Below are 42126 nucleotides of genomic sequence, written 5' to 3'. Positions count from 1 at the left end.
CCATCTGTCTGAGCCAGGTACGCATCAGCGTACATGGCGAGTTATGGGGCGCCCTGCACGGCAGAAGACTCAGGCGCTTAGTACATCGTTTCGTAAATAACAATACCAATCGCGTAGGATGTGGATTCGAGTGTGCAGGTATAAAAACGCAGGCGTAGCGGGCTACGCCGAGGCTTTTAGACCTGTGCAATCGGATTCACAGACAAGTGAGTGGTATTGTTATTTCGAAAACGATGTACTAGTATGACCCGGCGAAACGACCGCACCAGGCACGACCATGCAGCCGCCCCTCCGGCAGTCCGTCCGTCCCGTCCCTCCCCACCCATAAAAAAAAGAGCCCCAAAAAGGCCCAAAAACGAGGAGTGCCCCGGTAGTGGCTTACCGGGGCGATTATTATGAAAAAAATTGTATGTGTAATGATACAGATACACACCATTACAGCGTCTTTCGTAACGTTCTTTCGAACTATCCCTATACTACCAGACAAATATGAACAAACAATGAACATCCCGTAAACAATTAGCGCATTTGCACAATTTTTTCCAAAACAACCTCCAACATTTTATAAAAACACCACATTCACAAACAAAACCAAAGTCCTAAATATTGTACATATTGTACATCTCACACAAACAAACCAACAACAACCCCAACAAAAGAGCCACAACCCTCACCCTCTAACTCAAACTCCATCTAAAACATCATCAAAAACACCATCCAAGGAACCAGCCATCACCGCCCATCACCGCCGTGAAAGCATTCCCTTAATAAACTCAATCGCCTTCTCAAAAATATTCTTCACATCAGACTTCGTAACACCCATATCCTTCAAAGTACTATAAGCATCACTCACATACCCCTTGATCTGATCATCACTCATCTCGATTCCACGGAACTTACTGATAATATTGACCAGAGAACTCTTATCATCCTCATTAAGACTCACCCCAAAATGATCCGCAGCCTCATCGATCCCCTGAGAAATCTCATCATCCGTGATCTGGTTAGAATCAAAAAGTCCCTTCACATAAACAATGATATCCCCAACCTTATCCGGGTCAGAAGCAAGAGACCCAACCTCATTATCCTTCAGGATCTCCTCCGCCTGACTCATAACAGAACCGGAATCAGACGCCATAACCATCATCGGAGATGTACATGAAATAACACCCGCAACAATCAAAGCTGTAAACTTGTTCAATCTTCTCATAATATTCAACCTCCATACGGGCACCAGCCCTTATCAAAAAATTTCCATCAGCCTCATCGACTTCACATTGCCATTTACGGCCCTTTATTACCTTTTACTATCTTTTACTTTTTATTACCTCTTTAACGCCCCTCAGTATACCACACACCCCCACCCCTCTGTAAACCGTAATTTTCCCCAATCCCATCCATACCATTCAGACTATATACATATCGTCAAAAATATATTCACAATATTTTCATATTTTAAACAAACTTTCCTAACATCTCGTCAGTAAAATAGAAAATGTAAATTTTTCATTACTTACTTATGTCTGACACCTCAGACATAACCTCCTTTCTATGACGATATATAGATCCGGACAGGAAACCTCTCCAACATTCCCGTCCGGAAACGCAAAAAGAACCCGGAACAGCTGCCCGGGCTCTTTTTGCGTTTATCATATATTAATTTTTCTCATCATAAATACAGTTGGCAAGCATCGCAAACTGCTCCAGTGTCAGCGCCTCACCCCTGATATTCAGCGGAAGGTTACACCTGTTGAACACATCCTCGATCTCCTCCTTACTCAGGGAAAAATCTCCGGAATTTCTGATACCGTTCACAAGCGTCTTTCTCCTCTGGTTAAAAGATGCACGGATCAGACGGAACATAAGCCCCTCATCCTTCACATCCACCGGCGGCTTCTCATAACGCGTCAGCTTGATCACCGCACTTCCGACCTTCGGCCGCGGCATAAAACAGTTCGGCGGTACATTCGCAACGATCTCCGGCTTCGCATAATACTGCACAGCCAGGGAAAGCGCACCGTAATCCTTGGTACCGGGACCAACCTGCATACGGTCTGCAACCTCCTTCTGCACCATGACAGTGATCGAATCCACAGGAACATTCTTCTCAAAAAGCCCCATGATGATCGGAGTCGTAATGTAATACGGCAGATTCGCAACCACCTTCACAGGCTTACCGCCGTTTTTCTCATCTGCGATCTTTTTGATATCCGTTTTCAGGATATCGTTATTGATCACGGAAACATTATCCCAGTCCTTCAACGTATCCTTAAGGATCGGGATCAGCGAACTGTCAATCTCCACAGCAGCCACCTCTCTGGCAGCCTCCGCAAGATACTGGGTCATAGTTCCGATACCCGGACCGATCTCCAGTATAAAATCATCCTTCGTGATACCCGAAGACTCAATGATCTTTTCCAGAACATGCTCATCGATCAGAAAATTCTGACCAAACCTTTTCTGGAAAACAAAATGATACTTTTGAAGGACTTCAATGGTATATTTCGGGTTACCAAGATAAGGTCTGGCCATATTTTTTACCTCTGCTTTTTCTTATTTTCAGCTGAAATCCTTTTCAAAAAGTACCGTGTAGCCATCACGGTCCACACGCTTCTTGGAACGCTTGAACAATCCGCTCTGAGCTCTCTCCATAGCCTTATCCAGCATGGTCTTCACAGTACCGATGCACATCGGCTGATCCTCCTTCTGGTTGATCCCGATCAGATTATACAGAGCAAGCATGCCCATCTGGTCGATACGGAATCCATTCTCCATGGTATAGACCTTGGCGAAATTAACAAGTTCATCGTTTGTAAATACAGGAATGTTGATCATGGATGTAAACTTCTTCGCAAGCTTCGGATATCTTGCGATCAGCTTACGCATACCAATCTTTTCATCCTCCAGGATCACGATCATTCCCTTTGTGTTTCCGGTCATAGCTTCCTCAAGCTCATCTGCTGTTTCCTGGGAAAGCTGGTTTGCATCCTCGATAACAAGGAAACCGCCGGCAAGCTTGGATACGATCTCCGGAATATCCTTTCCGTTGAGATCATCCGCAAATATATAGGCAACCTTGGAAGCCTCGATATTCAGCTCTTTACAGATTGCCGGGATCAGACTTGAGATCAGTCTCGTCTTACCTGTTTCTCTGCCGCCCATAACGATCACATTTCCGGTCTGGGAGGTCTTGTCTGCTGCGCCCATCTGCACATCGCAGAGTACATCAAGCAGCTGTTCCTTCATTCCGGGAACTGTAACAAAATAGGTGAAAAGCTTCTTCTCTTCCTCTGTGAGCTCTTTCTTTCTGGAAACGATCTTTGTAGGATCCTTCTCCGGATGGATCGTAGCGATAAATTTCTCAAGCTGCTCTTCCTCGCTGAGCTCATCTTCCTCATCGTCCTCTTCCATGGCTTCATCAGAATCATCACCGATGGGACTGCTGATAAAGTCATCCTCGTCATCCTCATCCTGGAAGTTAAAGGCGTCATCACTGTATTCTTCTTCCTCATCAAGAAGATTTTCCTCTTCCGCTGCAGCCACCGGTTCCTCATGATGAAGCTTCGCAGAAGGCTCTGCTGCCGACTTCTGCACCTGCGCCTCAGATTCCAGTGAAGGAATCTCCGGAAGCACATCATCTTCTTCCACCGGCTTCTGTACTCCTGACGGACCATTCAGGAACTCTGCTTCTGCAGCCTGAAGATCCTCCTCAGTAACCGGCTCCTCATCTTCATCAAATACGATATCCGGAATTCTGGTATCGGAAGTCTCCGTTACCTCTTCCTCCTGCTGAGCGGAGATCTGCGCCATGATATCCTCGATATCTGCCGCATCCGGCTCCTCCGGAACAAATTCATCAGCCGCAATATCCAGATCCTCAATACCATCCGGCTCTTCCGTTACGTCGGACTGCTGGACATCCGGAGATTTCTCTTCCTCCGGGATATCGATTCCCTGCTGTGTAGCTGCTGCCAGAATGGTATCCTCCAGGTTAAAGTCTTTATCCTTATCCTTCTCGGACCTGTCACCTACAGATGCCGCAATATCCTCGATACTTCCGAAAATTCCGGACGCATCCGGCATCTCCGCGGAACTGCTTGCATTCTCCGGGTCCACATTGATCATGGACTTCGGGATCTTCAGCTCCGGCATACGGATCGTTGCGGAAAAATCAGGCTTGCCTTCCTCATTGAGCGGAACCCCTGCAGGCTTCTCCTCACTTTCCTCATTTCCGGCAGCCTTCTCCTTCATGATCTCTGCAACACTCTGGGACAAAGACATCTCTGTAGCTTTCTCAGCCTCAGCTTCTTCCGCTTCCTGATAAGCCTCTTCTTCCTCTTTATCCTGCTGTTCCTGAGCCTGCAGCTTCATACTTCCGGATGACAGGTTCTCAACACCTGATGCCAGGGGAATCTCATCCACTTCCTGTCCGGAAAACTCTTCCTGCTCTTCCGAAGGCTCATCACTTCCTTCTGCTGCTTCGATCTCCTCAGAATCTGTAAACTCCTCTGACGGTTCTGCTGCCGCAGCAGTCTCAGCCTCCGGCACTTCAGCCTGTTCCGTCACATCCTCAGAGCCTGTGGAAACCTCTTCCTGCTCTTCATCCTGCGCAGCTTCTTTTTCCTCCATATCCTCTTCCGCGGATTTCTTATGTCCGCCAAAGATATCACGGAATCCCTTGGAAAGCTTCTCCTGGAATGTCTCCGCACTGTTCAGATCCCGCTCATCATCTACCTGGATGGTATCTGTGACCGGTTTTGCCTCCTCATACTCGCCGGATGCTTCCTTGCTCTCCCTGATCTCCTGCGCCTTTTCCGGCGGGATCAGCTTCGGGATAAAACGCTGCTCGTATTTCTCTTTCTCTTCGCCAGTGAGAACACCCATCCGCTGTTTCAGGTCAAGGGCCTTTATCACATAAGTTCCGTCATTGAACCAAAGGATCATCTCATTGCAGAGATCCAGGCACTTCTGCTTGTCTCCTGCCTTGTAATAGAGCTTGGCCAGCTCATAGGACCAGCGCTCCGTAAATTCCTTCTCCTTATATTCCTCAAGAATACGGATCTGCTCATTCAGAGATGCATTCTTCGCTCTGGCGATCTTATATTTCAGTATATACTGGCTGTTATCATTACCTGCCACTTCTCTGTATTCATCAAAGAATTCTGTGGCTTCACTGATCTGTCCCATTTTCAGGGAAACCTCAATCAGACGGTAAAGTATGTTCTTGCCGATCGGCGCTCTGTGGTAGGCAAGAAGAAAAATTTCCTTGCTCTCTTCATAACGCTTGTTGGCCGCGTAGATCTCGCCCACTACACAAAGGGTACGGACGTTTTTCACACGACGCCAGTCAATACTGTCAACAATCTGCATGGCGCCTTTGTAATCCTGGGTCTCGACCAGCTTATTGATCTGTCCCAGCTTAACGCGAAACTCCTCTTTATCCAAAATATTCACCAACTTTCCATAATCAGAATCAGTTTACCATATGCATACGGGCTTGTCAAAACCCTTTAGGCATATAAACATGCCCCTTTACCACCTGAAAAACCCTGTTGATCTTGAACTGATGGCTGACAAAATCATCCAGTCCTGTACAGGTGATCAGAGTCTGTATATCGTGGATGCTTTCCAGCAGATATGTCTGCCTGCTGCTATCCAGCTCTGAAAGAACATCATCCAGCAGAAGCACCGGTGTATCCCGGATCTTTTTCTTCACCAGATAGATCTCCGAAAGCTTCAGAGAAAGAGCTGCAGTCCTCTGCTGCCCCTGGGAACCATACCTCCGGATGTCGATCCCGTTGACTTTTACGCAGAAATCATCTCTGTGCGGTCCCACAGAGGTCAGCTTCATCCGAAGATCCCGCTCCCGGTTCCTGGAAAGCTTATCCTCAAACTCCGCCGCCGTAACACTTGGCTCGTACAGGATCTCCAGCTCCTCGATCCCGCCGGTAAGGCCTTTATGGAGCCCCCTTGCGATCTCGTTAAGCTCCTCCACAAAGGCTTCCCGCTTCCCGATGATCTTCTTTCCGTAATCGACCATCTGCATATCCCAGACATCCAGGGTACTTTTCAGCCCGGGGTTCATATAACAGTCTTTGAGAAGACGGTTTCTCTGGTTCACGATATGGTTGTAGCCGGCCAGCTCCGTGATATAAACACCATCCAGCTGACAAAGCTCCGAATCCAGAAAACGTCTTCTCTCTCCCGGTCCATCCTTGATAATATTAAGATCCTCCGGAGAAAAAAACACCAGATTCACCACCCCCAGCAGCTCCCTTGCCTTGCGGATCGGCAGCCCGTTGATGGCAACTCCCTTTGCTTTGTTTTTCCGGAGGTGCATGTCTATTTTGTATGAAAGCTCGCCCTTCTTCACCATCATTCGGATATGGGATTCCTCATTCTTAAAGCGGATCATCTCCCGGTCCTTGCTTCCCTTGTGGGATTTGCTGGTACCTGCCAGATAAACCGCCTCCAGGATATTGGTCTTTCCCTGGGCATTGTCGCCGTAGAGAATATTGGTGCCCTGATCAAAATTCATCTCCAGCGACTCATAATTCCTGAAATTATTCAGTCTGATGGATTCAATGTACATTCCTTCACCCAATCACATAAATATCTTTTCCATCGTAGGAAATGGTATCTCCAGGATGGATCTTGCGGCCACGGCGGTTCTCCACCTCACCGTTCACCAGTACCAGACCATCATTGATGGCATATTTCGCCTCAACGCCGTCCTCCACAACACCGGCCAGCTTCAGCGCCTGGCCAAGCTTGATAAATTCGTCTTTAATTCTGATCTCCAATTTTTTCTCCTCTTATCTCCGGGGATATTTTCTCCGTCAGATCAATCTTTTCTGATCTCCTGGCGGTATTTAACCGCATCAGGTAAGTCCTCTGCTTCAATCGTGGATATCCGTTTGAAAATCCCCCAATACAAATTTCACCGGAAGGTGGTAATTTAAATACCCCCTTCCAGTAGTTTACACACGAAACACTTCTCAGAACACGATCGCATTCCCATATAAAATCGGTCAAAAACGGTCACTCATTTTAGGTGTACCTGTTTCTGTCAATCCTGATACCAGCCGTCAGGCTGTACGCACCATACGGACACTTACATATCCTGGCTATCGATATCAATTCTGTTCACAGCTTCAAGTATGTGCGTCTCACACGTACACCCGCACTCCCGAAGCTGCCGCGCCACCTCTTGTCCCTTATTTCTTATATACCCAGGTTTTATCTGGCCTGATTCTGGTTGATATTTACAGGAAGGATCAGGTAAGTATAGTTCTCCTCATCGTCACGGATAAAGCACGGGGCCTTCGGATTTACAAGATAGATCGTCACGGTTTCATCATCAATAACACGAAGAGCATCGATCAGGAATTTCGGGTTGAAGCCGATCATGATATCCTTACCCTCTTTTTCAATATCGATCTCCTCATTCATGGAACCCATTGCAGAATCAATGCGCAGCTCCATATCATCATCTGTGATGTTGATGATGATCGGTTTTTTGTCAACCTCACGTACCAGAAGTGTGGCACGATCGATACAATCCAGGAACTCTTTTTTGTTGATCTTCAGTTTTGTCTCATAATCACTGGAAAGCATCTGGTCAATTCTGAAATATTCTCCTTCGATCAGTCTGGAAACTACCATAGTCTGATCAAATTCAAATAAAATATGGTTTTTTGTGAAGTAAATGCTGACCTGATCATTCACCTCTCCGGAAAGGATCTTGCTGACCTCGCTTAAAGTTTTGCCCGGAACTACCACCTTACGGTCAGAATAATCTTTCTTAAGGGGCATTTTTCGGATAGCGATACGGTGTCCATCCAGAGAAACTACCTTCAGACAGTTATTTTTGATCTCAAAAAGTTCACCGGTCATAAGCTTATTGTTCTCATTTACAGCAATAGAAAAAATAGTCTGGCGGATCATTTCTTTCAGTGTGTACTGAGAGATCGTCAGTGGTTCATCCTTTTCGATCATCGGTAAATAAGCAAAATCTTCTCCTGATTTTCCGGGGATATTGAATTTTGCTTTTTCACAGGTGATGGTTGCTGCATATTTATCATCAGTTTTAATGGTAATATCATTATCCGGAAGTCGTCTGATGATTTCATAGAAGATTTTTGCATCAAGAGCAACTTTACCTTTTTCTTCAATAGTACCCTCAACGATAGTTTCAATTCCCAGCTCCATATCGTTGGTGGTAAATTTGATCTGGTTTGTGGTTGCATCCATAAGAATACATTCCAGGATCGGCATTGTGGTTTTTGATGGAACTGCTTTGAGTGCGATACTTACACTTTTTAACAGACTTGATTTGGAGCAGATGATTTTCATAGTGTGTATAACTCCCTTTCTGAACAAATTGTGGTTTTTATAAATATATTTATAGAAAAAATCCGCCGTAACAGCCGTAGGGGGCCAGATTTTGTGAAAAACTCCCGCAGGCCTGATGTTTTCAGGGGTTTTCCGTTGGGATAACTTTGTGTAAAAGTGGTAGTTTCGTATGTGAATAAACCGGGGATAAAATTACCGCCGCGTTTTGGCAAAAAAGTTGTACACATCTCTCCACATACAATCAACACGTTATACACCAGTAATGTGGAAAACTTCCCTAACCTTGTGGATTAATCTTCTTTTTCAATATATCAATGGTATTTTTTAAGTTATCGTCGTTCTGCAATTCGTTTTCGATCTTTTCAATACCGTGCATAACGGTAGTATGGTCACGGTTTCCGAGAGCTTTTCCGATATTTTTCAAAGGTGTGGATATGATCTCACGGCAGAGATACATGGAAACCTGGCGGGGCATGACGATCTTGGAGTTTCGTTTGTTTCCGCTTAAGTCCGCAGGTGTGACTCCGTAATGCTCTGCAACAACGGAGATGATGTATTCCGGTGTGATCACTTTTTTCTCATCCGGAGAAATAATATCCTTCAGTGCCTGCTCTGCCAGCTCCAGAGTTACTTCCTTTTTTTCAAGCTTGGCTCCGGCCATGACCTTGTTGAAGGCACCTTCCAGCTCACGGATATTGGATTTGATATTGGTAGCGATATATTTGATAACATCTTCACTGATGCTGTAGCCGTTCATTTCTTCATTCTTATGAAGGATCGCCATTCGGGTTTCGTAGTCAGGCAGCGTGATATCTGCGATCAGGCCCCACTCGAACCGGGAACGGAAGCGCTCTTCCAGGATTTCCATATCCTTTGGTGGTTTATCAGAGGATATGATGATCTGCTTTTTGGCACTGTGAAGACTGTTAAATGTATGGAAAAATTCCTCCTGTGTGGATTCTTTTCCTATAATAAATTGAATATCATCGACGAGAAGAACGTCGATATTTCTGTATTTTTCACGGAATTTACTCATTGCCGTGTTATTTCCGTTTCGGATGGTTTCGATCAGCTCGTTGGTAAATTCCTCACTGGTTACATACAAAACACGGCTGTTTTCGTCGTGTTCCAGAATGAAATGAGCGATGGAATGCATAAGATGCGTCTTACCAAGACCGGCTCCGCCATAGATAAACAGTGGATTGTAGGTATCTCCCGGTGATTCGGCAACTGCAAGAGCTGCGGCCTGGGCGAATTTGTTATTACTTCCTACAACGAAGGTGTCGAAGGTGTATTTTGGATTTAAATGCGCTTCTTCGTAACGTGTATCCTGAACCTGTTTATCATAAGAAGTGTTTTTTTCTGTTTTTTTGGGGAGATCTTTTTCCAGAACGAAGCGAACCTCGCATTCTTCCATGCCTGTCAGTACACAGATAGTAACCTGGAGAGGTATTTTGTAGCGTTTACTGATGTAATTGACTCCGATCGCTGCCTGCTCAGAGGGAACAACCACTGTTATCAGCTTTCCGTCAACCTCATAAACTTTCAGCGGCTTGAGCCAGGTATTAAAAGGGACATCAGTCACCTCATATTCAGATTTGACAGTTTGCAGGATCTCCTCCCATTTTTCAATAACAGTGTCCATTTTTTCCTCCCATGAGTATTATAATAACCCCAGTCTGCGACTGGAGATAGATATCCTTTTATATATTACAATGAAAATGGGGTTTTCGCAATGGAAAATCCTTGAGATTTTGGGGAAAAGAATGTGGATAATGTGGGGAAATTACTGTGGATTAGGGTGGATTATTGTGGATAAGAGTCCTGTAGGTTTCCATAAGTCGAGAATTGGTGGAAAATGTGGAAGAATTATGTGTATAAAAAAATCCACCTTATAAATACCGCAAATAAAGGTTTTTTTTGAAAACGATGTGAACAAACCCTCCGAAAAAGTGGATAGATTTCCGGTCAATCCACAAGTTATCCACAAGTTATCCACAAAATGTGGATAATGTTACGTAAACCATAAGCGCTTTCCACATAAGAGAAAAAAATAAATACCGTAAGGTGGGGGTATTTTACAGAACCCTTGATTTTATCGGGTTTTTTGCAATTTTTACTTGACGAAAAGGAGGTTTATTTATATAATTGAAACGATGTTCTGAATGATAAGTTATTTCATAACAATTAAAAATAGATAAAGGAGGTGCTTTACCTATGAAGATGACATTTCAGCCAAAAAAGAGATCCAGAGCTAAGGTTCACGGCTTCAGAGCTCGCATGAGCACAAAGGGCGGACGTAAAGTATTAGCTGCAAGAAGATTAAAAGGAAGAAAACAGTTATCAGCATAAGCTGCAAGACCGCATTTATGTGGTCTTTTCTTCTATCCGGAGAAATATCCGCGCAGGCGGAATCTAATTAAGGAGGATTCGTTTGATCAGATCAGAGTCCTTAAAGAAAAATCAAGATTTTAAAGTTGTATATCAGAACGGAACATCGTACGCAAATCGGCTTCTGGTGATGTACGTGCTGAAGAATCAGCACATGAAGAATCGTCTGGGAATATCAGTAAGCAAAAAAGTAGGGAACAGTGTGGTTCGCCACAGACTCACCAGATTGATCAGAGAAAGCTATCGTCTCAACGAAACAGATTTTGACAGTAACCTTGATATTGTAGTGGTAGTGAGAGCCGCAGCCAAGGGCAAGAGCTTTCACGAGATCGAGAGTGCTTTTCTGCATCTTGCAAGAAAGCATCATATAACAGGGAACGAACATGATAAAGAAATTTCTGATTAAGATGATAAGGCTCTATCAAAAATATATATCGCCGATGAAGAGAACGAAATGTCCTTATATTCCCACATGTTCTCAATATGGTTTGGAAGCAATCGAAAAATATGGCGCGTTTAAGGGCAGTCTTCTTGCGGCATGGAGGATTCTGCGATGCAATCCTTTTTCCCACGGAGGCTATGACCCTGTGCCATGAATTATTTTGTGACTGTTCAGCCTTTTCCCGGGCAGAGCAGTTACCGGACTTTTACAATTGAATAAGAAGTCTAGGAGGAAATGAATTTGGAACTGTTTTTAGCAACAAAAACCGGAACTCCTATTATCGGACAGATCGCGTCTGTGATGGGATGGATCATGGATGGCATATATAAGATGCTTGACGGCCTGTTCGGAATCCAGAACATTGGTCTTTGTATCATTATCTTCAGTATTCTTATCTTTGCCTTTATGACACCGCTGCAGATCAAGCAGCAGAAATTCTCCAAGTTAAGTGCGATCATGCAGCCCGAGATCCAGAAGATCCAGAAGAAATATCAGGGTAAAAAGGATCAGGACTCCATGATGAAAATGAACGAAGAAACCCAGGCTGTTTATCAGAAATATGGTGTTTCTCCAACCGGTAGCTGTGTACAGTTAGCCATTCAGATGCCTATTCTGTTTGCTCTGTATCAGGTTATCTATCGGATTCCTGCTTACGTTGGAAGTGTAAAGAACATTTTTACTGGTGTAGTTGACAACCTGGTAGCTGTAAACGGATACACAGATATCCTGCAGCAGTTTATCACAGACCATTCCATGACACGAGTACGTCTCGTTATGGACAGTGCCGGAAATGCTACAAGTAACTCTATTGTTGATTTTCTGTATGCACTTTCTCCTTCCCAGTGGAAAGAGCTGGCACAGATGGATCAGTTTTCAGGATTTTCTGATGCGATCGCAAAAGCATCCGGCAATATTTCCAAGATGCAGGGCTTCTGTGGCCTGAATATCGCAGACCAGCCGCTGTATTATATCATGGAATTCTTCAAAAATCATGGTTCTCTGTTACTTGCGATCGTAGCACTTCTGATCCCGGTTCTTGCATGGGCAACTCAGATGCTGAACCTGAAGCTTATGCCACAGGCTGCAACACAGCAGGCAGACGGAAATGATCAGGCCAGCGCAATGGCAAACTCCATGAAAACCATGAACATGGTTATGCCTCTGATGTCTGCATTCTTCTGTTTCACATTCCCGGTTGGTCTTGGTATCTACTGGATCGCCAGTGCTGTCGTTCGAAGTGCCCAGCAGTTTGCGATCAATCGTCATCTTGATAAGATGAACATTGATGATCTGGTTAATGAGAATATGAAGAAGATCGAAGCGAAGCGTGCGAAGGAAGGACTTCCGCCGCAGAAGATCACCAATCAGGCTCATCAGTCCGCCAAGAATATCAATAAACCTGTGATCAATAAGGGTAACAGCGGAAACAACGGTGCTTCAGACAGAGCACAGAAGGTTGATACTGCTTATGAGAAGGCAAGAAGTGCAAAACCGGGCAGCATCACAGCCAAAGCAAATCTCGTAAGAGACTTTGATGAGAGAAATAAGAAGAAATAATCAGGAACGGAGGGGTTCGTAATGGAGGATTACATTCAGTTTTCAGCAAAAACAAAGAATGAAGCTATCACAAAAGCGTGTCTTGAGCTTGGAACTTCCAGTGACCAGCTTGATATTCAGGTTATCAGTGAAGGCAGCTCCGGATTCTTCGGAATCGGCAGCAAACCTGCCGTGATCAAAGTTCGCAGAATCGAGCCAGTTTCTGATATGCAGGAGATCGATGAACTGGTAGAGTCCGTGAAACTGGACGCTATCAAAGAAGAGAAGAAATTAGAAAAGCCTTTTACTCCGGATGTAAAGAAAGAATCTGCACCGAAAGCAGCTCCTGCAGAGGAGAAGAAGCCGGTGAAGAAAGAAGCTATACAGGTGGAGAAGGCATCCGAAGAAGCACCTGCAAAGGCAGCAGCACCAAAGGAAAGACCTGCAAGGGATTTCCAGGGCAAAGCAAAGCCTGCACGTGAGAAACAGCCAAGAGCTCCAAAGGAGCGTCAGCCGAAGGAAACACGTGAGAGAGCACCGAAGCAGGGCAGACCGGTAGAGATCCTCAGCGATCCGGAGAAGATCAGAGAGGTTGAGGAGAGAGCAGTCGTATTTCTTCGTGACGTATTCGGCTCCATGGATCTTGGAGAAGTGGAGATCACATCGAAATACAACACTGCAGACGGTTCTCTGGATGTGGATTTTGAAGGTGAGGATATGGGTATCCTCATCGGAAAAAGAGGCCAGACACTGGATTCTCTTCAGTATCTGACAAGCCTTGTGGTAAACAAAGGCGAGTCTACCTACATTCGTGTAAAACTCGATACCGAGGACTACAGACGCCGTCGTAAGGAAACTCTGGAGAACCTTGCAAGAGGAATCGCTTTCAAGGTAAAGAAAACCAGAAAACCGGTAGTTCTGGAACCGATGAATCCATACGAAAGAAGGATCATCCATGCATCTCTGCAGGGCAACCGCTATGTAGAGACAGTCAGTGAGGGAGAAGAACCTTACAGACATGTAGTAGTAAAACTGAAACGCAATAATTGATGATCCACCGGTAAAGCTGTAAGCCGTATCCCGGAGCGTAAGCTCTGTGGGTACGGCTTTTTTTGAGCAGATATGCTCAGATGTGCAATTCATCTCACCACCTGAAGAGGTGGGAGAATTCTTGCTACATTTGTTAAAAATTATCATTGCAATCTCCGCAACAATTCTTTATAATCATTGAAGAGCAAATAATAAAAGATATTTCTGCAGCGGAAATCCGGAACGCAGAGATTAGAGCGTGTTTGAAAAAGCATTCCCGCAATCTGCACGCCCCACTTTGCGGTATATTTTGCCCGAATTCAGTTGCCGTAGCCCGCTACGGCGCCTTCATCCGGACAAAATCTCCCACAAATTGTGACGCACATCTTGCAGAAAGTCTTTTTCAAACACGCTCTAGCATTATAAATATGGAAACTGACAGAAGATGTTATTCTAGGTGAAAGCGTGAATAACACGTGTTTTTTGCGTGTAAAAAGCTTTTCCGGAGTAACATTTTTGCGTTTAAGCGTTTAACCGGATGCTTTTATCTGCTGGACCAGGATAAACGGTATGGCAGCTATCAGCTGCAGTGTTATATAGCGGATGCTTTTATCCGTTTGATAAAGGAGAATGAAAAATGGAAGAGACAACGATTGCTGCGATTTCCACAGCCATGAGCGCATCGGGAATCGGGATCGTCAGGATCAGTGGCCCGGAGGCTTTTGAGATCGCATCCGGAGTATACCGTTCCAAGGGTGGAAAAAAATCTCTGAAAAACGTCCCAAGCCACACCATTCATTATGGATATATTTATGATAACGAAGAAATGGTAGACGAAGTGCTGGTCATGGCCATGCGCGGACCACGGACATACACAGGAGAAGATACCATAGAAATCGACTGCCACGGCGGCGTTTTAGCCATGAAAAAGGTACTTGAAACTGTGCTGAAAAACGGAGCCATTATTGCCGAGCCAGGAGAATTTACCAAGCGTGCATTTCTCAATGGAAGGATCGATCTTTCCCAGGCGGAGGCCGTTATGGATGTGATACAGTCCAAAAACGAGTACTCATTAAAGAATTCTGTAGGACAATTAAAAGGTTCAGTCCGAAAAACAGTACAGAATATCAGGGAAAAACTACTGTACCATATAGCGTACATCGAATCGGCATTAGACGATCCGGAGCACTATGATCTGACAGGATATTCGGAAGAATTAGAACAGATCGTGGCAGAAGAAAAAGAAAAAATACAGAACCTGTTAAAAACAGCCGGAGACGGAAAGATCATACAGGAAGGTATCCGGACCGTGATCCTGGGCAAGCCGAACGCAGGGAAATCTTCTCTGCTGAATCTGCTTCTGGGAGAAGACAGAGCCATCGTGACCGATATCGCAGGAACCACCAGAGACGTACTGGAAGAGTATATCAACCTGCATGGGATCACATTAAAGATCGCTGACACAGCCGGAATCCGCCAGACAGAAGACATCGTAGAGAAAATCGGCGTATCCAAAGCCAAAGAAATGGCAGCAGACGCAGACCTGATCCTTTATGTCGTAGATTCCTCTGTACCGTTAGATGAAAACGACGAAGAAATCATAAAAATTTTGCAAGAGAAAAAGACAATTGTCCTCTATAGTAAGACAGACCTTGAATCTGCTATAGATATAGAGGATTTAAAGAGCAGAATAAACCAGCCGGTGATCCCAATCTCCGCGAAAGAAGAAACCGGGATCACAGACCTGGAAGAAAAAATCCGGGAAATGTTCTTCAGTGGGGAGATTGACTTCAATGATGAAGTCTACATCACCAATGAACGCCACAGACAGGAGCTTTTAAAAGCACAGGAAAGTCTTTCTCTGGTAGAAAATAGCATAGAAAGCGGAATGCCGGAGGATTTTTATTCCATAGACCTGACAGATGCATACGAAAGTCTGGGACGGATTCTGGGAGAATCACTTGGGGAAGACCTTGTTAATGAGATATTTTCTAAATTTTGTATGGGGAAATAATAAGCGCATAGGCTGCGGAGGCCCCGGCCATATATGCCGCATGGATTGCGAAAGCTCGGCCGTATGTGCCACATGGAATGCGGAACCCCGCAGAGGGTAGGATCACATTGGAATGTGAGAAAACCGCAGAGGGGCGCAAGGCCGCGCCCCTCTGCACACCCCTGGGCCTTTTTTATATAGTGCGGCGGTTGTGGAATGCTGAAAGATACTAACTTATGCCTGTATGCTTCTGTATTGGTAATTCAACACTGAGCCGAAATATATCAAACGGAACTTTGTATATTTCCGCAGGATATATTGTTGCATAATATAGACTGCGGAGATCTGGCCGTATATATCACATGGATTGCGGAATTCTGGTCGTATATGCCGCATGGATTGCGAAAGCTCGGCTGTGTATGCCACATGGACTGCGGAACCCCGCAGAGGGTAGGATTACATTGGAATGTGAGAAAACCGCAAGGGGGCGCAAGGCCGCGCCCCTCTGCACACCCCTGGGCCTTTTTTTATATAGTGCGGCGGTTGAGGAATGCTGAAAGATACTAACTTATGTCTGTATGCTTCTGTATCGACAATTCAACACTGAGCCGAAATATATCAAACGGAAGCAGGAATAACCCCGCAGATGTGCATCGCACATCGAGAACCTCGTTACAGTTCCATTACAACAATCGGCACAACGTTCCACATCCAACACCGAAGCATACAGACAAAGTCAACACCGCACCCCACACCACAACCCAAGAACTCAAAACTCCCTCGGCACAACGTTCCACATCCAACACCGAAGCATACAGACAAAGTCAACACCGCACCCCACACCACAACCCAAGAACTCAAAACTCCCTCGGCACAACGTTCCGCATCCAACACCGAAGCATACAGACAAAAGTCAACACCGCACCCCACACCACAACCCAAGAACTCAAAACTCCCTCGGCACAACGTTCCACATCCAATACCGAAGCATACAGACAAAAGTCAACACCGTATCACACACCACAACCCAAGAACTCTTAAAAAAAAGCCCGAGGGGTGTGCAGAGGGGCCGTGGCTTTACGGCCCCTTTGCGGTTTTTCCACAGCTTCCCAAAGCAAAAAAACCAGGCCCTCTGCCAAGAAAGCAAAAACAAAACCAAAACCCAATCACACAATAAACAAAGAAAAAAAATAAGAAAAAAATAAAGGAGAAAAAGCATGAAAAATCTGGAACAGTTTTTCGACATCATAGTAGTAGGCGCCGGCCACGCAGGCTGCGAAGCATCACTGGCATGCGCCCGCTTAGGACTCAACACAGTCATGTTCACAGTCAGCGTAGACAGCATCGCCCTTATGCCCTGCAACCCCAACGTAGGCGGCAGCTCCAAAGGGCATCTCGTCCGCGAGCTGGATGCTCTCGGTGGAGAAATGGGTAAAAATATAGACAAAACCTTCATCCAGTCCAAAATGCTCAACCAGTCCAAAGGCCCTGCAGTCCATTCCCTTCGTGCACAGGCCGATAAACAGGCCTACAGCACACAAATGAGAAAGACACTGGAAAATACAGAGAACTTAACCATCCGCCAGGGCGAAGTGACCGAACTGCTGGTAGAAGACGGGCACATCACCGGTGTAAAAACCTTCTCAGGAGCCACCTACCACGCAAAAGCTGTAGTCCTCTGTACAGGAACCTACCTCAAGGCCCGCTGCATTTACGGTGACGTCAGCAACTATACGGGACCGAACGGCCTTCAGGCAGCCAATTACCTTACGGATTCCCTGAAAAAGCTGGGGATCGAAATGTTCCGTTTCAAAACAGGAACTCCGGCCAGAATCGCCGGAAACACCATTGATTATTCTAAGATGGAAGAGCAGTTCGGAGATGAAAGAGTCGTACCGTTTTCTTTTTCCACAGACCCGGAATCCGTACAGATCGAGCAGAAATCCTGCTGGCTGACCTATACAAATGAAAAAACACACGAGATCATCCGTGCAAATCTGGACAGATCCCCCCTTTATTCCGGAATGATCGAAGGAACCGGACCACGTTACTGTCCGTCTATCGAAGATAAAGTAGTCCGTTTTGCAGATAAAAAACGTCATCAGGTATTTATCGAACCGGAAGGTCTTTACACAAATGAAATGTACATCGGCGGAATGTCCAGCTCCCTGCCGGAGGATGTTCAGTACGAGATGTACCATTCTGTACCAGGTCTGGAGAACGCCAAGATTGTAAAAAATGCCTACGCTATTGAGTATGACTGCATCAATCCGCGCCAGCTCTATCCCACACTGGAATTCAAAAAGATCAAGGGCCTTTTCAGCGGCGGACAGTTTAACGGAAGCTCCGGATATGAGGAAGCAGCCGCTCAGGGCCTCATAGCGGGAATTAATGCGGCTATGGAGGTAAAAGGCCGGGAACAGCTGATTTTGGACCGCTCAGAGGCATATATCGGCGTTCTCATCGATGATCTGGTAACAAAGGAGAACCATGAGCCATACCGAATGATGACAAGCCGTGCTGAGTACCGTCTGCTCCTCCGACAGGACAACGCAGATCTCCGCCTTCGCAAAAAAGGCTGGGAGGTCGGCCTGATCGATGATGAGACATACCATAAATTACAGGAAAAAGAGCGCCGGATCCAGGAAGAGATCGAGAGAGTGGAACATGCAACCGTAGGTGGTTCTGCAGAGGTACAGAGCCTTCTGGAATCTCTGAACAGTACCCTTCTGAAATCCGGAACCACCATTGCAGAGCTGATCCGTCGGCCGGAGCTTAACTATAAGGTGCTTGCACCCATTGATAAAGAAAGACCGGAGCTTCCGGAAGATGTATGTGAGCAGGTAGAGATCAACATCAAATATGATGGCTATATCCGCCGCCAGATGAAGCAGGTAGAGCAGTTTAAGAAACTGGAGCAGAAAAAGCTTCCGGAAGACATTGATTACGAAGATGTAGGAAGCCTCCGCATTGAGGCACGCCAGAAGCTGGAAGCCTACAGACCGGTGTCCATCGGCCAGGCGTCCCGTATCTCCGGTGTATCCCCGGCTGACATTTCCGTGCTTCTTGTATATCTGGAAAGCAGATCCGGACACAAACACTGATAATACAAAGAATAACAGCAACTATTCAGAAGGCAGGCATTTTGGCACGTTTTTTTGCCAAAATCCCGAGACATATAAGGCAAAATGATATCACCGAAGGTGATTTGGAATGCATTTTGACTCGTAACTGTGAGGGTACTGAACAGTTACAAATAACAATAAAACACAGAAAATAAGAGAGGAAGCTGCATGTACAATTTAGAAATCCTGGAAAAAGGCTGCGAGGAGCTTGGGATCGCACTCAATGACACGCAGAAAAACCAGTTTATCCGGTTCTACGAATATCTTGTAGAAAAAAACAAAGTCATGAACCTCACCGGTATCACAGAATTTGACGAGGTTCTCGTGAAACATTTCCTGGACAGCCTCTGCTGCGTCAAGGCTGTAGATATGAACAATGTAAAAACCGTTATGGACATCGGAACCGGTGCCGGATTCCCGGGTGTTCCCCTGAAGATCGCCTTCCCGGAAGTGGAAGCCTGCCTTCTGGACTCCCTCAATAAAAGAGTAAAATTCCTGGAAGAAACCTTTGCACTCCTGGGCCTGGAGGGGATTTCTGCCATTCACGGAAGAGCTGAAGAATATGCAAAAAACAAAGCCTACAGAGAAAAATATGATCTCTGCGTATCCAGAGCAGTATCCGGACTTGCAACCCTGTCTGAATACTGTCTCCCGTATGTAAAAGTCGGAGGGCTTTTTGTCTCCTATAAATCCGGTTCTGTAAAGGAAGAAGCAGAAGCAGCAGAGAAAGCAGTAAAGATCCTTGGTGGAAAGATCAGGGATATTCAGTACTTTGACCTTCCGGGATCTGAGATCGGCCGCTCCCTGGTCATTATCGAGAAGGTAAAGAACACCCCGGGCAAATATCCGAGAAAAGCCGGAACACCGCTCAGAGAGCCACTGGCATAAGATACCTCCTGTCGAACAAAGTCAAAATTTGTCCGACAGGAGATTTTTTTGTCTGGGAGTTTCACAAAATTATCACAAATTTATCCTACTTTTATCACAAATTACTTCTACACTATAATCCGATAGAGATGCCCCTGGATTCCCCCATTCTCTGTTTCATCCGGGGGCATTTTCTATTGGTGTTGAAAAGACGCCAGAGTCAAAGGGCTTCAGTTTCAGGACCTTTTGCCTCTGGCATCTTATAAAATGGGAAATCGATAATTAAAAAAGTATTTCCCTGAGAATAAAAGGAGGAGAGTAAAGTGATCGAAGTAAGTAATCTGGTCAAAAAGTATGGCGATCATACTGCGGTTGACCATCTTTCCTTTCAGATCGAAAAGGGGAAAATTTACGGATTCCTGGGCCCCAACGGTGCAGGAAAATCAACAACTATGAACATGATCACAGGATACATTGCTTCCACAGAAGGAAAAGTGATGATCGATGGTCATGATATTCTGGAGGAACCGGAGGCAGCCAAGAAATGTATCGGCTATCTGCCGGAAATGCCGCCGCTCTATTTTGACATGACTGTTCTTGAGTACATGAAATTTGCGGCTGATCTGAAAAAAATCCCAAAAAAACAAAAAGACAAACAGATAAAAGAAGTCATGGATATGGTAAAGATCACAGACATGAAAGACCGTCTGATCAAAAATCTTTCCAAAGGTTATCGCCAGAGAGTGGGTCTTGCACAGGCAATCCTGGGATATCCGGAGGTGATCATCCTGGATGAGCCGACAGTAGGACTTGACCCGAAGCAGATCATCGAGATCCGTGACCTGATCAAAGGTCTGAAGCAGAAGCACACGGTTATCCTAAGCTCCCATATCCTTTCCGAGGTAAGAGCAGTGTGTGATTATGTTCTGATCATTTCCCATGGAAAGCTGGTAGCCAGCGATACACCGGATAATCTGGAACGTCTGGCAGCAGGCTCCAACAGCCTCCTTATGAAGGTAAAAGGCGAGAAAGACACGATTCGAAAAGCTCTGGAAACGATCGAAGGCGTAACCGGAGTGGAAATGTCCTATGACAGCGATGAGAAATTGTGGAAAACAAAACTTTCCATTCAGGAAAATGTGGATATCCGTGAAAAAGTCTTCTACGCTATGGCAAAAGCGAACTGTCCGATCTACGAGATGCAGGTTAAGAGAGTTTCCCTTGAGGATGTATTCCTTGAACTTACCGAAGGAGAGAAAAAATCCGTCGGAAAACCGGAAAGCTCACAGTGGAGACCGGTAGAAGATAGATCATCGGAAGAAGAAAAAACTCAGGAAGAAAAAACTGAGGAACCAGAGAAGGCTTCTGATGAGAAAGAGGGGGATCAGTCATGACAGCGATTTTTAAAAGAGAACTGAAAAGCTATCTGACCTCCATGGTTGGATATCTCTTTATATTTTTTGTCCTGGTGCTGACCGGAATTTATTTTTCCGCATATCAGCTTTCAGGCGGCTATTCAAAATTTGAAACTACTTTAAGCGCACTGACCTTTGTGTTCCTGATCGGTGTGCCGATCCTTTCCATGCGTGTACTTGCAGAAGAGCGCAAGCAGAAAACGGATCAGCTTCTTCTGACCGCACCGGTATCTGTATGGGATATCGTATTTGGAAAATATCTTGCACTGGTAGCTGTGTTTGCCATTCCGGTCGTGATCATGTGCGTTTATCCTCTGATCATGAGTAAGTTCGGAACGATTTCCTATGCTTCCGCATACACCGGGATCCTGGGATTTTTCCTTCTGGGATGTGCGAATCTGGCGATAGGTGTATTTATGTCAGCGCTTACAGAAAGCCAGGTAATTGCAGCAGTACTTACTTTTGTATTCCTGTTCGCTTTCTACATGATGAACGGAATTTCCTCATTCTTTTCACAGACCTCCATGTCAACCGCAGTGGCATTCGGACTTCTGATCGTAGCGATTGCTATCATCATCTATACCATGATCAAGAACATCCTGATTTCTGTAGTGATCGGAGCTGTGGGAGAGATTGCCCTTGTGATCGTATACGTTGTAAAATCCAGTATTTTCCAGGGTGGTATCCAGAAGGTACTGAACGTATTTAACCTGAGCGGACATTATGATAATTTTACAAACGGCGTGTTTGACGTGACAGGAATTGTTTATTTTATTTCTGTTATTGCGATCTGCCTGTTCCTTACCATGCAGTCCATTCAGAAGAGACGCTGGAACTAGGGGGTGAATGGAAATGAAATTCAGTGAGAAATTTAAGAAAAATAAAGGCGAGGCAGCCGCACCGGAGGCAGCACAGGACTCCGGCAAAAAGAAACATAAACCGGATCCGAAAAAGCTGGTAGGCACCATCAGCAAAAAACATATCAAAAACGGTTCCTACAGCGTGGCTATGGCAGCTGTCTTTATCGTGATCGTGGTTGTGATCAATATGATCGTCGGTGCGATCCCATCCAAATATTCACAGCTGGATGTAAGCTCATCCAAGCTTTACACCATTGGTGATGAAACAAAGAAGGTACTGAAGACACTGGATAAGGATGTTACCATTTATCAGATCGCGGCAAGCGGTTCTGAGGACGACACGATCTCCAATCTGCTTTCACGTTATAAAGATGAGTCCAAGCATATTAAAGTTGAGGTAAAAGACCCGGTTGTAAATCCGAAATTTGCATCGGAATACACAACCGATGATCTTGCGTCAAACAGCCTGATCGTAGTCTGCGGCGACAGAAACAAGGTTATCAATTACAACGATATGTATTCCTCTTCAGTAGACTATAATACCTGGCAGCAGACTACTACCGGATTTGATGGAGAAGGACAGATCACAAGTGCGATCGGCTATGTGACATCAGAGGATCTTCCGATCATGTATACCTTATCCGGACATGGAGAAAAAGATCTGGATTCCAGCTTTAAAGAAGATATCCAGAAGGCAAACATTGATATCAAGGAGTTGAACCTTCTCACAGAGGGAAAGGTTCCGGATGATGCAGACTGCCTGATGATCGTATCTCCGACCAGCGATATTTCCGAGGAAGAAAAAACAGAGCTCCTGGATTATCTTGAGGCAGGCGGAAAAGCTATGATCTTCTCAGATTATACACAGGATGATCTGCCGAACTTTGATGCGGTTCTTGAAAATTATGGTGTAAAGTGTGCAGAGGGAATCGTATTTGAGGGTGATAATCAGCATTATGGAATGCAAATGCCATATTATCTTGTACCAACGGTCAACAGCACAGATGCAAGCTCTGAGACAGCTTCTGCAGGCTCCTATGTACTGGCGCCGTATGCGCAGGGCATTCAGAAAACAGATGATGTAAGAGATACTGTAACCATCGACAGTATCCTGACAACCTCTGACAAGGCTTACTCTAAAACAAATATGCAGAGCAGCAATATCGAAAAGGAAGACGGAGATGTAGACGGACCGTTTGATCTTGGGGTTGCCATCACAGAGAAACTGGATGATGATAAGGAAACACAGATTGTTTACTACTCCACAGCAAATCTGATGGAGAGCCAGGTGAACCAGATGGTATCCGGCGGAAATGAAAAGCTCCTTCTGGAGTCCTTGAACTGGATGACCAGCACGGACGACAGTAATTCCGTTTCTATTCCATCCAAGAGCCTTGAGTCCACAAGTCTGACAGTAACCGATTATGATGCAGCCTTCTGGAAGATCTGTACCATTGGTCTGATCCCGGGAGTGTTCCTTGTTGCAGGATTCCTAATCTGGCTTAAGAGGAGAAAAGCATAATGAAAAAATCGACCAAACTTGTTTCAGCAGTTGTTGTTCTGGCAGTTCTCGGCGGCGTTTATGTGGGACTGAACACCTATGTATCCAAAGAAGAAAAGGCAGAGAGCAGCAGCGAAGAGGAAAGCAAAACAGAAGTGTTTTCCGTGAAAACGGATGACATTAAATCTCTGGAATTTATCGTAGACAAGAAGGAAGTGACCTTTGAGAAAAAAGATGATTCCTGGGTGAAAAAGGATGAGACTGCTTTTCCTGTAAATCAGACAACTCTGGATTCCGCAGCTTCCGCCATCGAAAAGGTGGAAGCGGACAGAGTCCTGGAGGATGTGGAGGATCTTACGGAATACGGACTGGATTCTCCATCTAACACAGTAACCGTTGATACCGCTGATGGGACAACGAAGCTCAACATCGGAGATGAGAATACGTCTACGAATCAGTATTACATTTCCAAGGATGATGATGACAGCACGGTATATGTAGTGGCAGCGGACACAGTGTCTCCGTTTATGAATTCCCTTTACGATTATGCACAGGGAGAAGATTTCCCAACAATTGATTCTTCCACAGTGAAAAAGGTCCAGGTCAGCGAGGATAAAGATTCCTATGTCCTGGAAGAAAATTCCGACGGAGCTACCTGGGCTGTTTCCGGTGACGGAAGCAGCGATAAAGAGTCTGCCGATACAACGGCAGCAGGAAACATAACCTCCGGACTTGGAAGCTTTGCATTTGACCAGTTTGTAAACTACAATGCAGAGGATCTTTCCCAGTATGGCCTTGATAAGCCCTATGCGACGATTACAGTGGATTATCAGGAAGAGGTGAAGAATGACAGCACAGACAGTACAGAATCCGGAGAAAACGATTCTACGGCCTCTGAGAGCGATTCTGAGAGCAGTGACACTACTGACACGGACAGCAGCTCAGAAGATGCAGACAGCAAGACAACCACAGTGGATAAACAGCTTGTCATTTACGTTGGCGGTGAGGCAGGAGATGGCAGCAGATATGTAACGGTAGATAACAAACAGATCTATACAATGTCAACGGATACACTGAGTGCAGTTATTGACAAGACGCCGTCAGATCTCTGGTCACTGATCGTCAATTATCTGTCTGTAAAAAATCTGGATCAGCTCCAGGTTACTTACGGTGAAACAACAAATACTGTAAATGTTTCACGTGAAACATCCACAGATGATGACGGAAACGAAAAAGAAACAACAACCTATCAGCTGGATGGTAAGGAAATAGAAAGTACAACCTTTACCACCTTCTACAACAAGCTGATAAACATGGCAGGACAGAAGAGACTGACAGACGCTTATACACCGGTTGCAGATCCGGAGATGACCGCTGTATTCACAGACTCTGACAAGAACCAGACAACCGTTACCTTCTACACATATGACACAAACTATTATGCAGCTGTCGTTGGAGACAAGGTATTTCTTGTAAACAAAATGACAGTAAAAGAAATGTTCAATGCATATGAAACCATGGTAAACGGTGAAACAGAGACAGAAGCCACAGCAACACCAACAGCTGAGACGGAAAAATAAAATATTAAGAAAATAAATAAAAACACCTCGGAGATTCGCAAATAATAAGGTGATCTCCGAATATCCACTTGATGATCAGATATTCGGAGACACCACATAAATCAGGATTTCCCGGGGTGTTTTTATGTTGCTATTATTTTACGGTCCTTACAGAAGAATAAGGTCCGTATATTTTTTACCGTTTGTGATGTGGTATGCACGATAGCAGATGAAGACATAAAAAAACTGTACAGAAGCTCATCTGAGCAACTGTACAGTTTCAATTTTTCTATATCTAACAGAAGGTTCGGGGGAGCTTCTGCCAGTAACTAAGTATTATGCAAGACCTCTTTCTTCCAGCCAGTCGAAGAAAACGATTTTTCCTGTTTTCTTTCTCTTAGTCATGTGATTGAACTGAAGGATCGTCAGGATTGTGAAGATCACTAACAGCGCAACCATTACAATAATGGAAGAGGTAATGCTTCGGCCACCGCTGATCGTTGCACGGAATGCATCGACCGTGTAAGTAAACGGAACGTATGCATGGATCTTTGCAACGAATGAAGGTGAAACCTCAACCGGATACGTTCCGGCAGATCCTGCAAGCTGAACGACCATGAATACCAGCATCAGGAAGCTTCCTACCTTACCAAGAGTAATGTTGAAGAAGTACATGATAGAGGTAAAGGTCATTGATGTCAGGCAGGCGAAGAGTACGGTTTTGCCCATCTCTGCAGGTGTGAATCCGTTAAATGCATGTAACAGCATGATCAGGCAGATTCCCTGAAGGATAGCTACCGGATAAAGGACGGAAGCCTTGCTTGCCCACCATGCGAAACCGGATTTCAGTTTGCCCTTATACTGAGCCAGAGGATACATCAGGCAGAATGCCAGCGCGCCGACCCAGAGGCCTACAGACATCATGTAAGGTGCCATTGCGTGTCCATTATTCGGGACATCGGTAAGTTTTGTTTCATCGTTTACAACAGGAGTTGCGAACATTTTGATCGTTTCATCACTTGCTGAATTATCTTTTACAGTGGTAGCTCCATCGCTGAGGCTTGTGGTCAGTGTCTTGGAACCGTCTTTCAGTTCTTTCATACCGCTTCCAAGCTTCTTGGAGCCATCATACAGCTGAGAGGAACCGCTCTGGATCTGGGCAGCGCCATCTGCAAGCTGTTTTGCACCATTGTTAAGTGTGCTGTTGTTACTTACAAGCTTCTCGGTACCGCTGAGAAGTGTTGAGGTACCGTTTGCTAATGTCTTAGTACCGTTTGCAAGAGTAGTAGCACCGCTGGAAAGGGTTTTGGCTCCTGTTGAGAGCTTTTTGGTACCGTCTGTAAGAGCGGAGCTGTTTTCGGAAAGCTTAGCAACACCATCGGTGTAGGTTGTGATTCCGGTTGTCAGTGTTCCGGAACCATTGGCTAATGCTTTTGTTCCATCTGCAAGAGTAGTAGCACCGCTGGAAAGAGCCTTGGCTCCTGTTGAAAGTTTCTTGGTGCCGTCTGTAAGAGCAGCACTGTTTTCGGAAAGCTTTGCAATACCATCGGTGTAAGTTGTGATTCCATCTGTCAGTGCCTTAGAACCATCTGCCAGCTGACCTGCACCGGATTTGATATCCGGAAGTGCGTCAGTGATCTGCTTGCCGGCTGTTTTCAGATTCTTTGCACCGTTGTTGAGCTGCTTATCATAAGATGTCAGTTGGTCAAATCCATCGTTCAGAGCTTTGATTCCTGCTGCTGCAGCCGGGAAGGCTTCGACTGTGCCGTCTTCCAGAGACTGAAGTCCTGCGGAAACGTTCTTGGTTCCTGTGTTTACAGCCTGTGCACCCTGATACAGCTGGGTAACACCTGCAGAAAGCTGAGCGATCAGATCTGTAGGAAGCTGACTTGTAGCTGCAGATAACTGCTCTGCACCTGCGCTCATGTTTGTTGCACCTGCACTCATCTGGTTTGCACCATCTGTCATGGTTGTTGCACCCTCAGAAAGTGTACCGGCACCCTGAGTCAGTCCGCCGGAGATCTGAGTCAGTCCGGAAGCTGCTTCGTTAAGCTTGGAAGCAACAGCATTCAGGTTTTTCTGAGTAGAAGAGAGCTGACCGGATACACCAGCTGCAAGCTGTGAAACCTGATCAGAATAGCTGCTCATGTAAGAACCGTCCACGCCAGTCATTCCACCGGCTACGCTGTTTAAAGCGTTGATCACATCATTCAGAGCTGCTGCGGAAATGGTTCCGTCCTCAGAAGCGGTTGCCTGAATCGCCTGAAGCTGTGCTGCTAAATTGGTCATTGTCTGTCCGGCAGTACCGATCTTGGTATTTGCATCAGTAAGTGCTTCCGTTGTCTGCTGTCCGTATCCTGTAAGGATGCTGCTGACCTGATCACCTACCTGTGAGAACTGTGTGCCTGCATTCTGGAGAGCAGGGATTAGACTGTCTGTGATACTGCTGCTGGTCTGACTTGTGATGCCTGCGGCCTGAGTGATATATCCGGCTGCGTTGTTGATTCCATCTGCGGCATTGTTCATACCAGCTGCAGCACTGTTCATACCAGCTGCGGCTGTGTCCATACCATCCTTTGCGGAAGTAAGGCCGGCTGCAAGCTTGTTGATGGATTCCTGTGTTGTTCCCTCTTTCAGAGCAGAAACCTTATCGTTCAGGGCTTTCAGTCCGTTTTCCAGCTGCTGTGTTCCGGATATCAGTGACTGTGAGTCATCGGTTCCTTTGGTAACACCGGTATTCAGCTGAGAGATACCATTGGAAACTGTTGTGAGTCCGTCTTCAAGTTTTGCAAGCTCTTTGGCACCGGCTGCGAGTTTGCCAGCACCAGCCACATAGGTGGTAGTTCCATCTGCAAGAGTGTCAGCACCAGCTACATACTGTGTTGCTCCGTCGGAAAGAGTATCAATACCTGCACTTAATGCATTTGCACCGGATTCCAGGCTGCTTGCGCCGGATTTCAGCGTATCAGAATTTTTATTAAGCTCATCCACACCAGCGGTGTACTGCTGAACACCTTCATCCAGAGTATCTACACCGGTTGTCAGCTCAGGAACCTTTTCTGTCAGAGCTGCAACACCGCTGTTCAGCTGGTTTGCACCGGATTCCAGGCTGCTTGCGCCGGATTTCAATGCATCAGAATTTTTATTAAGCTCATCCACACCAGCGGTGTACTGCTGAACACCTTTATCCAGAGTATCCACACCGGTTGTCAGCTCAGGAACCTTTTCTGTGAGGGTTGCAACGCCGCTGTTCAGCTGCCCTGCACCATCGTTCAGGCTCTTTGCGCCATCGTTAACCTTTGCAACACCATCGGTGTAGGTCTTAAGACCTTCTGTGAGACTGTCAGCACCGCTTACAAAGGTAAGAGTGCTGGTAGAAAGCTTTTTCAGGTTCTTAGTGATCGTTGTATTACCATCAGCTGCTGTATTCAGTCCGTCTTCGATCTTTCCGGATCCGTCTGCTGCTTCCTGCATTCCGTCACCTGCTTCTGAGATAGAATCAAAAACGGTTTCTGTATAGGTTTCTGTAACCTTGGAAGCGATGTTATCGCGAAGCTTCAGCATTGCTGTCTCACTGAGCTTGGAGGCGATATAGTTGGTTCCCGGGTTAGTCTCGTAGGACAGTTCCATTTGTTTTGGATCGTCATCCATTACAGTGGCTGCATTTGCGGAGAAATTTTCCGGAATTTTGATAACCATGTAATAGGTTCCATTGGCCAGACCGTCCTCTGCTGTCTTGCTGTCTACAATGTTAAATGCCATTGAGTCGTTGTCTTTCAGCTCATCCGCCATGTCCTTACCTATGCTCAGGGTCTTGCCATTATACTCGACAGGTTTGTCTTCGTTTACCACGGCCACTGGCAGGCTGTCTACGTTTCCGTAAGGATCCCACATGGATTTCAGAAACAGACCTGCATAGATGATCGGGATTACGATAATGGCGATTACGACGATAAGCATGAGCTTGTTACGAAGTAAGCTTTTCCATTCGTTTTTGATCATATTACCTATCCCTTTCTTATTAAATTGTATTATCAAACATAGTTGATTAATCAAACTTTATTCCAGTAATGGTAACGAGATCTATTAATCATATTAAAATCTATTAATAGCTTTATGCTCCATTATCAAACAAAGTGTTGATTTTCTTTACGTGATGTATTATACTAAACACATACCACAGATACAACCATTAAAAATTTACTGAATGTATATTAATAGACGAAAATAATGGAAGTGTCTATTACAAATAAAAAACTGCATAATAGACAAAAAGTACTTTATTTACTTTGAATTTATGTGCAGTTGGTAATATTAAATGCAGACAGGATTCCTCTGTTTCAACTAAATTGCGCAGCAGATTTCTGGTACCATGTAGATCAGTGTAGAGAAAGAGAATGCTTTTGCTCGTTTGAAGGATGCACATTGTATGACAGTTGCAGAGTATCGTAAGTAATAGGTGATGGAGGAAACAGGCTTGCTTTTTTGAATTGCAGGGGGGATTAAGATGGCGGAAAAAGTTGACAGAAGAGTACGTAAGACCAAGGCACAGTTGCGAGCGGGGCTTGCCCGTCTTATGCAGAAGAAGAGTATTAAGGAAATTACGGTAAAGGAACTGGTAGAAGAAGTTGATATCAACCGCTCCACATTTTATCTTCACTATACAGATATCTATCAGATGCTGGAATCCATAGAGGCTGAATTGATGGAGGAAATCACGCATTTGGTGGCAGACTATCCTCTGGATCCTCTTAATAATAAGGAGAGCTCGTATCCTTTTATTGAGCAGATATTTACGATCCTGGATCATAATAAGGATATTTGTATCGCACTTCTTGGAAAGAATGGAGATATGGCTTTCGTGAATCGTATAGAAAAACTGATCGCAGATACAGTGCTGCATCGCTTGTCAATTCGTCTTCCGAAAGACAACCGTGATATTGAGTATGCGTATGCGTTTTGTCTGAATGGATGCGTGGGAATGATCAAGACATGGTTGTCTTCTGAGAATCAGGAGAGTACACAGCATATGGCAGAGTTGACACATAAGCTGATCGATAATACAACACACATGTATCTGGAGCAGGCACTTATAGCAACTCCATAAATTACTGCAAACAATCCAGTCCATCATAGCGTGAAATCCTGCGTCAGATATCTTTGCCGTACGTCAGCACGCCTGCAGGTATCTTCCTTGTCCTTCACACTCTGCTGAACTGTCTTGATTGTATTATTTTATGGAATTGCTATAGATAAGAGAAATGTCCGGATGTATGAGGTGAGTCTGGTAAAAATAAAGAGTATTGTTTCACATTTGCTTGAGGGAAAACTCATGTTTCACGTGAAACAATACTCTTTTTTTATTGGCTTTTTGTCGGTTATAGCATCTCCACAAATTACTGCATGAAGTTCAACGGCTCCGAACATGAACAATGTTCTTTTAATGCGTTGATTTCCAAAATCACTATAGAGAAATTTTGTCTTTGTTTCCGAATCATAAGTTGTTTTTACAGGAAAATAGATACCTGTTCCAGGAAATGTTCAGGATCTTCCAGATGAGGAAGATGTCTGGTTTCCGAGATCACAGCGGTTTCAATGGAAGAATTCAGCTTCTGGTATTCCTCTGCGATAAGAGAAGCGGAAGCTTCTTTTTCTCCGGAAATAATATAGATGCATGCATCGGAAGATTCTACGGCATTATTAATGCTGATATTCAGGTATTTGCCAATGTAGCTGGAATACAGATATTTGGCGTTGGAACCGCCCTTGTGAGCGGATTCATAATAGGTGTCTACCAGTGTATCTGTTACATGGAAGGGATTGTAGAAAAGCTTTTCCATAAACAGACTGCTGATGGATTCGCGGGAAGCCACCATATGGTAGATCAGAGTTCCGAAAATCGGAAGCTCGATAAAATACTTAAAGAGTTTGTTGTCTTTACAAGGAGCCTGCTTCAGAGAACTGAAGCTTGGTGGATTAACCAGCATAATCTTGCGGAAATGGTCGGAATTGTTACGGTAAGCCATGATCGCAAAAGAACCTGAGAAACCACTGGCAATAACATCGGTTTCCTCACGAATTACATTCTTGGCAAAATCACAGAGTAACTGAGCAAATACAAAATTGGTATAAGTAATATCCGGTTTTTCGGAACGTCCACATCCAAGAAGATCAAGGGTGTAAACTGTATGTTCGGTTGCGAGCTGCTTCTCTACAGCATTCCATTCATAACCGGAAGCACCTGGCATGATATCGTGAATAAGAAGAACAGGGGTGCCATGTCCCTGTTTTGTATAAAAAATCTTTCCAAAACGCCAGTCATAGGTTTTGCTATGTGGCTGTTCCAACATGTCTTTAAGCTGAGATGTGGCATCTATGAAACGGTTAGCAATATGAATAACACCTGCGGCAGTTCCGACTAAAGCTGCAAGAGTAAGTAGTCTGTGTCCATTTTTCTTCATAAAAAGCCTCCTGGAATTCGTAAAAATAATCAGGACAGATGTAACGGAATTCAGGTATCTGATCTGATTTTTTCTGAATATTTCTTTGCTTTATTATACGACAGGAACGAAAAATTTACAATGCTTTTGTAGGAACCTTAACCTTGTTATTGTTTGCTGGCTGCTGTTCCTTCCGTTCTCAGTAACACGCTTCGTGATGCACAGAATTTATGCTGATCGCGTAAAATGGCGCGGTGTGGTTTCGGGTTTTCTGCGGCCGTTGTTTGCAAAAAACTAACGGAATATTACCAGTGAACAGTAGCATCACCAATACGCTTCATGATACATAGAAATCAGATTTTGAACCGAATCAAGTAAGTCACCCTGCAGGGTTGCGAAGAGCAATAAGCAGAGGGTTGGGACTTGCTTGTATCAGGAGGAGGGAAAGCTCCTTCTGATAAACTGCGAAGCAGTTATTCGGTTATGCGCAAGTAGCGAAGCGGATGCTTTTATCCGCTTGAATGATTTTATACTTCGGTAAAATACCAAGTGTTTCACGTGAAACATTGGACTTGTTATCCGCCAGAGTTGGTATTATACAGGATTGCCTAGGATAATGTTGATAAGAGTTTTGTTCAGCATTAGTGTACGGTTCCATGGATTGAGAATGACTCCCTCAATAGACGGTTCCTGCAATGCAGAAGCAAAAATCTTATCAATATCTGCAGTAAATGTGGACATGATCTTATCACTGCCTTTTAATTCTTCGTCGAAGCTGGTGAATGCAGCCCACCATTGCTTTCCATCATTGGTTTTGATCGCATGGAGAGAAATTTTACCATCACCTTTTGGAGGTTCTATGGCAATGATCAGTTGTGCCTGCTCCTTCATTCTACGGCGGATTACTGTGAGAGCATGAGCAAGCATTTCTTCGCTTGCTTCTTTTTGGAGTGCTGCAATGGCAGTTTCAATCTTTTCATTGACATTTAAAGTCTTGTCTAATTGTTCTTTATAGAAATCGTTGCGATTATTTGTGGTGTTCATGTATAAAATATTCCTTTCGATCAGATGATAAATGGCTAGTACAGCGAATATTAAGTAACCGCCATATTGACTTGCCTGATTTTTCATTTGTTGCGTTGCCGTTAATCGTCGTAGTCACCGCTACGCCTCATTCCTCCGCCTTGCAGATGAAGAAATCATCCTGTGTCAATAGCAGAAACTTAATTTTCGCTGTACTAGCCGCAAACTGCGGGGAGTTTGCAAATGCTTTCTCTATGGATTATAGCATTTCAAGGGAAAATGAAGCAAGAGAAGAAGCGCTTTTAAACGAATCAAGTAAGTATTCTGTGCATCGCGAAGCGTGTTGCTGAGAATGGAGCGAACAGTAACAGTTTCCTGATTCAATTGTGAAAAGCAATAAATAGTGGGTGGGGACTTGCTTGTGTCAGGAGAAATACTGATCTCTTCTGATAAATTGCAAAGTAGTTATTTGGTGTAGAACTGCGTAGTGAATGCTTTTATCTGATTGATCCAAAGTTGGTAGATATGTTTGTGTACTTGAGAGTAAGCTACCAGATACGGTCATCAGTATTTCCTATGAGTTCCGGTCAGATGCTTTATACACTGGACGGGAAATTAACAAGTTAAGCGAATATAGTAAAAAGATATATTTATATGAAAAAACGGAGAGTAAGGCGGAAAATAAGGTGGATTTTATAGAGTGATATAAGAGTAAGGATAAAATAAAGAGAAGGAAAAGCCTGTTTCTATGAAGATCACACCATGATAATAAAACGACTACAAAAATGATTGAAATACAAATGATAAGTACAATAAAAAGTACTTTATGGAAGAAAATACTGGCGAATAAATAGAAATAATAGGATATTTACAGAAGAAAAAACAATAAAGTACGAATTATAGTACTGTGATTAGAAAAGTACAATAAAATGTACTTTATATAAAAATACATATGAAAAGCTGTAAAATGCAGAAATGTGCACCTGCACACATACGCTAAAAAGAAAAACAACATACTATGATAAAAATAAAATATAGATCTTCCTCTATTTTAAACATGTAAAATGATGATTGATCGAATAAAGAAAATTGTCTGCTTCGATTATGAAAAACAATAAGCTTTGGGTGGGAAATTACCTGTACTATTCCTGACAAACTGTAAAAAAACTCTTCGGTGTAAAACTATGCACCGAATGCAGACGTTTTTATCCGCATGACTGGGATAAAGGGAAGACAAGGCAGCGCTTTTTTTGGCGAAATTATTTTATGCCAGTTTCGTGCCGGAATCTTGTTCAGATACGTTTGATATTGGATATTACAAAATGAAACTATGCTTGAAAAAACTTCACTTAACATGTACATAACGAATATATAACAGGATCGGAAGAAAAATGAAAGAAATATGTAAATCTTTTGTAAATATAATAAAATAAACAAAAATCGAAAATTCTAGTTTCATAATATTATATTTCCAGCTGAAAGATATATGCATTTCACACTATAAAAAACACTCTGAAAAAGATGTTTCCATTTACTATATATAGATGTTTTGGGGAAATATAAAGATAATTGCCACATTATTTTGTGGATGGATTTTCTTGTACTTTTTATATACTTTTGTGATACAGATAATGCCAGAGATCATATATCGGAGTGCTTTTTTTGATATTTCTCGTTGGTTTTATAATGTATTCGTAGCTGTTCAGTACCTTTGAAGTTGCAAGTCAAATCACATACTTGAGCGATTTTGGGGATGGCATTTTTATTTTTAACCGGATCAAGTAAGTCTCCTGCTTCAATTAAGAATATTTATTTGATGATCTGTTTTTGGATGTTTCACGTGAAACATTAAGAGATATCTTAAAAATAGAGAGATATAATCTTATCTTTTACAATTGCAGAAATAAAAAACAGCTGTAAGTCTGGTATCTATGTTTTTATAGCAGCTTTAATATAGGCTTTAATCAGATCAAGTAAGCTCCCTGCTTCAATTGCAAAAAGCAATAAGCAGTGGGTGAGACTTGCTTTAGGCGTTTTACGGTAGCGTTGATATAATTTTTAACCGAATCAGGAGGTCCCCTGCTTCAATTGTAAAAAGCAATAAGTAGCGGTTGGGTACTTGCTTTAGGATAAAAAGCGGGAATCCTCGGCAATTCAATTACCGAGATGAAAGCGTAAACTGTGCATATCTGTACTCATAATAAATAGAAATAACAAAACGGTTTTCGTTCAATTTTCTCCTATAAAAGCTTTCTGTAAAAAGCTGTATCCAGCATTATAAAAAAAAGAAAATATGTTCGGTATTTTATTGTGGGATTTTTGATATCATGGTATACTATATGCATGAAAGAAAATCTTATACATTGCCGCACTTGTGTGTGCAATATTAATTACCATATGGTATGGTCGGTAAAATACCGGCGGAAGATATTAAATGCGGAGGTCGAGGCATATCTGTAGGAACTGGTGCAGGAGATCGCAGAGGATAAGGGCTTTACGGTCCATCTGTTTGAATGTGGGGAAGGAGACTATGTACACTGTTTTGTGTCAGCCCCTCCGAAATTATCCATAACTGCGATCGTGAAATACCTGAAGGGGATCTCCGGCAGGAAACTTTTCGAATGTTTTCCGAAAATAAGAAACCAGCTTTGGAAAGGGGAGCTGTGGAACCATTCCTATTATGTGGAAATGGTCGGGTCTGTATCGGAAGAAAATATCCGCAGGTATATCGAACATCAGAGCAAAGCTTACTGATACGATGGAGGAGAGGACATGCTGCTGTCAAAGAAAACATCCATAAAGGTCAGCCGGGAATATGCGAACCTCATCGGGCATATGTGCTATGCAGCGTCCAAGCTCTGGAATGTCTGTAATTATGAGCGTCAGCATTACAAAGAAACTGGGATGGAGCAGTATCCGGACTGGTATTATCAGAAAAAAGCTCATAAGGAGGATCTGTGGTATAAACAGCTCCCGTCCCAGACCGCCCAGGAAGTCTGTAAGCTGCTGGACAAGGCATGGAAGTCTTTTTATGCCCTGAAAAGATCCGGAGGGATCGAGACTCCCAGACCGCCGCGGTTTAAGCAGAAAAGTATCCCCATCACCTATATGCAGATGGGGATCGCGCATGAAAGGGATACGGGCAGAGTCCGCCTTTCCCTTCCAAAGGCATTAAAAAAATATATGGAAGAAACGTATCAGATCCATGAAAGATTTCTTTACCTTGAAAATAAGATCTTCAGGGACATGGATCAGATCAAACAGATGCGGATCTATCCGCCGGAGAAGAGAATCTGTAAAATTATAGTTGTTTATGAGGTCCCTGACCGGGAAGAACTTCCACAGAACGGACATGAACTGTCTATTGATCTGGGGCTTCACAACCTTATGACGTGTTACGATTCTGAAAATGGGAAGACGTTTATCCTGGGCAGGAAGTACCTTGCACTGGAAAGATATTTCCATAAAGAGATCGCAAGGGTGCAGGCCCAGTGGTATGGTCAGCAGTCCGGAAAGGGAGTAAAACATCCGGTCACATCAAAACATATCAGGAAGTTATATAAGAGAAAACAAGACTCGGTAACGGACTATCTGCACAAGGTCACAAGGTATCTTGCAGAATACTGCCGGGAACGAGGGATCACGTGTGTTGTTGCAGGGGATATCCGGAACATCCGGAGAGAAAAAGACCTTGGACACAGGACAAACCAGAAGTTCCACAGTCTGCCGTATAACAGGATCTATATCATGCTAGAATGTAAGCTGAAAATGTATGGGATCCGTTTCGTAAAGCAGGAAGAAAGTTATACCAGCCAGTGCAGCCCACTGTCACCGGAAGTGGGGAAAAGATATGCAGAGCCGTCCAACCGGAAAGAGAGAGGAATGTACAGGGATGGAAACAGAGTTTATAACGCAGATGCCGTAGGGGCATATAATATCCTGAGAAAATATCACTCCGTATCCGGGGTGAAAAAAGAACTGTCCGTAACCGGACTGAAAACACCGGAAATAATAAAAGTAGCTGTATAGCTCTAAAGAGCAGGCAGTAGTGGTGTCATGGATGCACCCTGAAAAAAGGCGGTATCCCGCCTTTTTTCAGATGCTCTGGCAACTTAGTTGCCGAGTAATTCACGAAGAGAACAAGTAAGTCCTGATAAATTGCGGAGAAGTTATTCAGTGTAGAGCTGCGAAACAACTGCGGATTGCGAATGCTTGTTTGGAGCGAATCAGGAAATTACCTGATTTTCTGATTCAATTGCAGGAATCGATAAGCAGTGGTTGAGGAATTGTTTTTTATCAGGGGAGGGAAGCTTGTAGTCCTTCTGATAAATCGCGAAGCAGTTATTCATTGTAGAATTGCGAGGGCATCTGAGAATGTTTTTATTCGCTTGACATTCTATAGCAATCCTCGTAAATAATGCATTTAAGACAGTTCAGCAGAGTGCGAAAGACAAGGAAGATATCTGCAGGCGTGCTGACGCACGGCAAAGATATCTGATGCAGGATTTCACACTCTGATGGGCGGGACTAAGACGCATTATTTTAGAGGATTGCTATAGTACAGCAAGTTGATTTCTTGAACAATCTTACGTCTATATTTTTTTCCACGTTGTCGTCAAGCGCCGTAGCCACCGCTACGCCTCATTCCTCCGCCTTGCAGAAGAAGAAATCATCCTGCGTCAATATAGCAGAAACTTAATTTTTGCTGTACTAGTGTATAGTGTACCAGCAAGTTGATTTCTTGAACAATCTTACGTCTATATTTTTTATTTCCGCGTTGTCGTCAAGCGCCGTAGCCACCGTTACGCCTTTCTCCTCCGCCTTGAAATAAGAAAATTTATCCTGCAAGATTGTTTCAAGAATCAACTTGTCGGTACACTAGTAATGTTTTTTGGCAGATAAAAATTGAAAATGCTGTAAAATCTGTAAAAGCAAAGGATTTCGATGCCTATGTAGCAGTAGGAAGGTTTCATAGAAGATAATAGATCTATACCAGGAAAATAGAATTATTTTTGAGATTACGATAAATCAGAACAATTTCATCAAAATATTTATATAAGAGGGAACTTCATTTCTTAGCACGTTTTTATAGCATAAAATATATAGTTTGATTGAAAAAATAAAACCGGAAATTTATGCAGAGTTGATGGATTTTGCAATTGATGTACGGCTACTGTCAAACTCCTGTTTAGGTCAGAATGAGTTTGGGTATACTATACAATAAATAAAATAATTCAAAATCTATTTTCTATTGTTTCACGTGAAACATTATGTGGCAGTTTAAAAATAAAAGTGTTATAATGATATCCAATGAGTAAAAATCCCTTAAAAAAATAAAAAGGAGGGGTACAATGGGACGAATCATTGCAGTTGCCAATCAGAAAGGCGGGGTTGGAAAATCAACGACAGCCATCAATCTATCGGCCTGCCTTGCTGAAAAAGGGAAAAAGGTTCTTGCCATCGACATTGATCCGCAGGGAAATACAACCAGTGGACTTGGCACAGACAAGAATGCAGTAGAAAACACCCTTTATGAGCTGCTGCTTGGAGAAGCAGAGATCAAGGATACTATTATAAAGAACGTTGTAGATAATGTTGACCTGATACCGTCGAATATGAATCTTTCCGGTGCAGAAATTGAACTGGTTGGTCTTGAGGATAAAGAATTTATCCTGAAAAAGATCACGGATAAACTTCGCCGGAAATATGATTACATAATCATGGATTGTCCGCCGTCACTGAGTATGCTTACAATTAATGCTTTGACAGCCGCAACCTCCGTTCTGGTGCCGATTCAGTGTGAGTATTATGCATTGGAAGGTTTGTCACAGTTGATACATACCATCGAACTGGTAAGGGACCGATTGAATAAGAGATTGAAGATCGAAGGCGTGGTCTTTACCATGTATGATGCCAGAACAAATCTGTCACTTCAGGTTGTAGAAAATGTAAAAGAAAACCTGGACCAGAATATATACAAAACGATCATACCGAGAAATGTACGACTTGCAGAGGCACCCAGCTATGGAAAACCGATCAATCTGTACGATTCACGATCTACAGGAGCAGAGAGTTATCGTCTCCTGGCAGAAGAAGTTATAGGCAGGGAGGGCGAGTGATGGCTGGAAGAAGAACAGGAGGCCTTGGAAAAGGTCTTGACGCACTGATCCCGAACAAAGCAGGCGGTCCATCAAAGGAACCTGCAAAAAAGACAAGATCTGCAGTTGTAAAAAAAGATAAACCAACTGAAAAAGATAATCTGGCCGCAGAACGACTTGTGAAAATTTCCAGCGTAGAACCAAATCTGAATCAGCCCAGAAGACATTTTGATGAGGATGCGCTGCTGGAACTCTCGGAATCCATTAAACAGTATGGTGTTCTTCAGCCGTTGTTGGTATCCGATAAGAAGGATTATTTTGAGATCATTGCAGGCGAACGCCGCTGGAGAGCTGCCAAGATGGCAGGGCTCAAGGAAGTGCCTGTTGTTGTAAAAGAGTTTACAGACCAGGAAATAGTAGAAATTTCCCTGATCGAGAACATTCAGCGGGAAGACCTGAATCCTATAGAGGAAGCGATGGCATACAAACGTCTGATGGAAGAGTTTCACCTGAAACAGGATGAAATCGCAGACAGAGTTGCCAAAAGCAGAACTGCAGTAACTAATTCCATGCGTCTTCTGAAGCTTTCTTCAAAAGTTCAGGAAATGGTAATTGCAGATATGATCTCAGCTGGTCATGCGAGAGCACTTCTGGGAATTTCTGATGAAGCTCTTCAGGAAACAACAGCCATGAAGGTTTTTGATGAAAAACTCAGTGTTCGTGAGACGGAAAAACTTGTAAAGAATCTGGTTTCTCCTGCGAAAAAAGTAAAAACAGAGAGAAACACAGCAGAGGATGCCATTTATGAAAGCCTGGAAGAAAAAATGAAAGGTATCATGGGAACAAAGGTATCCATTCAGCGAAAGAAAAACAACAAAGGTAAAATTGAAATTGAATATTATTCCAGAGATGAACTGGAGAGGATCATTGATCTGTTCGAATCTATCAGATAGGAGGCAGAATGAGCGGGATTTTTGAAAGCATGGGAATTGATTCCGGGATTGTGATCATTATTTTGCTGATCCTTACCATCATTCTTCTGATCAATGTGGTGAGCAGCAATATGCGTCTCAGACGTTTGGAACGGAAGTACAAGATGTTTATGAGAGGCGGAGATGCACAGTCACTGGAAAAAGTTTTTGTAAGAAAATTTGCACAGATCGACCGGCTGTATGAAGCAAAGGAAGATCATGATCATGACATCAGCTTTATCAAAAAAAATATGAATGTAATGTTCAGCAAATATGGCGTTGAGAAGTATGATGCATTTGATGATGTAGGTGGAAAACTCAGCTTTGCACTGGCGCTTCTTGATAAAAACAATACAGGTCTGATTTTGAATGCGGTTCACAGCCGCGATAACTGTTTCCTTTATTTAAAGGAGATTGTAAAAGGTGAGTCCTATGTTGTACTTAGTCAGGAAGAAGTGGAAGCTTTGAGAAAAGCAGTAAACTTTGGCCTTGGTGAGATTGAGAAGGAATAAAAAGCTGCAAAGATTAAGAATATTTTTAATACAGGAGGAATATCATGTTAGACATTAAGTTTGTGAGAGAGAATCCGGAGGTTGTAAAGCAGAATATCCGCAATAAGTTCCAGGACAGCAAACTGGAGCTGGTTGACAAGGTTCTCGAACTTGATAAAGAAAACAGAGAGATTAAGCAGGAGGTTGAGGCTCTCCGTGCTGAGAGAAACAAGATCTCCAAACAGATCGGTGCTCTTATGGGCCAGGGAAAAAGAGAAGAGGCAGAAGAGGTTAAAAAACAGGTTGCTGCATCCGGAACTCGTATTGAGGAACTTTCTCAGAGAGAGAAAGAGGTTGAGGAAGAGCTTCTGAAAGATATGATGGTGATTCCGAACATCATCGATCCTTCTGTACCGATTGGTAAAGACGATAGCCAGAACGTAGAGATTGAAAAATTTGGTGAGCCAGTTGTTCCGGATTTTGAAGTTCCGTATCATACAGATATCATGGAGAACTTTGACGGAATCGACCTTGACAGCGCAAGACGTGTTGCCGGTAATGGATTTTATTACCTGATGGGAGATATCGCACGCCTTCATTCCGCAGTAATTTCTTATGCAAGAGATTTCATGATCAACCGGGGATTTACTTACTGCGTACCACCTTTCATGATCAGAAGCAATGTTGTTACAGGTGTTATGAGCTTTGCTGAGATGGATGCTATGATGTACAAGATCGAAGGTGAGGATCTTTACCTGATCGGAACAAGTGAGCATTCCATGATCGGTAAATTCATTGATCAGATCATCCCGGAGGAAGAGCTTCCGAAGACACTTACAAGCTATTCTCCGTGCTTCCGTAAAGAGAAAGGTGCTCATGGACTTGAGGAGAGAGGTGTTTACCGTATCCATCAGTTCGAGAAACAGGAGATGATCGTTGTCTGCAAGCCAGAGGAGAGTAAGATGTGGTTCGACAAGCTGTGGCAGAATACAGTAGATCTGTTCCGTTCTCTTGATATTCCGGTTCGTACACTTGAGTGCTGCTCCGGTGACCTTGCTGATCTTAAGGTAAAATCCCTCGATGTTGAGGCATGGTCTCCACGTCAGAAGAAGTACTTTGAGGTAGGAAGCTGCTCCAACCTTGGAGATGCACAGGCACGTCGTCTGAAAATCCGTGTAAACGGCAAAGATGGTAAGAAATATCTTGCTCATACATTAAACAACACAGTAGTAGCACCTCCGAGAATGCTCATTGCTTTCCTGGAGAATAACCTGAATGCAGATGGATCTGTAAATATTCCAAAAGCTCTGCAGCCATATATGGGCGGTATGACAAAGATTGAGAAAAAGACACGCGCGTAAGAGAAACGCAGGCTTTTTCAGGGAGGTGTTCTTGTGCACAGTTATTTAAAGACCGTTGGTTTTTCACAGATTACCAGAAGAAGTGAAATAAAAGAGATCATCCGTGATGTGATCGCAAGCTACGATGAAAAGGTTTGCGTGGAAAATCATCCGGAAGGCGTATTTGTACAGTTTTCCAAGAATTATGGCTGTGACTGTGGAATCAGCGTTTGTGGTCAGTACGATGAGAACGGTGAGTTTCACGTGGAATATTATTTCCCATTTTTCAGGGGAACAGGAATCACATCCAGGGAAAAAGTGACTGTTGAACGTCATACAGATAAGGAATCCTATGCAGGAGCATGTGATGATCTGCGTATAGGAGTGACTATGATCTTTTATCTGCAGAATCTGGCAGAATATATGCAGGAGAAATACAAAGGCCTGAAAGACCCGGGGGACCGTCCGGTGACGGTTTCCGGTCTGGCTTCTGAGGGAAAGATCCTGTTTCCGCTACAGAAGGATAAGGAAGCTGTAAAGGTGGAGAGAGAGCTTTCCAAAAACAGGACTAATCTGATCGCAGCAGCGCGTAATGGTGATGAGGAAGCTATGGAGAGTCTTACAATGGAGGATATGGATACTTACTCCATGATTTCCCAGAGAATTGTTACAGATGATGTTCTCACGATC

At 43.9% G+C, this 42126-nt stretch carries 29 protein-coding genes and 3 pseudogenes (1 of these 32 running past the window's edge); 21 read left to right on the top strand and 11 right to left on the bottom strand.

Features of this window, described 5'->3' with window-relative positions; genetic code table 11:
* Nucleotides 1–742: 742 nt before the first annotated feature.
* From DWX61_RS13225 to dnaA, 7 genes are all read right to left on the bottom strand, one after another.
* Nucleotides 743–1210, bottom strand: a complete 468-nt coding sequence (locus DWX61_RS13225; RefSeq protein ID WP_118516176.1) for a DUF1002 domain-containing protein — start codon at nt 1208–1210, stop codon at nt 743–745.
* Between the two features lie 446 nt (nt 1211–1656).
* The gene (rsmA, locus tag DWX61_RS13220; RefSeq protein WP_118625713.1) at nt 1657–2532 is read right to left on the bottom strand and encodes a 16S rRNA (adenine(1518)-N(6)/adenine(1519)-N(6))-dimethyltransferase RsmA; all 876 of its coding nucleotides are present in this window, start codon (nt 2530–2532) and stop codon (nt 1657–1659) included.
* A 27-nt stretch (nt 2533–2559) separates the two neighbouring features.
* Nucleotides 2560–5454, bottom strand: a complete 2895-nt coding sequence (locus DWX61_RS13215) for a hypothetical protein (protein WP_118625711.1) — start codon at nt 5452–5454, stop codon at nt 2560–2562.
* Nucleotides 5455–5500: 46 nt separating this feature from the next.
* On the bottom strand, nt 5501–6592 hold the full coding sequence (gene recF, locus DWX61_RS13210) for a DNA replication/repair protein RecF (protein WP_118625799.1): 1092 nt from the start codon (nt 6590–6592) through the stop codon (nt 5501–5503).
* 4 nt (nt 6593–6596) lie between these two features.
* Nucleotides 6597–6803, bottom strand: coding sequence for an RNA-binding S4 domain-containing protein (locus DWX61_RS13205; protein WP_021650164.1), 207 nt, complete (start codon nt 6801–6803; stop codon nt 6597–6599).
* 436 nt (nt 6804–7239) lie between these two features.
* Nucleotides 7240–8355 (bottom strand): DNA polymerase III subunit beta, encoded by a 1116-nt coding sequence (gene dnaN, locus DWX61_RS13200; protein WP_118625709.1) that lies wholly within the window; start codon nt 8353–8355, stop codon nt 7240–7242.
* A 277-nt stretch (nt 8356–8632) separates the two neighbouring features.
* On the bottom strand, nt 8633–10000 hold the full coding sequence (dnaA, locus tag DWX61_RS13195; RefSeq protein WP_118625707.1) for a chromosomal replication initiator protein DnaA: 1368 nt from the start codon (nt 9998–10000) through the stop codon (nt 8633–8635).
* A 572-nt stretch (nt 10001–10572) separates the two neighbouring features.
* On the opposite strand from dnaA, the gene rpmH reads away from it, so the two are divergent.
* From rpmH to jag, 5 genes are all read left to right on the top strand, one after another.
* On the top strand, nt 10573–10707 hold the full coding sequence (rpmH, locus tag DWX61_RS13185) for a 50S ribosomal protein L34 (protein ID WP_005423866.1): 135 nt from the start codon (nt 10573–10575) through the stop codon (nt 10705–10707).
* Nucleotides 10708–10789: 82 nt separating this feature from the next.
* Nucleotides 10790–11152, top strand: coding sequence for a ribonuclease P protein component (rnpA, locus tag DWX61_RS13180; RefSeq protein ID WP_059086518.1), 363 nt, complete (start codon nt 10790–10792; stop codon nt 11150–11152).
* Complete coding sequence (gene yidD / locus DWX61_RS13175; RefSeq protein ID WP_353611248.1) at nt 11133–11342, top strand: membrane protein insertion efficiency factor YidD; 210 nt, start codon at nt 11133–11135, stop codon at nt 11340–11342. The genes rnpA and yidD overlap by 20 nt, the downstream gene beginning before the upstream one ends.
* 86 nt (nt 11343–11428) lie before the next feature.
* Nucleotides 11429–12745, top strand: coding sequence for a membrane protein insertase YidC (locus DWX61_RS13170; RefSeq protein WP_330590889.1), 1317 nt, complete (start codon nt 11429–11431; stop codon nt 12743–12745).
* Nucleotides 12746–12766: 21 nt separating this feature from the next.
* Nucleotides 12767–13774, top strand: a complete 1008-nt coding sequence (gene jag / locus DWX61_RS13165) for an RNA-binding cell elongation regulator Jag/EloR (protein ID WP_118516184.1) — start codon at nt 12767–12769, stop codon at nt 13772–13774.
* 143 nt (nt 13775–13917) lie between these two features.
* Here jag and DWX61_RS19580 read toward each other — a convergent pair.
* Nucleotides 13918–14139: pseudogene (locus DWX61_RS19580) on the bottom strand (DUF6783 domain-containing protein).
* Between DWX61_RS19580 and DWX61_RS19575 the strand changes: the two are divergent.
* The 8 genes and pseudogenes from DWX61_RS19575 to DWX61_RS13125 form a co-directional block, all read left to right on the top strand.
* Nucleotides 14077–14214, top strand: a pseudogene (locus tag DWX61_RS19575) (DUF6783 domain-containing protein); the annotation flags it as partial. The pseudogenes DWX61_RS19580 and DWX61_RS19575 sit on opposite strands and share 63 nt — an antisense overlap.
* Nucleotides 14215–14390: 176 nt before the next feature.
* Nucleotides 14391–15767 (top strand): tRNA uridine-5-carboxymethylaminomethyl(34) synthesis GTPase MnmE, encoded by a 1377-nt coding sequence (gene mnmE / locus DWX61_RS13155; protein WP_118625703.1) that lies wholly within the window; start codon nt 14391–14393, stop codon nt 15765–15767.
* Between the two features lie 1196 nt (nt 15768–16963).
* Nucleotides 16964–18850, top strand: coding sequence for a tRNA uridine-5-carboxymethylaminomethyl(34) synthesis enzyme MnmG (gene mnmG / locus DWX61_RS13150; protein WP_118516185.1), 1887 nt, complete (start codon nt 16964–16966; stop codon nt 18848–18850).
* A gap of 189 nt (nt 18851–19039) precedes the next feature.
* On the top strand, nt 19040–19759 hold the full coding sequence (gene rsmG / locus DWX61_RS13145) for a 16S rRNA (guanine(527)-N(7))-methyltransferase RsmG (RefSeq protein WP_118625701.1): 720 nt from the start codon (nt 19040–19042) through the stop codon (nt 19757–19759).
* Nucleotides 19760–20061: 302 nt separating this feature from the next.
* On the top strand, nt 20062–21132 hold the full coding sequence (locus tag DWX61_RS13140) for an ABC transporter ATP-binding protein (RefSeq protein WP_118625699.1): 1071 nt from the start codon (nt 20062–20064) through the stop codon (nt 21130–21132).
* The gene (locus DWX61_RS13135) at nt 21129–21992 is read left to right on the top strand and encodes an ABC transporter permease (protein ID WP_118516140.1); all 864 of its coding nucleotides are present in this window, start codon (nt 21129–21131) and stop codon (nt 21990–21992) included. Before DWX61_RS13140 ends, DWX61_RS13135 begins: the two co-directional genes overlap by 4 nt.
* 13 nt (nt 21993–22005) lie before the next feature.
* Entirely contained in the window at nt 22006–23535 is a 1530-nt protein-coding gene (locus tag DWX61_RS13130) for a GldG family protein (RefSeq protein ID WP_118625697.1), read from the top strand.
* Nucleotides 23535–25094, top strand: a complete 1560-nt coding sequence (locus tag DWX61_RS13125; protein ID WP_118625695.1) for a DUF4340 domain-containing protein — start codon at nt 23535–23537, stop codon at nt 25092–25094. The genes DWX61_RS13130 and DWX61_RS13125 overlap by 1 nt, the downstream gene beginning before the upstream one ends.
* Before the next feature lie 315 nt (nt 25095–25409).
* Here DWX61_RS13125 and DWX61_RS13120 read toward each other — a convergent pair whose 3' ends face one another.
* The gene (locus tag DWX61_RS13120) at nt 25410–29075 is read right to left on the bottom strand and encodes a YhgE/Pip domain-containing protein (RefSeq protein ID WP_118625693.1); all 3666 of its coding nucleotides are present in this window, start codon (nt 29073–29075) and stop codon (nt 25410–25412) included.
* A 505-nt stretch (nt 29076–29580) separates the two neighbouring features.
* Between DWX61_RS13120 and DWX61_RS13115 the strand changes: the two genes are divergently transcribed.
* Nucleotides 29581–30180, top strand: coding sequence for a TetR-like C-terminal domain-containing protein (locus DWX61_RS13115; RefSeq protein WP_118625691.1), 600 nt, complete (start codon nt 29581–29583; stop codon nt 30178–30180).
* 400 nt (nt 30181–30580) lie between these two features.
* Here DWX61_RS13115 and DWX61_RS13110 read toward each other — a convergent pair whose 3' ends face one another.
* Together DWX61_RS13110 and DWX61_RS13105 are read right to left on the bottom strand one after the other, a co-directional pair.
* On the bottom strand, nt 30581–31534 hold the full coding sequence (locus DWX61_RS13110) for an alpha/beta fold hydrolase (RefSeq protein WP_118625689.1): 954 nt from the start codon (nt 31532–31534) through the stop codon (nt 30581–30583).
* 573 nt (nt 31535–32107) lie between these two features.
* Nucleotides 32108–32557, bottom strand: a complete 450-nt coding sequence (locus tag DWX61_RS13105) for an SseB family protein (protein WP_118625687.1) — start codon at nt 32555–32557, stop codon at nt 32108–32110.
* A gap of 2322 nt (nt 32558–34879) precedes the next feature.
* On the opposite strand from DWX61_RS13105, the pseudogene tnpA reads away from it, so the two are divergent.
* From tnpA to DWX61_RS13065, 7 genes and pseudogenes are all read left to right on the top strand, one after another.
* Nucleotides 34880–35290: pseudogene (gene tnpA, locus DWX61_RS13095) on the top strand (IS200/IS605 family transposase).
* Between the two features lie 18 nt (nt 35291–35308).
* A complete protein-coding gene (locus tag DWX61_RS13090; RefSeq protein WP_270427469.1) occupies nt 35309–36565 on the top strand; it encodes an RNA-guided endonuclease InsQ/TnpB family protein in 1257 nt (418 codons plus the stop codon).
* Between the two features lie 1322 nt (nt 36566–37887).
* Nucleotides 37888–38655, top strand: coding sequence for a ParA family protein (locus DWX61_RS13085; protein ID WP_118516134.1), 768 nt, complete (start codon nt 37888–37890; stop codon nt 38653–38655).
* Nucleotides 38655–39587 (top strand): ParB/RepB/Spo0J family partition protein, encoded by a 933-nt coding sequence (locus DWX61_RS13080; RefSeq protein WP_118625683.1) that lies wholly within the window; start codon nt 38655–38657, stop codon nt 39585–39587. Before DWX61_RS13085 ends, DWX61_RS13080 begins: the two co-directional genes overlap by 1 nt.
* Nucleotides 39588–39595: 8 nt before the next feature.
* On the top strand, nt 39596–40117 hold the full coding sequence (locus DWX61_RS13075) for a DUF4446 family protein (RefSeq protein WP_118516132.1): 522 nt from the start codon (nt 39596–39598) through the stop codon (nt 40115–40117).
* A gap of 44 nt (nt 40118–40161) precedes the next feature.
* Nucleotides 40162–41457 (top strand): serine--tRNA ligase, encoded by a 1296-nt coding sequence (gene serS / locus DWX61_RS13070; protein ID WP_015526534.1) that lies wholly within the window; start codon nt 40162–40164, stop codon nt 41455–41457.
* 33 nt (nt 41458–41490) lie between these two features.
* Nucleotides 41491–42126: the 5' portion of a DUF3881 family protein gene (locus DWX61_RS13065; RefSeq protein ID WP_059086529.1), read on the top strand. Its footprint extends 240 nt past the window's final position; only the first 636 of its 876 coding nucleotides appear in the window; its start codon is at nt 41491–41493; its stop codon lies off the right edge, out of view.

This window comes from Ruminococcus sp. AF20-12LB (assembly GCF_003478985.1).
GTDB lineage: Bacteria > Bacillota > Clostridia > Lachnospirales > Lachnospiraceae > Blautia_A.
This window is presented reverse-complemented; position numbering and strand designations above follow the sequence as displayed.

What these genes read in the sequence shown, in the direction of transcription:
- DWX61_RS13125 (WP_118625695.1), top strand. Translation starts at nt 23,535, where the DNA reads ATGAAAAAATCGACCAAACTTGTTTCAGCAGTTGTTGTTCTGGCAGTT.
- DWX61_RS13120 (WP_118625693.1), bottom strand. Translation starts at nt 29,075, where the DNA reads ATGATCAAAAACGAATGGAAAAGCTTACTTCGTAACAAGCTCATGCTT.
- DWX61_RS13105 (WP_118625687.1), bottom strand. Translation starts at nt 32,557, where the DNA reads ATGAACACCACAAATAATCGCAACGATTTCTATAAAGAACAATTAGAC.
- mnmG (WP_118516185.1), top strand. Translation starts at nt 16,964, where the DNA reads ATGAAAAATCTGGAACAGTTTTTCGACATCATAGTAGTAGGCGCCGGC.
- rsmG (WP_118625701.1), top strand. Translation starts at nt 19,040, where the DNA reads ATGTACAATTTAGAAATCCTGGAAAAAGGCTGCGAGGAGCTTGGGATC.
- DWX61_RS13110 (WP_118625689.1), bottom strand. Translation starts at nt 31,534, where the DNA reads ATGAAGAAAAATGGACACAGACTACTTACTCTTGCAGCTTTAGTCGGA.
- serS (WP_015526534.1), top strand. Translation starts at nt 40,162, where the DNA reads ATGTTAGACATTAAGTTTGTGAGAGAGAATCCGGAGGTTGTAAAGCAG.
- DWX61_RS13130 (WP_118625697.1), top strand. Translation starts at nt 22,006, where the DNA reads ATGAAATTCAGTGAGAAATTTAAGAAAAATAAAGGCGAGGCAGCCGCA.
- dnaA (WP_118625707.1), bottom strand. Translation starts at nt 10,000, where the DNA reads ATGGACACTGTTATTGAAAAATGGGAGGAGATCCTGCAAACTGTCAAA.
- DWX61_RS13115 (WP_118625691.1), top strand. Translation starts at nt 29,581, where the DNA reads ATGGCGGAAAAAGTTGACAGAAGAGTACGTAAGACCAAGGCACAGTTG.
- DWX61_RS13090 (WP_270427469.1), top strand. Translation starts at nt 35,309, where the DNA reads ATGCTGCTGTCAAAGAAAACATCCATAAAGGTCAGCCGGGAATATGCG.
- rpmH (WP_005423866.1), top strand. Translation starts at nt 10,573, where the DNA reads ATGAAGATGACATTTCAGCCAAAAAAGAGATCCAGAGCTAAGGTTCAC.
- DWX61_RS13225 (WP_118516176.1), bottom strand. Translation starts at nt 1,210, where the DNA reads ATGAGAAGATTGAACAAGTTTACAGCTTTGATTGTTGCGGGTGTTATT.
- DWX61_RS13075 (WP_118516132.1), top strand. Translation starts at nt 39,596, where the DNA reads ATGAGCGGGATTTTTGAAAGCATGGGAATTGATTCCGGGATTGTGATC.
- DWX61_RS13080 (WP_118625683.1), top strand. Translation starts at nt 38,655, where the DNA reads ATGGCTGGAAGAAGAACAGGAGGCCTTGGAAAAGGTCTTGACGCACTG.
- mnmE (WP_118625703.1), top strand. Translation starts at nt 14,391, where the DNA reads ATGGAAGAGACAACGATTGCTGCGATTTCCACAGCCATGAGCGCATCG.
- DWX61_RS13085 (WP_118516134.1), top strand. Translation starts at nt 37,888, where the DNA reads ATGGGACGAATCATTGCAGTTGCCAATCAGAAAGGCGGGGTTGGAAAA.
- jag (WP_118516184.1), top strand. Translation starts at nt 12,767, where the DNA reads ATGGAGGATTACATTCAGTTTTCAGCAAAAACAAAGAATGAAGCTATC.
- rsmA (WP_118625713.1), bottom strand. Translation starts at nt 2,532, where the DNA reads ATGGCCAGACCTTATCTTGGTAACCCGAAATATACCATTGAAGTCCTT.
- dnaN (WP_118625709.1), bottom strand. Translation starts at nt 8,355, where the DNA reads ATGAAAATCATCTGCTCCAAATCAAGTCTGTTAAAAAGTGTAAGTATC.
- DWX61_RS13135 (WP_118516140.1), top strand. Translation starts at nt 21,129, where the DNA reads ATGACAGCGATTTTTAAAAGAGAACTGAAAAGCTATCTGACCTCCATG.
- recF (WP_118625799.1), bottom strand. Translation starts at nt 6,592, where the DNA reads ATGTACATTGAATCCATCAGACTGAATAATTTCAGGAATTATGAGTCG.